The organism is Candidatus Dependentiae bacterium (genome assembly GCA_020431705.1).
Classification (GTDB): Bacteria; Babelota; Babeliae; order Babelales; family Vermiphilaceae; genus JAGQHQ01.
Genome location: JAGQHQ010000001.1, coordinates 57672 through 115342, shown reverse-complemented (window position 1 = coordinate 115342; position 57671 = coordinate 57672). Strand labels below are relative to the sequence as shown.

Sequence of the window (57671 nt, the reverse complement as noted above, 5' to 3'; positions counted from 1 at the left end):
GAGGACTAATGGGTAACGTTATCATGCCATAGCGAGTGTCTAAAGTAATAGGCTTTTTAGAATCAAAACATGTTGGTTTTACATATTTTTTGTAAAGCATTGAAAGTGGCAAATGAATAAACACTTTCTCCAGACAGAACTCCATCTTTGTTGGAAAGCCTGATTTTATTAACTCTTCGATGTACATTGGAGGTTCTGATGGTTGCATTTTGGATACTGCAACTATATTCAACAGTAAAGCATAAACTAAAAGGTATTTTTTCATCTTCATCCTTAGTACTATCTAATATACAATGTTTTTTTGGCGATAAAAATATCACTATACTTACATTATAGACTATCGCTCATTCGCAATATTGTCAAATAGAAATAGATATTAGTGCAATTATTTAAAAATTGATTATGTAGCGCGAGGTGTATATGTTCATTTGAAATTTATCTAAAAGTTTACAGATTTCTTATTCAATTTTCTTATGCAATCTAATAGGTATAGATTTATAGAGTGTGTCGACAGGTTATTCTTTCCTTGATAAACTTCAGTGCATATTTATCCATGAAACAACAATAAAATAGATTAGACTTAGAAGGAGTCGTATGTGCAGCGTATTTGGTTATATAGGGAAAAAGAATAGCAGGGAATGCGTATTAGAGGGTCTTGGGCGGCTAGAATATCGCGGATATGACTCTGCGGGCTTTGCGTGCTTGAGCCCTGAAAATAATCACTTACTGTATGCCAAAACGCCTGGAAGATTGAGTAATTTACAAGAACAGCTTGAAAAAACACCAATCGATGGAAATGTATCTATCGGACATACAAGGTGGTCTACACATGGCTTGTCTTCATATGAAAATGCACACCCTCATTTTGATTGTGAAAAAACTATTTCGTTGGTCCATAATGGTATTGTAGAAAATCATCATGAGCTACGCAAGCAATTAAAAAATACCGGTCATACGTTTCATTCAGAAACCGATACTGAAACAGTAGCACATCTTTTCGAAACGCTATTAAAAATACATGAAACATTTAAAGGTGCGATAGTTGATTTGGTTAATCAATTGGATGGTGCATATGCGCTAGTTGTACTGATGCAGGAACACCCAGACATGATGTTATTGATACGCAAGCGTTCACCGCTTTGTATTGGACTTGGTAATGATGAAATGTTTATTGCTTCTGATCAATTGGCATTTGCAGGTAAAACAAAGAAAGTACTTTTTCTACCAGATCAAAGTTTTGCATTGGTAAAGTATAATACTATTGATCTTTATGATTTTAAAGGAAAACCATTAAAATTAGATGTACAAGAAACTGATGTTGATTGGAAGGGGTACGGAAAAAAAGGATATACGCATTTTATGCTCAAAGAAATTTATGAGCAAAAAGGTGCTATTCATGACACAATAGATTTTTTACATTCACTTGGACCAAAAATATGGGATCATGTCGGCTTAAGCGCACAGCGTGTTAAGCGACTTGATAAAATTAACTTGGTAGCGTGTGGTACTTCATGGCATGCATCACGTATTGCACAATTTTTTTTCGAGCGTTTCTGCATGATACCAACACGTGTTTCTTTAGCGTCAGAATTTCGGTATATGCCTTTTTTTCCCGATAGGCATACAGTGTATATTATGGTTTCTCAATCGGGTGAAACAGCTGATACCTTAGAAGCGCTACATATGATACGCGAGTTTGAGTTATCTACAATTGCATTAACGAATGTTGCTTCAAGCACGATAGTGCGCGAGGCTGATGGTTTTTTGCTCACGCAAGCAGGGCAAGAAGTCGCTGTTGCCTCAACTAAAGCATTTTCTACACAACTGACAGCTTTATACTGGCTTGCTCGTCGTATTGCGTATGAAAAAAAGATTATTAATGCGGCACAGTTTAAAACTGCTGAAGCACATTTACTAGTTGCAGCAGAATTACTAGAAAACAGTATTGAAAATTATAAACGTGTAATTGTGCATACACTTGCAAAAAAATATGCACAATATAAACGCTATATTTTTTTGGGCCGGCATATTAGTTATCCTTTTGCTATGGAGGCGGCCTTAAAACTCAAAGAGATTTCATATATTTTTGCACAATGTTATCCAGCTGGAGAACTAAAGCATGGGCCAATTGCATTAATTGATGAGCAAACACCAGTTGTATTATTTTCAAGCCAGGAATTAATCGTGTATCAAAAGTTAGTTGCAAATGCACAAGAAATAAAGGCTCGCAATGGTCATTTGATTGTATTTGCTTTTGAAGGACAAGATGAGCTGTGTGCATTGGCGGATACTGTTTTTGTGGTGCCACAAGTTGGACCGTTGTTAGATCCGCTTGTTATGACTGGTCTTATGCAATTTTTTGTATATCACATTGCCAATGAGCTTGGGCGAGCAATTGATAAACCTAGAAATTTAGCAAAGTCTGTAACAGTGGAGTAATTACTGGAAGTAATGTGGCAAATATATTGGTGATATGTCCAACACAAAGAGATCGTAGAGAGTTAGTCTTTGCTCATGTACAAAAAGATCATAGTTTCATATTTCATAATTATGAAGATACTGGGTTTGAGCGAATCATAGCTCAAGGGATTGGATTGCTTTCAAAGTCTTTTGATCCAGAATATGTTATAGAGAAGATGTTATTGCTATGTAAAGATCGTAATATTGATGGGGTTATGAGTTCTGAGGATTATCCAGGTTCGGTATTTGCAAGTGTTATTAATAAGAATCTTGGTCTGTACGGTGCAGATCCCGAAATTGTATTGCGATGTCAGCATAAATATTATTCTCGTTGTGATCAGTTAAAATATGTGCCGGAAGCTACTACCAGATTTTTTCTTATTGATCCGTATAGTCGAAATATTAAATCATGTGCGCTTCAATTTCCAGTATTTATTAAGCCAATTAAATCGTTTTTTTCTTTTTATGCCAATCAGGCAAACTCAAAAGAAGAGCTTGATTTTTTTGTGCGTTCATGTGTTTTACCAAAAGAGTTTTTGCATCAATTTAATTGGTTCTTAAAGCATTATAGCTCATGTAAAATTGATGCACGATATCTGCTTGTTGAAGAGCTGCTCTCAGGTATTCAGGTAACAGTTGAAGGTTTTGTGCATAATAATGAGGTAACGATCATGGGAATTACTGATTCGGTTATGTTTCCTGGTACTATTAGTTTTAAACGATTTGATTATCCTTCGTGTTTACCTGAGTTGGTACAAAAGCGTATGTCAGTAATAACATCATGTTTTGTGCGTGGTGTGGGACTTAATAATACCATGTTTAATATTGAAATGATGTATAGCGAACGCAAAGATGAAATTAAAATTATTGAGGTCAATCCACGCATGGCATCGCAATTTGCAGATTTGTACGAAAAGGTTGACGGATATAATTCATACTCAGTACTTATAGATTTAGCACTTGGCAAAAGGCCAACGATACAGAAAAATAAAGGAAGATTTGCGTGTGCGGCAAGTTTTGTATTGCGTGTTTTTGAAGATAAAAAAGTTGTACAGGTTCCAACAGAAGAAGATCTTACGTGTGTACACCAAGCATTTCCCGAGTCGCGTGTGCAAATTTTTGTTCAGCCTGGGCAAAAGCTTTCAGATACTTTTCAGGATGGAAAAAGCTTTCGTTATGGCTTGATACACTTGGGTGGTACTACCAAACAAGATCTTTTGGATCGTTACAACCGCTGTATGAGGTTGTTGCCGTTCAAATTTTTACCTCTTGCATCGTAATTTCATTGTCACTAATAAATACACTATTCATGAACTCAATTGCTTTGTGCCGGTTGCTTACATTCTGCGGACAACTTGTTTTGGCAACATGATATATATTTGCCAATGTGAGGGCTTGTTTAAATTGATTGTCTTCTTGTAATCGCGTCTGTGCGCGCTGTGACCATGTTTGGTGTTGTAGTTTTTCTTCTTTTTTATCTGGAGACTCTTTTTCCTGTTCTTCTTTGTCCTCAGTTGTCTTGATATAATTTTTGAGTGACTGCTCTCTTCCATAATATTTAGTAAACCAGCTGACTTGCTTTGTTGGTGGAAATGTTTTTTCTACAACAAAATCGGGTGTAATACCCTCGCCTTGAATAGAAACATTATCTGGTAGAAAGTAAAGCGATGTAGTTATTTTTACTGCGCTGTTATTACTCACTGGAATTACTTCTTGTACAGATCCTTTGCCAAAAGTACGGCTTCCAACAATAAAGATCATTAACTGTTTTTGTTTTTTACCTTTTTTTTCCAGATGTTCAGAATGCTGTTTTAAACAACCAGCAAGAATTTCTGCAGCTGATGCGGTAAAATTATTGGTGAGAATAAATATTGGTACATTAATATCTAGTGGCTCTCTGTGCGTTTCATGCCGATTAATTTCTTGGTTGTTTTTGTCTTTTTGGGTAACGACGAGACTTTTATTAGGAGCAAAAAGACCAATGATATCAATTGCAGCATCCAAAAGCCCGCCAGAATTATTACGTAGATCTAAAATGAGAGCACGTACTTTTTTCTTTTTGATTTTATTAAGGAGTTTTTCTAATTGATATGCTGAATTACTAGTAAACATCGTAAGTGCAACATAGTACGTTTGAATTTTCTCTAGGTAGAAAGCAAGGAGGACTTGCTCTTTGATAACATCACGGATTATGTCAAACTCGAGTAAATCAGATTGACCATCTCGTAATATTTTTACATGAACAACACTGTCTTTAGGTCCCTTGAGAAGAACCATTGTTTCTTCAGTAGACATTCCCTCAAGTGGTTTACCTTCAATTTCAATAATTTTGTCCATTGGACGAATACCAGCTTTATCCGAGGGACCTTCTGGTATTGTATCTACAATGGTCATAAATTTATCTTTTGCATCTCGTGTTGCATCAATAATGACGCCGATTCCAAAAAATTCTCCACTAATTTTATCTGAAATACTTTTAAATGATTTTGGTCCCAAAAAATCAGAGTGTGGATCAAGGCAATTTAAAAAAGCATCAAAAGCATGAATCATGCACTCTTGTAGATTATTTATGCGATAATGTTTCTGTTCTGTTTTTTGTAACATTTCTGCAAAAGTTCTTGTCCAGGTGTAGGCTATTTCATCAAAACTTTTGTCTTCTTTTTGTTCATTTTCTCTGTTTGTCTTATTGTTATTTGTAGCGCTGTTATTATTTTGCATACCAATTTTTGCACACAGAACTATACTGGTTGTAGAAAGTGAGAATAAAAGGGCGAGGGTAAGGTATTGTTTCATGGTTTTTCCTTTTTTTTGTTTTTTATTTTTTTACCCTACCTTTATTTATTGAGTAATGAAAAGAATATTGTATAAAGTAGGAACAAAAATAGGTAGTAGTAAAGCTATAGACAACGCTTTGAGTAAAAAGGGAATAATGATGGTTGTTGTAAAGCACTCAATCATGCGTGCATTTTTTGTGATTGAAGTGTTTGTATTTTGCCTAGTATATTTACTAGGAACACAGGGGATTGTTCGCGTTAAACAGTTACAACGAGAAAATAGTAAGCTTGAGCAGGAAATTATTCTATTGAAGCAAGAAGTTAACATACTGGAGCAAGAAATTATTTCTTGGCAAACTAATATTTTCCATAAAGAGAAAATTGCGCGTGAGCAGCTGCAAATGGCTCGCAAGAATGAACAAGTCTATTATATAGGATAGAGGAGGGGTCATCTGCGTGGGTACTTTTTATTTATCATAATTCTGTTTATCGCATTGGCAATTAAAGTGAATAGTGCTATACATTACACTACACTTTGTTAACCAGTATATAAATATGTGGAGTTTTTTCTTATGGAATATCGATTACCTTCATTGCCATATGATTATGGTGCGCTTGAACCGTATATTGATACGGTGACTATGGAGATTCATCATACTAAACATCATCAGGGATATGTAAATATATTAAATAATTGCTTAGAAACACATCCTGAATTACAAAATAAGCCACTCACAGATTTATTAAAACAGCTCAATACGTTACCAGATTCTGCTCAAGCTAGTATTCGTAACAATGGTGGTGGTCACTATAATCATTCGCTTTTTTGGCAGGTGATGAAAAAAAATGGTGGGGGTGAGCCAAAAGGACACATTGGGGAGGAAATAAAAAAAACTTTTGGCAATTTTCAAATATTTCAAGATCATTTTAATGCTACTGCAAAGACAGTTTTTGGATCTGGGTGGGCATGGCTTTGTGTTGTGCAAAATGGTGAACTTAGAATTATGTCAACACTAAACCAAGATTCTCCACTTTCTCAAAATATATATCCGATTTTAGGTTTGGATGTGTGGGAGCATGCTTATTATTTGAAATATCAAAATCGTCGTCCAGATTATATAAATGCTTGGTGGCATGTTATTAATTGGGAAAAAGTAGAAGAAAACTATCGAGTATTATTTTAATACTTTTTTAATGAGATTTATTAAATATGTCTTTGGCTTCATCAAGGACAGTTAAACTGAATGTACTGCGCCATATCGTATACATATATGACTGAAAAAAATGTCGGAGACAGATTTTTTTTCTGGAAATTTCTTCTACTTGTGTTTCTTTATTAACGATGTAGTAATTGTTATTGTTCATCGAGTACAAGAGTTTTTTTCCAATCTTTGCGGTTAACATAGTTAGAATTTCCGTTAAGCCAGATATGCTGTTTTTTTTTTGTGCAACACGTATTGTGCGAATAAAAGAACTTTTATCAAAAGGTGTTGTACAAATGTGCATTTTTGGCTGTTTCAGAGTAAGTTCTACTTTTGGTGGATTTAAAGTTTCTAAAACAATATCAAGTTCATTCTCAATTGGTAAACCAGAATGCCATCCCAGTATATTCTTAGAAGTGATTGCTTTTCTTTTTTGTGTTAGCTTAAAAAAATTAGAAAGCTCTTTTTTGGTTTGAGTTACAATTATATTAGTAAATGCTTCTATGTATTTCTCGTCGTCAAGTTCGGTTAGAAATCTTTCTTTAAAGGAGTTGGAAATCCAATTTTTTTGAGTAAGTATATTATTAATGGTTAAAGGGCGTACCCCAAAACGACCTGATTCTTTGATGCATGTTACAATGATCATCTTTTTTGCCATGTCTTTTGTGTTTTTATTGTGGTTACTTTCAATGGTTTCGTACAAGGTGAGTAAAATGCTAAATTTTTTTGATAAGAGAGGATTAACTTTTTTTTTGCGCAATTTGTGAAAAATAGTTTGGGTAATTTCTTCTTGTAGTTTGTCTGGAATGTTTTTTATTATATCCCAATATTTTTGGCACACCTGAATTCTCTGACTTCCATTTTCGGATTCCTCGAACGCAGTGCTAAAAGTGTCAGTTACCTTTTCTATGCATAACTTGGTTAAAGAGGGAATTTGGTGTGGAAGTCCGTTTAGTGGTTGTTTTTTTTGTATAATACCAGTTCCAGTTGAGCGTTTTTTCGTGACAATATTCTTTGATGTGCAAGTTTTCTTTTTTCTTTTCATCGAATGTGTTATGCCAAAAGAGAATAATATACTTGCTAGCATGAGCATAACAAAGTTTTTTTTATACATAATTGTATTTCCTAATTAATTCACTGTTTTAGCAAAAGTCTACTGTATATATTTTTGGTGTACATATTTTATATTTTTGTATAATTGAGTATACTGATAATGCATCTACAAACAATATCCTTTACCAAGTTATAGAGTATATCATGAAAAATAAAGAAGAAATTTCTGTTTCTGTCGAGCACAAAATTCGTGTTGAAAAAGTTGAAAAAATGCGTGCTTTGGGTATTGAGCCATGGCCTGAATTTATGGAAGTTTCTGCTACTGCACACGATATAATCGATGAATTTCAAGATGATAAAGAGTGTGAATATACTGTTGCAGGTAGAGTAGTTACTATGCGCATGCATGGAAAAACTGCTTTTGTAACCATACAAGACCACACTGGTAGAGTGCAAATTTATATTCGCCAGGATATTGTAGGGGATGATACGTTTGAACATATAAAACACAATATTGATATAGGTGATATTGTCTGGTGTTCTGGTTATTCGTTTAGAACAAAAATGGGAGAAATTACTATTCGAGTGCAGAATCTTGTATTATTGAGTAAGTGTTTGCATCCATTGCCGGAAAAATTTCATGGGCTTGCTGATATTGAAACAATCTATCGTCAGCGTTACTTAGACCTAATTACTAATGCAGAAAGTCGTGAGCGATTTGTAAGACGTTCAAAGATTGTGCAAACAATACGTTCATTTTTAGATAATCATGGCTATATAGAAGTGGAAACACCTATGCTGCATCCAATTCCTGGCGGTGCGGTAGCAAAACCATTTGTTACACATCATAATGCACTAGACAGCGAGTTTTACTTGCGTATTGCACCAGAATTATATTTGAAGCGTTTGGTTATTGGTGGTTTTGAGCGTGTGTATGAAATTAATAGAAATTTTCGTAATGAGGGTATTTCAACGCGACATAATCCAGAATTCACTATGTTAGAGTTTTATACTGCGCACAAAGACTACATCTGGGTAATGGACTTAGTAGAAAAAATGATACGTCAAGTTGCGATGGAGTTGGGTAATTCGTTGCAGTTGCCATTTGGTGACATGGTGCTTGATTTTGACAAGCCATTCAAACGTATCAGTGTATATAATTCTGTTTTAGAATTAACTGAATGTTCCATAGATGATCTTTCAGAAATAACTATCGATGCAACACTCAAAAAATATAATGTATCGGTTGCAAATAAAAATGCATCTCAAGGAGAAAAAATATTCGCGTTATTTGAAGAGTTAGTGGAGCCACAATTAATGCAGCCAACATTTATTACGCATTTTCCTATTGAAGTTTCTCCACTTTCAAAAAGAGACCAACAAGACCAAACGGTTGCTGCTCGCTTTGAGCTTTTTGCTGGAGGTATGGAATTAAGTAATGGGTTTAACGAGTTGAACGATCCATTTGATCAAGCCGAACGTTTCAAATGGCAAGCGCAGGCGCGTGCTGGTGGTGACCAAGAGGCACACTACTTTGACGCTGATTATATTTTAGCTCTTGAGTATGCGCTACCTCCAACTGCAGGTGTGGGTATTGGAATTGATCGTTTGACTATGTTGCTGACCAATACCACCTCAATTAAAGATGTTATTTTATTCCCAACGCTAAAGAAAAAGTCAGAAAATTTTTAAAATAATTGCTCTCATGTAATTATCCTTGTTACATAAGTGATATATGTATCACTATTATAAGTAGGGAGATGATATGAAAAGACAATTATTATTTATGTATCGAAAATATATATTACTTTTTACAGTTATGTTGCTGTTAAGTATGGGTAGTGCGCATGGTGAAGTAGACGCGCAACGTATGGTTAAAAAAAATTTTTCTTTTGATTTTTCGTCGTTGGGAGACTATATTCCTGAAAAAATTATGGACTGGAGTCAAGAAGCATTTGAGTGGCTTTTTGGTATCAAAAAAAAGTTAAAAGAAAATCTTGAAGCATTTATTGAAAATCCTTATAAAGATACGATAGCTTATGTACGGATTGGCAATGAACTGTGTAATGGTGAGCGTTTGTACTTAGAAAAGAGAAAGCCGAAAGTAAAACGAGCTCTTGAGGTGTTATTGGATTGTCCACTTGAAGATCATGAGGTTCCAACGATTGCTTTTGTTGCTAGTGGCGGAGGCTATCGAGCTGTTATTGCTCTGCTTGGTTCGTTAATTGGTGCACAAAAGGACGGTTTTCTTGATGCGGGGACGTATATAACAGGTGTTTCGGGCTCAAGCTGGATGATTGGTACATGGATGAGCTCTGGTTTACCGCTTGTGGATTTTAAAGAATCTCTTGTTGAAAAATTATGTAAAGGTTTGACGCATGTTGGGCCAAAAGGTTCACTTTTAATGGCGGATATGTTGTTGGTAAAATATGCGTCAGACCAGTCAATTACATTAGTTGATTTTTATGGTGCATTATTAGGGCATGCATTATTCAGAGATCAGAAAGAAAAACGACACCGTATGTATTTGTCTGGACATGTTGATCGTATAAAAAATGGTGATTGGTTATTTCCAATTTATAGCGCGGTACGTGGTGATAACGATATGACAATGGATTGGTATGAATTTACACCGTTCGAGGTTGGTGCTCATTGGCTCAATGCATATGTACCAACGTGGGCCTATGCACGACAATTTGAAAATGGTGTTTCTATTGATTATGATCCTGAGCAAAGTTTAGGTTACCATTTTGGTGTGTTTGGTTCTGCTTTTTCTGCATCGTTTAGCAGAATTTACTCTGAATTTAAAAATAATATTAGTTTTGATATAACTAAAAACATTATTGAAAAGATATTAGAAAAAGTTGGCAATAAACGTTTGTCTACGGCAAAAGTACATAATTTTACGTATGGTATGAAAAATAGTCCAATTAAAACTCAAAAAGAGCTTCGTTTAATCGATGCTGGTATTGCGGTAAATATTGGCTATCAACCAGTTAGTGGTCAGCGTCCTGAACGTAAAGCTGATGTGATGATTATTCTCGATTCATCTGGTGAAGTGATTGATGCGGCCAATTTGCGACGAGCTGAACAATATGCACATGCACATAATTTACCATTTCCATATATTGATTACGAGGGTATTGATACAAAGGTGGTAAGTGTATTTGCAGATGATAATCCCGAAGTGCCAATTGTTGTGTATATGCCGCTTATTAATGATTTTGATTTGTGGGAACGGCATAAAAATGATCCTGAGTTTGCGGGGTTTGATCAGTATTTAAAGGATTTTGATCCAATTGTATGTATGGCTGGTTCATATTGTTCAACGTTTGATTTTACATATGAAGAATTTCAGTTACGACAATTAAGTGCGTTGACTGAATTTAATATGAGAATGAGCGCACAAGCTATTTATGATGCAATTGAATTGGCTGTTGAGCGTCGTGCATCGTAAACATATAATACAACATAATTTTTACACGAACGAAGCGAGCTTTTTCAAAAGCTCGCTTCGTTCGCTTTTCAAAGTTTACTTATTGAATTAAATTTTTGAGTATCTTTTTCTTAAAGAAGGTAAGTAATCTCTGTTTCTTAATTATACTTTTCTATATATCAATCGTATCAAATTGTGAGTATTCAGTTTGTCAATAAGTATATTAATTTGAAAGACGCTTTCTAAAAAAAATTTGTTGAGTATGTTTTTTGTTTTAAATATACATAAAGTATTTCTTACGTAAACATTTTACAGATAGAAACTTTTCGTTTATGGTCATACAATGTATAATGTTAAGTTTTAAGGGGGTTTTTAGATAGAAAAGCGTTTCAGTAGAGTATTGTTTACATTACTCGTGGTCGGGGTGATTTTTCTTAACAGTATACCTGTATATGGTATGGTTTCACGGCGTCTTGGCAGTCTTTTTGTTACGGTTAATACTTTTTTTCAAAGTATTCAACATCAAATTAAAATGAGTAGTACTTTTTTCAAGGATAGTGTGCACTATCGTTATGGTATGCATTGCCAAACAATTTATAAAGATCGGGTGGCAAAAGTTAGAACTGATACTCAATTGTGTGCAGGAGAAAAAGCATTTATTGAAAAAAGAAAGCCAAAAGTAAAACAAGCATTAGAAAATCTCTTAGGTAGAAAAATTGAAGATGATCATGTACCAACAGTTGCATTTGTATTTAGTGGTGGTGGTTATCGCTCTATGATTTATACTATGGGTGCATTATGTGGAGCGCAAGATGCTGGCTTGTTAGATACTGCAATGTATACGAGTGGGCTTTCTGGTTCGTGTTGGGCACTTGGATCATGGATGAGTTCTGATACATCGTTGAAAGAACATACCGAATCATTGATTACCAAAATGGGTTGGGGGATAAATAAAATAACGGTTGCTCAAGCTACATTAATTGGAAAAATGCTTATGCTTAAATATGCATATGGCCAACCGATTAGTCTTGTTGATATGTATGGTGGGTTGCTTGCCAATACATTGTTTGCTCACTATGGTGATACAAGGCACTTTGTATATCTTTCTGATCAAATGCAAAAAATTAATGATGGGAGCAGACCGTTTCCGTTGTATTCTTTGGTTATTTGTGATTATCACGGAACGTATTATTGGGCTGAATGTACACCGTGCGAATTTAGTTGTACAGGGCTTGAATTTTCAATACCAATATGGGCAATGGGAAGAAAATTTTTTAATGGTGTTTCATTTGACTTTGCACCAGAACAAAGTTTGAGTACCCTCTTTGGGGTATTTGGTTCTGCATTCACTGCAACGTTTAACCGTATATATCGGGATGTTAAAAATAAATTTATGCCAGGTCTTACAAGAAAAACTATGGATGCTTTGCTATCTAAGTTTGGAGGTAAACGTTTGATTCATGGAGCTACTTTGTATAACATGATTTTTGGGATGGACAATAGATCTATCTGTAAGCAAAAAAATTTATATGCATGTGATGCAGGTATTGATTTTAATTTGGGGTATCCGGCAGTGTCTGGGCAGCACTTGAAAAGAAAGGCCGATGTGATTGTGTTTGTAGATGCATCAACAACATTAGTGAATTCTCCAGATCTCAAAAGAATAGAGCGGTATGCTCAAAAGTATAATCTTCCATTTCCAAAAATTGATTATACTGATATCAATAAAAAATCTGTGAGTGTTTTCAAAGATGAACAGAACAAAACAGCACCAGTGGTAATTTATCTTCCTCGAATAAAAGATGAAAAGAAGTGGAATGCTTTTAAAAATGATTCTCATTTTTTAGACCATAAAGAATATCTAGATGAATTTGACCCGGAAAAATGTGTTTGGAACAATTTTGGTAAGACAGCTAAATTTATGTATACAAAAAACCAGGCAAAAACATGGTATTTACTTGCTGATTTTAACATGAAAGCAAGTAAACCAGAAATTCTTGAAGCCATTAATTGGGCGATTGATAATAAACTATCCCTTTCTCGTGCATGATTTTATTGATTTTAAAATAAACAATATTTTACTTTTGTACGAAATAGGTATTAATTTACCAAATAAGGAGAGTTTTTTATGAGGAAGTTATTACTTGTTGGTTTAGCTGTTATTGCTAGCATGGGACTATTCTTTGTTATTGTACGTTCAGGAAATGGGCCTAATGCTCAGACTTCCATTGATGAGCAATACATGAATGATATGGAGACAGCAGCAAAAACAATAGAAGCATCTGATATTGTTTCACCACGAGTAATTCAACGATTTATCAATCAGCAAATAAATATTGAACAATTTGGTACACAGCAGCAGCGTATTGAAGCGCAGCAAATCATGAAAGATAGCGCGCGTTTTCTGATTAGGCATTTTGTGACAGCGCTAGATTCTCTCTACAATGACCAAGAATTTCGCAATGCGGTTACTAATATTATATTGCTCGCAATACAAAATGCACTAGTTCCTATTGCGTTAACATCACTACAGCTATCTGCTGGGCAAGCATCTTTAGCTGATATTGGAACTGCGGCGGAAGATGGGGCTCTCTATGGGGCAACCGTAGCATTAGTTGCTGAGCTTGGAAATAAAGTTCTTCATTTTTCTGGTGATGTGAGCCAAAAGGTCAAAAATGCTATGATGTTACAAGGGCTTGAGGTCCTCAAGCAAAAAGAAGGGTTTATGTCGATTTCTACTGCAGGTGTAAGTTCGATTGTTTTGGATCAAATTAGTAAAATTGGCATGAAGGCGCTTGAAACAAGAGGGGGCGCAGCAGGTTTACTTAAGCAGCTTGATTGGAAGGATGTTGTAATAGGTCAGTCTCGCGGTAGCATGCCAGACAAATACCGTCAGCCTGTTGACTACTTTGTAGATGTATTTAGGGGTTTATTGAAAGATAAAAAAACAAGAGATATTATCGGCACAATTTTACTTTCTACTGTTGAAGGTGCTGCTATGGGAGCATTGTTGTGGTACTTTGGCATCTGGTTTGTTGGAGAGAAGGCAGTTGCTCTTGCATTGCAAAATACTGCACTTCGTGGTGCGGCACAAGGATTACTGAACTATGTGGTGTCTAAAACGGATCGTCCTGGAGCATTACAAAACGTTTCTTCTGGTTTACTTGTTCGTGATATGCAATTACGACTTCTTTCTAATTTTTCAACACTATCAGTAACTGATGTTGCACCAGTTGTTTTAGAAGAAGTAACTAAAAGTGCTGTGCAGACTGTGGTAAATCAATCTGGTGGATGGTGGAGGTTTATTAGTACTGCAGTTGGGGATGTAAAAGAGGCGGCGGTATCAACCTGGGGATGGTTTGGTAGAAAAGTTTCAAATATTTTCAATAAGATAGAAGAAGATGCGCAAATAATGCTTGATGAGCGTGTATTATATTAAGTTGATCAATTAAATTATCAGGTGTGACAGGGTATTTAATTTGTGTGTGGTTACCAGGTAATTGTTGCCTTATTGGGTTTGTCTATTACGTATTTTTCAGCTAAAATGCGGTATATTATATAGATAAACAAAGGGTAAAGGAATAATGCAGGGCAATACAATACGCGGTAAAAAATATTTATGGCAGCTTCCTGAAATTGATCAGCAGATGGTGCTATCATATGCTAGTACGTACAATCTTTCTGTTCCTGTAGTGCAGACGTTATGTTCCCGTGGCTATGTGACATCTGATGATATCGAATCATTTTTATTTAGCTCTTTTGAAAAAGACGTTGCTCATCCAGAGCAACTTATAGATTCTCAAAAAGCAGTTAATCGCATAGTGCAAGCAATTGAAAACAAAGAAAAAATGCTTGTTTTTGGCGATTATGATGTAGATGGTATCACGTCATCATCGTTAATGATGATTTGTTTGTTACCGCTTGGTGCTGATATTAATTTTTTTTTACCGCATCGCGTGCTCGATGGATATGGTCTTTCATCAAAAATTGTCGAGCGTGCTGCACGGAATAACTATAAGGTTATTATTACCGTTGATAATGGTATAACTGCATTTGAACCGGCATGTAAGGCAAAAGAACTAGGCATTGATTTAATTATTACAGATCATCACAAGCAGCATGATGAATTACCAGATGCATATGCAATAGTTAATCCAAATAGGGTTGATTGCCCATATCCATTTAAATCGTTGGCAGGTGTTGGTGTTACTTTTAAAATATTGAGTTTGTTATATGAGCGTGTTGGCAAGCCAATGCCAGAAAAAGCGTACGAGCTTTTGCTGCTTGGTACTATAGCAGATGTTGTACCATTACTTGGAGAAAATAGATTTTGGGTTCGCCATGGGCTTAACTATGTTAACAAACAACGAAGTTTTCCTTTTCTGACCCTCTGTAAAAACGGACGAGTTACAAAACAAACTATCTCGTCTCTTGATATTGGTTTTTCTGTTGCACCACAAATTAATGCGTTAGGCAGACTTGATGATCCACGCGATGGAGTAGCATTTTTAATAGGTTCAGATCATAAACGAGTACAAGAGGTTGGCAAAATATTATTTGAACTGAACCAGGCTCGTAAAGACATTGAACGTTCTATTTTTCAGCAAGTAGATGTACATATTAAAGAAAAAAAAATTGATTTAGAAAAAGAAAATATTATTTTGGCTGCGAGTAATTCGTGGCCACCAGGAGTAATTGGCCTTGTAGCATCGCGATTGGTTTCAGCCTATGGTAAACCAACAATTTTATTGCACATAACTGAAAAAGGTATTGCTAAAGGTTCTTGCCGTTCAATTCCTGCATTTAATATTTTTGATGCATTACACGATTCAAAAGATTTGTTGGAACAGTTTGGTGGCCATGCGCATGCTGCAGGACTTGCATTAAAGGTTGATAATATTGCTGAGCTCAAGCAGAAACTAGAAGAACGCGTTGCGCAACAATTAACACCGATTGATTTGGAGCAAAAAATAATGATTGATGCTCATATTAAATTGGGTGACCTGACAAAAAAATTTATGAATGATATTAATCAACTGGAGCCATTTGGGCACGCAAATGCGCAGCCACTTTTTTATGCAAAAGATGTTGTATTAGTACAGGAGCCACAATTATTGAAAGATCTGCATGTTAAGTGTCGTATTTTTGCTGATGGAGTTATCAAGCCGCTTATTTTTTTTAATCGTCCAGAATTATTTGAGTGTTTTGTTAACCAAGGTTCTGATCCTTTTGATGTTGCCGTACAGGCAACAGAAAATCACTGGAATGGTCGTATTTCTATTGAATTACTCGGTACTGATGTAGCAGGTTTAAAACAATGATTATTACGGTTGATGGCCCAACGGCTAGCGGAAAATCTAGTGTTGCTCAGGCGGTAGCAAAAAGGCTAGGCTATTATTACTTTAATTCGGGCCTTTTATATCGATCTCTGGCCTATATTTTGTTACATCATTATCAATATAACAAAGATCAATTAAGCAATCCAAATGCACAAGATTTTAAAAATGCTCTTGATTCTAAAAGATTGGTTTATACTTTTGGAGAAGATCTTTGTTTACGTACTATATTTGATATGATTGACATCACGTCATATCTTAAAGACAAAGAAATTGATCAAGCAGCTTCTATTGTGAGCTCAAATGAGCATGTCAGAGAAGTATTAATTGATTTTCAGAGATCCATAGGTCGACAGCATAATGTTGTTACCGATGGGCGGGATATGGGCTCAGTTATTTTTCCCTATGCAGATGCGAAATTTTTTTTAACTGCAAGAATAAAAATTCGTGCGCAACGTTGGATTTTAGACCAGAAAAAACGTGGCAATATTGTTGATTTATACCATGCAGTTACGCAGCTACAAGAAAGAGACTTACGGGATAAAGCAAGAAACACAGCACCGCTTGTTGTACCAAAAAATGCTATAATTATAGATTCTTCTGATATGACACAAGAGCAAGTAATTGAAAAAGTCATTTTCTATATCCTCAAAAGACATCCGAACCGAGATGTCTTTTGAGGAACAAAAAGTTATTGAGATACTGCTTTTTTTATTAATTTTTTCTTTTTTTTCATATGTTTTTTAAATATAGCTGAACCAAAAGAAAATTTAAGTACATCGTCCATAGTATTTGCATAGGTAATGTTGAGCGGATTAAGGTCTACTTCTTTAGAAATTTCTTGAATGTCATCGTAATTTTCTTTTGGAACAATGACTGTTTTAATATCATGCTGTTTTGCAGCTAAAAGTTTTGCTTTTAACCCGCCAACTGAGAGCACTCTTCCTTGTAGTGTGATCTCACCAGTCATAGCAAGATCTTTTGGTAGTGGTTTTTTGATTAATGCCGAAACGAGTGCACTACAAATAGTAATTCCCGCAGATGGTCCATCTTTGGGTGTTGCGCCTTCTGGCATGTGAATGTGAATATCTTTTGATGAATGAAAACTACCTTTAAGTCCCAAATCTGTCGCTCGCGAACGAATATAGCTTAAAGCTGCCTGAGCGGATTCTTGCATAACATCACCAAGCTGACCCGTAAGAGTAAGTCCTCCCTTACCTGAAAGTGTGGTTGTTTCGATCTCAAGTACATCGCCACCCAGCTCGGTCCATGCAAGCCCTGTTGCCAAGCCATAATTTTTCTCTTGGTTTAAGCTTGTTTTTTTAAATTTTGGATTGCCAAGCCATTGAGCAATACGATTTGATGTAACAGTAATCACTTTCGCTGATTTATCTCTTAAAAACACTTGTATAGCTTTACGCATAAGCTTGCTAATAATTCGTTCTAATTGTCGTACTCCCGCTTCTTTTGTGTACTGGTTAACAATGGTATGTAATTGATTTTCTGGTATTTTAAACTGTTGTGTATTGAGCCCGTGTAGTTTCAAATTTTTTGGGACTAAAAACTTTTTTGCGATAGCAATTTTTTCATTTTCTGTGTAACCAGAAAGCGAAATAACTTCCATGCGATCAAATAATGGATACGGTATATCATCAATCATATTTGCTGTAGTTACAAACATTACTTGCGAGAGATCGTATTCTATGTCTAGGAAATGGTCAATAAATGTTGTATTTTGTTCCGGGTCAAGAACCTCGAGTAATGCTGAAGAGGGATCTCCATGCATATCAGCGCTCATTTTGTCTATTTCATCAAGTAAAATTACCGGATTGAGTGTTTTTGCTTTTTTCATCGCTTGAATAATTTTACCTGGCAATGCGCCAATGTACGTACGGCGATGTCCACGGATTTCTGCTTCGTCTCTGACGCCTCCTAGAGAAATACGTACAAATTCTCGCCCCATACTTTCAGAAATTGATTTTGCTATTGAAGTTTTACCAACACCTGGTGGGCCAACTAAGCAAATAATTGGTGATCGTTTATTATCTTTAGCAAATTTTTTCGCAGCTAAAAATTCTAGAATACGTTCTTTTGCTTTTTTTAGACCTGAATGGTGTGCGTTAAGTATTTTTTCTGCTTTTCCAAGGCTGATCGTGTCGTTACTGACGGTTGTCCATGGCAAAGATATAACCCAATCAACGTAATGTCTACTGACAACAGCCTCTGAAGAAAGCGGTGGCATTTGATCCAAGCGCTTGAGTTCTTTTTCGATTTTTTCTCGTGCTTCTTGGGGAAGTCCAAGTGTTTTTATCTTTTTTCTGATTTTATCAAGCTCATTAGATTGATCTTCTCTGCCAAGCTCTTTTTGAATTGCTTTCATTTGCTCGGTCAAATAGTATTCTCGTTGGCTTTTTTCCACTTGTGTTTGTACATGTCCACGAATACGTTGTTCTGTTTGCAAAATATCAATCTCTTTTTTAAGCAAACCACAAAGAATGAGCATGCGCTTTTCTAAATCAACTGTTTCTAGGATCGTTTGTCTTTCTTTTACTGACAGATTACTAATATGAATAGCCAGAGTATCAGTGATTTGATCCATATCGTATGATGACTTTACTAAGGCTATCAGATCTGTAGGAGCTTTTTCATTGTATTTTGCGTAGGTTAAATATAAGGTGCGTACTTGCCGCCATAATGCTTCAAGCTCAACTGTCTGCTTAGCTTTTGAGCTTTCGATATCGATACAGTGTACACCAAGAAAACCTTCAGCTTCTTGTGTATCTATTATTTTTGATCTACAAACTCCTTCAGCCAGAATTTTTAAGGCACCGTTAGACATGCGCATAACTTGTAATATTTTTGAGCGAGTTCCGTGAGAAAAAAGATCTAGTGACGTTGGTGTTTCAACATGTTCATCTTTTTGTGCGGTAATAAAAATAGATTTATTATTTTTAAGTGCAAATTCTACTGCTCGGATAGAAGTTTCTCTTCCAACAATTATTGGTACGATACTTTTTGGCAAAACCACTACGTTCTTAAGCGGCAAAAGGGCCAAAAAGGTTTCATGCTTTTGTGTCTCTTCTACGTGATTTGTTTCAGGCTGTTCAATAATATTTTGTGCTTCATCTGTAACCATATGTGTCCCAAATTATAGAGTTTTTGGTGTTTATTCTTCCTGTAAGGTGTTTATAAATTAATTATATAGTGCAACACCAGTCAAAGCTATTTTTACCCTTGACTTAAGCCTACTTTACGTGCCTATTTTGTCAACTAAAATATATGTTTTTATTTCATATTTGAATTGTTTGGTTGGGGGTGGTGCTTGTCGAGGGAATATTTCAGACAAAAATAAGCTTATTTATGTTGTATAGATAGTATAGTCAGACTTGCTTCTGTAATTTCACATAGTATTTATATTCTTGATTATTGCGGCGGATAATGGAATTTGTTGAAATAATGCGTTGAGATGGCTATATAGTTGATTTCTTGGTAATGGGTTATATACTATGATTTTTACAAAAGAATAATGTTTTGGTATTATCTTTGGTAAATTGCGTTGTTTGTTTTGGTTAACCTTTTTGTCCGCTGGGGCTATATATGCTTAAACGTATTGCGACTGCATTGTGGGGGAAGTTTGAGAGTAGAGATGAGGTACAAAAGTTCTTTACACTAAGTGCTATATTTTTTTTGATTATTGGTACCTATTGGTGTATGCGACCACTTAAAGATGGCTTGTTTGCTAATATTGTAGGTGTTGATTATATTCCATGGGCAAAGTTTCTTTCGCTTATTGTTATCACACCTCTCATTCTCGTATATAGTAAGCTTGTTGACATGTTCACGCGACACAAAGTGTTTTATATTTTGATTACGCTTTATGCATTAGCAGCATTAATATTTGGCTACTTCTTGAACCATCCGACGTATGGCCTGCCTAATACCACTGAAGATCCAACACGAATTTTAGGTTGGGCGTGGTATGTTTTTGTCGAAAGTTTTGGTTCATTAATTGTAGCACTTTTCTGGGCGTTTACTACAGATATTACTAAAGAAGATGCGGCAAAACGTGGATTTCCTTTTATTGCTCTTGGTGGACAACTTGGTAACATGGTTGGACCAATGCTGCGCGCTAAGTCGTTAGGCCTTTCTCACAGTGGACCAATTGTCTACATTCTTGCAGGTGCGATTATAGTAATTGGTTTGTTAATGTGGTTGTTTGTGAGCGTTACACCAAAAGATCAATTGGTTGGATTTGAAGAAGTTAAAGAGGCTGGAGACAAGAAGGAAGAGTCTCACAGTGAGCCAGGATTTTTTGAAGGTCTTCGCCTTATGATTACTAAACCGTACTTGCTTGGCATTTTCCTGATTATTTTCTTTTACGAGGTAATTATTACCATTATTGATTTCTTATTTAAAGCAACCGCAAAGGCATCGTTTCCGCTTGAGCGTGATTTCAGCGCGTTTTTGGGAAGTTATGGTACTATGACTGGTATTATTTCAACATTGTGCGTATTATTTGGTATCAATAATATTCAACGACATCTTGGTGTTCGTGCATCGTTAATTCTGACACCAATATTAGTTGCTGTTGCGATTGTTACGGTAAAATTCTATCCAGTGTTAGGTGTATTGTTCTGGTTGATGGTATTTGCGAAGGCTATTAACTATGCACTTAACCAGCCAACTATTAAGCAGCTTTATATTCCGACATCAAAAGATGCAAAATATAAAACTCAAGCATGGATTGAGATGTTTGGATCTCGTGGATCAAAGGCTTCAGGTTCAGGTATTAATGTGTTTCGCGGCTTCCTAAAGGGTAAGTATGGTATGGCTGGAATAACATTGTTTTTGACTTTGAGTACAAGTGTTTCACTTGGTTTAATTGCGATATGGTTTTTTGTGGTGGCATATCTTGCAAAAACGTACAAAAAGGCTGTAGACGAAAAACGAGTAGCTTGTTGAGTGGAGAGTTGTATCAGTTGAAAATAAAAAGGTCTTTCAAAGTTGTTTCTTTGAAAGACCTTTTTTGGTTTATTCAATGGTGATCTGTTTGTAGTAAATGAGTTGAGATAGTAGGCAGCATTGTGTATTGGAAATGAATGACATTATACAAAATGTGTATAATTTGAAAAAGAGTCTGTATTAAAAGGAACCTCGATGATTTCGAGAATACAAAATTGGTTAAAGTCGCTTTTTGATGTTGAACCACAAGAGAGAGTAAAGCTAGTATTACTAACACTTACTTTTTTTTGTATTATTGGCGGTTATACTTTGGCAAAAGAACTAAAAGATTCTGTTTTTAGTGCAGTTGTTGGGCGAATATACATACCACAGGCAAAAATGTATTTCATGATTTTTATGGTGCCAGCAATTTTCTTATATTCAAAGTTGGTTGATAGATTGAGGCGATATCGCTTGCTCTGCTGGTATGCTTTTTTCTATGCATTAGTAGGATTTGTTTGTGTTTATATGCTTGGTCATCCAACTATTGGATTGTTAAATACAGATTCGAGTCCATATCGCGTATTTGGTTGGCTATTTTATTTTTTTGTTGAATCGTGGTCACCATTTGTGGTGAGTGTCTTCTGGGCATTTTTGAACTCAATTAGTAACCCAGATACAGCAAAAAATAGCTATGGGACGATTGTTGCTGGTTCAAAATTTGGTGGCATGCTTACTTCTGGTTTTGCTTGGGCGCTGTTGAGCGTAACAACTCCTACTTCAATACTTATATTCTCAGATGTTGTTAAGCATCAAATATTACTAGGAGTTTCTTCTTTATTGATTTTATGCGTACCGGTAATCATTCTTGTTCTTATGAGAAAAGTTTCTGGCCATTACCTGCATGGATATGAAGCTGCGTACCAAGTAGAAAAAAAACGTGGTAAGACTGGTGAGGCAAAAACAGGGATTCTCTCAGGTTTAATTATGTTTTTTAAATATCCGTACATTTTTGGAGTTTTTTGTATAGTATTTTTCTACGAGATAATAAATACAGTATTGAGTTATCAGCGAATAGGAATGGCTGAAGCTAATGCCACAAGTATTACGCATGTTAGCACCTATTTATATAAACTTATTTTTGTTACACATACAATTGGATTTTTAATTTCTCTTTTTGGAACCAAAGCCTTGCTTAAACGATTTGGAGAGCGTATTTGTCTTTTATTGGTACCTATTTCTACGGCTTTATTGTTTATTTACTTTGTTTTTAGCACAACACAATTTGCCTTTTTGAGTTTCTTTGTTATATTGCGTTCAATCCATTATGGCTTCAGTTATCCAGTAAGAGAAAGTTTATACATTCCAACTGTTAAAGAGATTAAATTTAAATCTAAGTCTTGGATTGATGCATTTGGGCAAAAGTTTGCAAAGTCAGGTGGTTCGTTTTTTAATCATTTTACTAGAAATTTGCCTATTGCGGCGTTTATTACAATAGAGTCAATGTTTTTTGCTGTTATTATTGGCCTGTGGATTATAGCAACTTACTTACTTGGAAGACGATTTGATCAAGCCATTACGAACAATGAGGTTATAGGGGCAGAATTGGAATAATTCGTTGAATTTTTTTCTACTTTTGATATTATTTTTTTATTGTGATGTATAGTATTTTATACTGTTAATGCGTGCTTTTTAAAATAAGGTGGCTTGTAGATTGTTGGTATGCATGCGATGAATATGGGCCCAAAAAGCATTAGATATAACCTTTTGAGGATAGATTTATATGATAGATTTTAAATCTTTAGTTAAAGCTGGTTGTCACTTTGGGCATCAAAAATCTCGTGGCTGTCCCAAAATGGCTCCGTACATTTGGGGTCACAGGAATGGTATCCACCTTATTGATATTTCGAAGACCGCGCAATTATTAGAGCAATCAGCTCAATTTCTTAAACAAGTTACTGCAGAGGGCAAAGCTGTTTTGTGGGTTGGTACTAAAAAACCGGCGCAAGACATTATTTTTAGTGTTGCTCAGGATTTAGACATGCCGTATGTAAACCATCGTTGGATTGGTGGTACATTGAGTAACTGGGCTCAGGTAAAAAAATCAATCACGAAGCTATTGCATTTGCAGGATGTTATTGCAAAAGTAGAAAAATCGAAAGAAAAAGAAGACTCACAACAGTTTCTGTATACAAAAAAAGAACTTAATGTTATTCAAAAAATGATTGAGCGTTTAAAGAAAAATGTTGGTGGCATTACTGGTCTTAGGTGGCCAATTGGTGCAGTTATCATTGTCGATGTGCGTAAAGAGAGTTCGGCGCTTAAAGAAGCTGTGCGCATGGGAATTCCAGTTGTAGCACTTGTTGATACTAACTGTGATCCGACGCTGGTTGATTATGTTATTCCGGGAAATGATGATGTGCCTCGTTCAATTAAGTTAATTATTGATTATTTACATGAGTCAGTCAAAGTTGGTGTTGCTCAGCGTGCGAAAGATCAAAAAGAAGAAGAGAGCCAAACTGTAGCGATAAAAAAAGCTGTTACAGAAAAAGGGCCAGTGGTAAAAAAAGCTGCTACAAAAAAAGATGTGAAAGTGGAATCAAAGGATAAAGCTGTTGATATAACGCACAATGGACTAAAAAAAGAAGATTCTAAGAAAACTGTTGATAAGGAAAGAGAAGAAAAGGCTGACAAAAAGTAGCGACTCGGAGAGGTGTCTGAGTGGTTGAAAGAGCACGCTTGGAAAGTGTGTATGTCTCGTAAGGGGCATCGAGGGTTCGAATCCCTCTCTCTCCACCAGTTTACCTTTATTAGGCCTTGCGATAGAAATAGATAAATTTTTCGCAAAAATTAATTGGTCCTATTGCTGATAGAGCAAAAGGATATTTGTTTACCTAGTACTGTGGTTATGCAACAAGATGTATTTTTGCAAAATTTGGCTAGCTCTCCAGTTAAAAAAGTGCTAAAATAGGTGTGTTATTGGGTTTTAGGGTGAAAATTATACCTCATTCAGTGGTGGTCTAAAAGATTGGGAAGTGAGTAAAAAATGGGTTTCTCAGCCTGTCAGGTCCGAAAGGAAGCAGCAGAAGTTTACTTATTTTTGTACCCGCTTCCCATTTAATCTAGGGACATTAGGCAATAAAAACAATGAATACACTAAAACGAGCAGATGTACAGCTTAATCTCGCACGCAAGTGGCGCTCACAAACCTTTGATGAGGTTGTTGGGCAAGAGCTTGCGTTAAAAATCATTAAAAATAGTCTATACAAAGATCACTATTTTCCTGTATATCTTTTTTCGGGTCAACGAGGTTGTGGAAAAACAACTACAGCTCGTATTTTTGCTGCTGCAATTAATTGTGAAAAATTATCTGATTTTCAGAAAAATCCAAAAAAGTACATTATTCCGTGCCTTGAGTGTGCGTCATGTGTAGCATTGCGAGCTGGCAAGCATCCAGATTTTATTGAAATGGATGCGGCTTCTCATACTGGTGTTGACAATGTACGGCAAATTGTTGATGCAGCATCATTACTGCCGATTATGGGACGTAAAAAAGTCTATTTGATTGATGAAGCACACATGCTGAGCAAAGCAGCATTTAATGCTTTTTTAAAAATTTTAGAAGAGCCTCCAGTATCAGTATTATTTATTTTGGCTACAACTGATCCGGAAAAAATTATTGAAACAGTTCGTTCTCGTTGTTTTCAGCTTTTTTTTAAACCCATTGAAATGAGACCGTTACTTAATCATTTGGTACATATATGTGAGCAAGAAGAAATTGCATATGATACAACAGCTCTTAAATTGATTATTGCACAAACTGATGGTTCCGCTCGAGATGCGCTCAATATTTTGGAGCAAGTTCGTTTTGCTACAAAAAAAGTGACACAAGAAGCTGTACAATCGGTGCTTGGTTATGTTGATGATGCATGTTTGATCGAATTATTCAATATGGTATTGCATAAAAGTCCTGTAGAGCTTTTGGAGTTTTTACAAAAAAAATCACTTAGCCTTTATGATGCGACATTTGTCTGGCGGACATTTATCAATTGTGTGCGCTCAGCACTATGGCTTAAGCATGGGGTGAGGCCACAGCACTTTATAGAGTATCATGAAGCTCTTAAAGACATTGTTGCGAGTACTTCGTGGCTACAAATTAATGATTTACTCAATCAATTATACAGTAATGAGCATTTGTTTCTCAAAGCAAGTGATCAATATGGTGTACTTGAAATGATCTTATTACAAGCATGTCAAAAAAATAAAAAAAATAATAATAGCGGTTCCGGTTCTGCCTCTGGCACACAAGTTTTATCTATGCCGACTGAAGGTTTAGATGATGAAGACTATGAAGATGATGTTGAGGAGAGTGACCGTGTTGATGAACTAGAAGAAGAGCTTAAACCTATCGATGGCAACAAAAAAAAAGTACAGAATTCCGACTTTGTTAAAGCATTGGCTGGTAGGTTAACTGATGATGTGTCAAGTGCTATTGGGTTTACATCCTGGGAATTGTTTTTACAAGAACTTGAACAAAAAAATGATCCACTCGCACTTTCAATTTTTAAACAAGCGATGTTTACTGCGTTTGATAGTGTGAGTGCAAAATTGACAATTTCTTTTCCAAAGCAGTTTATTTTTTTTAAAGAACTGCTAGGGCAAACTAGTGCCATTTGGCAGCCGTTAGTAAATAGTTGTTTTGGGATGAATATTGTTCTAAATTCTGTTTTCAATAGTGTTGATCCTAAGCCAATTGAAGTGAGGTGTGTTGAACAAAAACAAGAAAGAGTAACACCAGTTTTTGTGCCAATGCAGACACCGCGGACAATAATATCACAACAAAAATCTAAGCGAATGACGTATGGAAGTGGTGGTGGCGGTTCTTCGTATCGTTTTTTTGGATCTCTCGGTGGCCAAGGCACAAAAACGTATTTAGGAAAGATTCCAGTTACTTTAAGTGCAATTGATGTGTCTGATACGAATAAGTGGCCACAAGTTTGCCTGTTGCAGCAACATTTTTCTGGCACTATCAAAGAGATAATACAAGCATAAGTATAAAGGGAGGTTATAATGGCCAAAAAAATATCAAAAATTGTTATTATTGGACGTGCAAATGTTGGTAAATCAACATTGTTTAATCGTCTTTCTGTCGATGTTAAAAGTTTGACCTTTGATTATGCGGGGGTAACGCGTGATATTATGCGTGATATTGCCTGTTGGAAAGGTAAGTCTTTTGAGCTTGTCGATACTGGTGGTGTGCAAGTTGGTAAAACAGATGATATTTTGGCAAAAGCAGTTTCTGCACGGGCACGTGCTGGTATAGAGCAAGCAGATGTTATTGTGTTTATGTGTGATGCTACGGTTGGTGTATTGCCACATGATCGTGCAATAGCAAGAGAGCTTCACAAAATAGGTAAGCCAGTTATTTTAGCGGTTAATAAAGCTGATAGTAGTAAAGCAAAAGAGTATGAATATGAGTTTAAAACACTTGGTTTTGATACTATGTTTTTTATTTCTGCCACTCACGGTATAGCTATTGGTGACTTACTTGATGCATCGGTAGCAGTATTACCGCAGGCAGGAGCCATTGAAGATGAGTACGAGGTAACAAAAGAGAGTGCTGATTATAAAGTTGTATTACTTGGCAAACCAAATGTGGGTAAGTCATCGTTACTTAACTTATTGCTGCAAGAAGAGCGTACGCTAGTTGCTGATATACCGGGAACTACAAGAGAAGCTATTGGCGAGAAAATATCATTTTATCATGAAGATATTTTGGTAATCGATACGCCGGGAATTCGCAGGAGAAGAAAAATTGACGAGCCATTAGAAACGATGATGGTCAAGACAGCATTTCGTGCACTTGAAAATGCTCATATTGTGTTACTATTAGTTGATTCCTCTGAGGGGTGTTTATCAGACCAAGAACTAAAACTATCTTTTTATGTAATTGAGCAGGGCAAAGCGCTTGTTATTTTATTTAACAAGCAAGATTTAGTTGATGAAGAAATTGAGCATAATTTACAATTTAATCTAGAGCCATACAACTATTTAATTAATAAGATTCATACGCTCAATATTTCGTGTAAAACCGGTAAAAATATTGGTAAAATTATGCCATTGCTCAAAAAAGTATGGCAGCGTTATACACAAAAGTTTTCTGGCCAAGAACTCACGATGCTTTTTAAAGATGCATTTTATCGCCGTCAACATTTTTATAAGACACAGCCCTTGCAACTTATTTATGCAAAACAAGTTAAAACAGCTCCAATTACTGTTGCTCTGCGTGTAAATCAACCCGATTGGTTTGGTCCAAGTCAACTCGCATATCTTGAGGGTGTTATGCGTAGAAAGTATGATCTGCAAGGGGTACCGGTACAATTTGCTGTTCGTAAGAAATCAAGTAAATAGGTTTTTCTTTTTTTTCATTATACAATTTAATATATGCAAAATTTAAGTAGTAAGGATAATACATGTTTTAATTGAGCAAGATCATGTTGGTGATTCATTTTTTTTATAATTTTCTAATAAAAAGTTAACTTTTATGAGATAAAAAAATTTGTGCAATAAACGACAAATAGATACACCATCCTTCTTGTATCTGGCTATAGATTGCGTTACTCTGAAGCTATATATAAAAATATATCTATAAGGAGTAAGGAGAACTTATGAACAAGCGCATTACGTTTCGAAATATAGAGAAATCTTCAGAAATAGAAGCATATGCTAATCAGCAATTGGCAAAAATAGAAGAGTTCTTACATAGTGAACGTCCACCAATTTATATTGATTTGATTTTTGAGCCATCAAGAGTAAGAGAGCATCATCGTATTGAACTACGAGTGAGGACTCCACGTTTTGATGAGATAACTCACTATGAGTATAAAGGTACTGGTTTTTATGATGTGCTTGACCGTGTAATTGATACAATGTACTTGAAGTTGAGAGAAGAAAACAAGCGCGAAAAACGTGATGCACGTAAAACTCGTGGCCGTAAAGATGAGTTTAAAAAGCAGCGTTAGTTTTATTGATAAATCTTAATACGAGTTATAAAACTAGGGTTTATAAAAGTGGCTGTATCTCAGAAGTGAATTGCTCTGTTGTTTTATTGTATAACTCGTTCCCCCACTGTTTTAATACATTTTGAGTGTTTGGTTCGATAAGTAATACAGTGGGAAACCCAATAATACCATACTTTTTTTGTAGTAGCTTACAATAGCTATTCTTTGTATTAGAAGCATCTATTTTTACTGAAATACAATTTTGCAGACAATTTTGGACATTGGTGTTACAAAAGATACGTTTATCAATTGTTCTGCACAATGAGCAAAAAGGTGTACCAATATCAACCAATAATTTTTTATGATTTTTTTGTGCTTGCTCAAGTGCAGCAAAGTAGTCTGTGTGCCAAGTTATTTTATTTTGAATTTGTTGTGGATATGTGGTTTGGTAGGCTTTAAAAGCTATAAGAAGAGAGCTTGCAAGTAAACAGAAACCAATGCTATTTTTTATCAAACGCAATATGTTCGAGTCTTGCGAGCGAGTGATAAAGTGTGTAATACCAACAACAACGACAAAACCAGCCAAGAGCCATAAGATAATATAAAAGGGTGTAAGGGGTTGTAATAAGTATAAGCACATACCTACCAACAAGAAACCAAAAAGTTGTTTTATCTCAAGCATCCAGGGGCCGGTCTGTGGCAAAATATTTAATGATCCAGAGAAGGAACCAATTATCATCAACGGCATACTCAGTCCAATGCCAAAAGCAAATAATAGTATAAAACCTAAAAAGAGCGAGCCAAGTTGCGCAACTAAACTTAATATAACAATAAGACCCGGAGAAACGCATGGCGATGCGATCGTTCCACTTACGGCACCAAAACAAAAAGCAGAACATAGTGAGCCACCATATATTTTTTTTTGTTTTGGTTTCATAAATGGTGGTATATACATTGTGTATAAACCAAGCATTGAACCTGCTAGATATAAGAGTAATAGAGTAAAACTAATAATAATTATTGGATGTCCCAAAAATGCACCAAAAAAATTTCCTGTAAATGTAGCCAACATGCCAAGGAGAGAAAATGTTATTGCTAAACCTAACGTATAACTTGAAGAAAGAAGTATGTTGCGTAGTACCGATGATCCTCCTTGTGTTTGCAAAATGCCGGCAGTTATTGGAATCATAGGGTAAATGCAGGGTGTTAAGCTTAGCAGTAGACCGAGCACAAAAACTAATAGTGTTCGTATCCAAGGGGATTGTGTTGTTTGTATTATGTTTGAAATGCGAGAAGAAAGTGGTGTGTGCGTTCCAGAGTGTGAAGATGTAGTATATGTAGATGTTGTATGTTGTTCCGGTGTTGGTATATCAATGCTTTTGTTTAATACATTATTTGTGTGCGAATTTGCTATTTGTTCTTGCTGAATTTTAAAGGAACGTTCTGGAAAAGAGTTCTGATGCAGGTTGTTTTGTGTGTGATGTACTGTTGTATGTAAGCGTAAAGGAAAAACTGTTTTGGTTAATTTTTTTTCTGATTTAAGATAGTACGTCATGTGTAGATATGCGTCATCAACAGAAATTGTGTCGTCTACAAATGCATCAAAAGTAATTTTTAGTGGTTTGGTAAATACTTTTTTCCTTTCTTTGAAGTGTGGGTCATACTTTTGAACGGTGAATTGGTTTGCTTTCCATTCAGAAAGTGTGATTGCTGGATGATCGACAGAAAAGTCAAGATAGTCTTTATATGCATAGTCGCCAGTATGTAATGGGATAGTAATAGTTATCGTTGTTTTTTTATGATCGATAGGTGTGTACGTAATGTGAGGTTTTGCTAAGCAAATTGCTGATAAAGAACAAAACGATAGAAAAGTTGTTACTATAATGGGAGTGTGTTTCATTATCACCTTCACCGTTGTTCACGTGTTAGATTAAGATTTTTTTAATTTCATAATTTTGATGTTGCTTTTGTTTGATGTGAGTGTGATTTGTGCTTCACCAGTGCCTAAGGTGCCGTCAATTTCTTTTTTAAATTTTCTCCATGCGTTTTTGTCAAGTTGTGTAGTAAATGGTTTTATTGTGACGTGGTGTTGGCAGGTAAAGGTGCCGTAAGTTGTGCGTGCGTGTAAATCAGCATTTGTTTCGTGCGGTAACCATAATTGAATATTACCACATGTACTAGTTAGATTAATTTTGCTTATTGGAGGAACACTTTTGCTATGCACTTTTATGTGTCCACTATCTGTTGCAGTTAAAACACTACCGCGTGCCTCGTCAACGGTAATATTTCCTTTTTTAGTTGTTAACTTTATATTGTTGTATGCTTCTTTTATTCGAATATCTCCTTTTTGAGTGGTAGTTCCAATGACTGTGCTATGGGTTTGGTCAATTTCGATATTACCTTGCTGTGTTGTTAGATGAGCTCTACCTGTAATTTTTTTTGTTTTTATATTTCCAACGCCTGTTGAGACGGTAATGCCAGTATTGTGCGGAATGGTAATATGAAAATCAACATGAAAATTTTTATTTTTTTGATCGAGGCATACAGTTGTTAGTGTAAGGGTATTTTTATGCTGTATATCTTTTATATGAATCAGTTGTAATTGTTCTTTTTTTAGTGTTTTTTTTACTACTTTTAAATCGACTGTTGGCTTACTCCATGTAGAAACATAAATATCGCCATCGCTGTTGTTTATGGTAATTATGCCCTTAGCTCCTAGTGCATATGTTTTTTGTATTGTTTGTTTTTCCCATTTGCTTGGCATAATAAATGAAACCATTGTGTTGAGTGATCTACGTACTGAAAAAGCCACACTTGTCTGCGGCATTGCTATAAGATAGCTTATAAGTGCTATCGTCTGGTAGATATATATTTTATTCATGATAACCTCATTGTATGATGATAAATTGCTGTGGATGTGTATGAATTCTACAAAAATAGATTCTATAATTCAAAGAAAATTAGAAAAGGTATTAATACAATACCCACGTGTAAAGGATATTGTAAAAGCAATTGATACAAAAAATGGGCGTACTTTGTTGGTGGGAGGTGCCGTTCGTGACTTATTACTTGATTTACCAATAAAAGACTTGGATATAGAAGTTCATGGAGTTGCGCTGAAAGATCTTGAAGCCTTGTTGAGTGTCTTTGGCACAGTGAGTTTGATTGGTAAAGCTTTTGGTGTTTTGCGTATTCACGGTTTGGATATTGATTGGTCATTGCCGCGAATAGATACTGCTGGGCGAAAACCGATAGTCGAGATAGATCCCTATATGGGAATTACACAAGCATTTAGGCGACGTGATTTGACGATAAATGCGATGGGTATTGATCTTAAAACGTGTGAGCTTTTAGATCCGTTTAATGGTCAAAAAGATCTTATGAACAATATATTAAGAGCAACAGATTTATATTTTTTTGTTGATGATCCATTACGCCTTTTTCGGGTGATGCAATTTATTGGCCGATTTGAGATGCAAGTAGATGATCAGTTGAATGCTCTTTGTAGAAGTATGGATATTAGTGCTGTTTCAACTGAACGTATTGAAATGGAGTTTGAAAAGCTGTTTTTAAAATCAAAACGTCCATCATTGGGAATTCGCTGGCTTAAAGAAATTGGTCGCTTAAAAGGAATATTGCCTGAGCTTGCTAAAACTGTTGGTGTTCCACAAGAGCCTAGATGGCATCCGGAAGGCGATGTTTTTGAGCATAGTATGCAATCACTTGATGCTGCAGCTGCGCTTGAATATGAAACAGATTGGGAAAAACTTGTGGTAATATATGCAGCGATGTGCCATGATATTGGTAAGACTGAAACAACAAAAACAATTGACGGTATTATCAGAAGTCTAGGCCATGAAGATGCGGGTTATAGGCTTTCTCAGTGTATGCTTGAACGTATTACGCACAACAAAGAGCTTGTAGACGCTGTTCCAAAATTAGTTAAGTATCACATGCAGCCTTCACAATTTATTTCAGCCAATGCTACGTCAGCAGCGTATAAACGATTGGCCAATAAACTTGCGCCATATGCTACGCTTTTCATGTTAGCTAAACTCAAGATTGCTGATAGGCGTGGCCGTAATCCAAAAAATTCTGAACCACTTGCACACGATGATGAGGATATTGCAAAATTTATCCAAAAATCACGAGAATTGAACGTTCTTGATCAAGTAGAGGCTCCAGTATTGCAAGGGAGAGATTTGCTTGATGTGATTGAACCTGGTCCGTATATGGGCAATATATTAAAGCGAGCCTATGATATTCAGCTGGAAGAAGGTATTAAAGATAAAGAGGAATTAAAGAAACGAGTACTTGAGTAGTTTTTTTATTGAGTATAAAAAAAGGAAGTGCACATTTTTGTGCGCTTCCCTAAATCTTTAATACCTTTACTTGTCTTCTAGCTTTTTATTGATTATCAAGAAGATAGTTAGCCATTTCGGTATCGTTGTAAGCAAGCGCCAATTCTAATGGATTGGCATTCGAAATTCGAGCATACTCTTTATATTTTTGTGCACGCTGAGCTAAGCTTTTTTTGTCTCTTGTTTTTGTTGTGTCATGCTCTACTGGTTTTACTATGCTATGAGATGTATCTTGCTGTATTAAACTACGAGCATAAGCTGCATCTTCTTTTTCTTGTTTATCTCGATCGTGTTGTTTTATTTCCTGTGCTGCAATCTCACGAGCGATTTGCTCATCATTTTGTGTATTAATGGACTGCGTTCTTAGTCCTTCATAATAGGCGAAGGCCTCTTTTTGTTCTTCTAATGAAGTACCAAAACGAGCCGCATCGGTAGATGATTTCATCAATACAGTTCGCTTGAATTTGTCTGATTTTTGCTGATGTAAAGCTTGAACTTTTTGTACTATAGTTGTTTTTTTTACAGCAAATTCAACTTTTCCAAAATCATTTTCTTGTGCAATCTTACTCAAGAAGGAATTAAGTTTAGTAATAGTTTTATCTCGATAATCTGAACTACCATGTATTGAATCTATATAGAAGTACTTTATGTTACCTTCTTTATTAATGTCTATTATCAATCCAGTCCAGTGACCATAATCAGTGCGATCTTTTTGACATCTGCAGCATATATTTTTATGTACCTTGCCGTTCGAATCAGTTTCTTCGCGGTGCTCACATTTTTTGAGATTACCGTATTCGTCAACGATTGCTTTGTTTCGCTGTGGACAGTGGTTACATGTATTGTTAGCACACTTTTTATCTACTGCTCTATAGTGTTTCATTGTGCCCAGAGAAAATGCTACAGAAATTGATTTTTTGTTTTTGATTGCATCAATTAACTTCTTCAGCAGCTCTGGTTCATGGCCGTAAAAGTAATCAATAGTTTTAGTTTCTTTATGTTCTTGATCTAATTTTTTATCGATAGCATGATCAAAGTTTTCGTTCAAGTTACCAATACAAATTAATTGGTCTTGAATTTTTTCTACTTCTTGCGCGATTTCTTTTAACTCACTTGCATCACATCCTTCTTGCTTGCGTAATGGATGATTTTGCAGGGCTTTCTCTAGTTCAACGGTATTGCCATCTTTCAAGTACATTAAAACAGCTTTGTTGTTTTTAACACTGTGTGGGCCACATGTATGGCCGTTCTGATGAACAGCAGCTAGACTTAAGTCATAAACATGTATACTAATAGCACTTACGTTTTCTAGTGATTTTTCTTTTACAGTAATAACAGGTTTTCTGTTTATTTCATCATTATTTTTAACTATTTTAACTTTATATTTTTCTACTGTTTTTCGCACTGCCATTGTTGTTTCTTTAATAGGCATTTTTTCAATTTTTACATGAGCATGCTTATTTGTGTCCGAATTAAATATTTGTTCTAAGTTTAGTTTTTTTGCTTCTTTGTGAGGATCTTGATTATTAGATTGATTAATGACAGGTGTAATTTTTTTATCGGTAGTGTTATTACTACTGATAAAGTACCCAACAACGCTGTTTATGATACTTCTCAGGCTAAGTGATACTTTGGGAACGCCAAAGGCATAAGCTGGGCTTGCTACGCAAAAACTAAGCGTAGTAGCAAGAAAAAAGCTTGTAAATAGTTGTTTTCCTGTATTCATTATATTTACCTCCATTTATGTACAAATTGCGTACAAAAGCCACACTAACTGTAATAATGCGACCGCCTTCATTTATTCTAATTGTAACATTTCTTGCGAGGGTGTCAAGAAGAAAGTAACGGTTCCAAAGGGGGCTTCATTTTGATAGGCTATGGGTGGAGTATAATATAAAAAAGTTGAATATAAAGGACATATTATGTTGAAAATGCTATTTGGTAATGGCCTCTGGCAGCTTGTTTTACAGGCTGATATGATCAGTAAGGTGGTCTTGATCATTCTCCTGATAATGTCAATCTTATGTTGGACTATTTTTTTTTATAAATTAATACTTTTACGGCTTAAAAAAAGGCATATGTGCACCGTATCTCGCTTGATAAAGCAGGCAAAAAGTCTTGAGGAAATGAGTGCTATAGCCTCAGGGTATGCAGGAACGATTCCGGGTTATTTTTTGACACAAAACCTCCTTTTTCTTAAAGATTTATTAGAAAAGCGACAAGAGGCTAATTTTGACCGCATGTCAGAGTATATGGATGCAGTAATTGAGGATATAGTATATCGTCAGGAGTCTTATTTACCTGTTTTATCAACGTGTGCTAATATTTCTCCTCTACTGGGACTTTTTGGGACGGTATGGGGTCTTATTCAAGCTTTTATTGGTATTAGTCAACAGCAATCTGCTGATATTGCAAGTATCGCTCCCGGTATTGCAGAAGCATTAATAACAACGTTTTTTGGCCTTGTAGTTGCCATTCCAGCGCTTGTTATGTTTAGCTATTTAAGTGTTCAAATAAATCGGTTAGAGTCTCAGCTGCTTAATTTGAGTGATGCATATCGTTGTTTGGTAGAACGCTTTTTAACGTAATTAGGAGGTGCTATGCGTAAATTAAAGCGTCGTCGGCGTTCAGTTCCTAGTATGCCAGAAATATCATTAACGCCACTTATAGATACAGCATTAACATTGCTCATTATATTCATGATTACTGCGCCAATGATGCACAATGCTATTAAAGTTGATTTACCTTCTGGCAAGGCAAAAGAAGATGCTAATGTTCAACAAGACTTGATAGTATATGTTGATAGTAAAGGAACTCTATTTTTTAATGGGGTACCGTATAATGAAAATATATTAATAGCACAACTCAAACAAGCAGTAGGGAAAGCGGAGAGTAAAGTAGTATATGTAAAAGGTGATCGTGCAGTAAATTATGGAACGGTTCTTGAGCTTGTTGATAAAATTAAAGTGGTAGGGGGTATCAAGTATGTGGCCTTGGCAACTAAAAAGGTGGCCTAAGCGGTATTTTTTCTTACTACGATTATTTATTGCATGTACGATCTTACACCTGTTAGTTTTTTTAGGAATTTCATTTGTACAAATGTGCACGTTGTGTCCTTACCAATTAACGATTAATGCCAACGCATTGAATAATAACGTGCAAGTTGTTTTCTTACCTCTTTATAAAAAAATTAGTAAGGAAAAAGCGGTATTCATGAAAGTTGATACAAAAAAATTATCGCAGAAAAAAGAAGAAACAGGAAAGGTCCTTGCTAAAAAAAATCCTGAGATAATACAAGAAAAGGTAAAACCTAAAGCAATTGTTAAAAATAACAAGACCACAATTAACAAAGAAAACGTGATTAGGAAAAAACCAGTAAAAGAGATACTAATAAAAAAAGAAACGGTTGAAAGAAGTAAGGGGAAGACTGAAAATAAAAAGCAAAAAATTACTGATAAAAATAGTAGTGTAGCATATAATGGAGTAAAAACTACTAAGAAGAATGTCGGTATAATCTCTCAAAGAGTGTATGCTGGCAGGCAAGAGCTAGCGTTGTTACAAATGCAGGCTCGAATACAAAAAGAAGTGAGTATGATATGGAAACCGCCTGTTGGATTGCCAAAAAATTTGCTGTGTCAGGTGACATTAACAATTAATGATAAAGGTCATGTTACTGAAACGAAAGTGAGTAAATCATCCGGTGTGTTATTATATGATGTTTCAGCGCGGACAGCACTTACACAACTTACATTACCATTATGGGCGCATGGCAAAAAATTTTGTATCACATTTAAACAATAGAGAGATAAGCATGAAAAATGAAAAAAAATTGTCGTACGCGATCTATTTTTTGCTTATTTTGGCAATATACTTACTGAAAGCCGAAGTTTCTTGTACTAATGAAAAACATACTGATTCTATTACGGTAACTATTGCTGCCAAGCAACAGGAACAAAAAATAGGTATGATGATTATCGTGCTGGATGAAGGAGTAAAAACACAGGATCTACAAGCTGTTGCTCAAATTCTTGAAAAAGACCTGTCGTTTACTGGGCAAATTGAGGTTTCTACTGTACAAAAAAAGCTGACAACGTATAAACAATTTTTAACGCATTGTATGCAAAAGGATTGTTCCTTAGCTGTAGTGATTAAGTATGGCCATAAACAAGGTAGTATTGTTTGGTGGCTGTATGACACAAGTAGCAGCCAGCTAGTGGCGCACAATACATATGACATCTCAGGTAAGGTTGTGCGAAGGTGGGCGCATGCAATTGCAGATCAATTGTGGCCGAAAATTATTGGACAAGAAGGCTTTTTTTCTACAAAGATTTCTTATTGTAAAGAGGGAATTTTGAAGCGTAATAGACATAAAGCGCGGATTAAACATATTTGTGTTGCTGATTACGATGGATCTCATGAACGAGTTCTTATCAAAACGCCGACGGTAAATGTTGCACCTCGTTGGAATAATGATTTACGATATCCGCTTTTATTTTATTCTGAGTCAACAAATGAGAATATGCGGCTTATGGTTGCCAATATGAAAGGAAAGCGTAAGGTGGCCTCTAGCTTTGATGGTTTAAATATGTTGCCGGCTTTTTCTAGGGATGGAAAAAAAGTTGTGTATTGTGCGTCGCGTGGTACTGGAAACTGTCAAATTTATTATTATCAAAAAGGGCAGTTTAAACGAATTACGCATAATAGTGGTAATAATGTTTCACCAAGCTTTTCCGGTGATGGTAATAAACTTTATTTCTGTTCTGACTTTCAAACTGGTTATCCACAAATTTATACATATGATTTAATAACAAAAAAGCAGACGTGTATTACTAGTGGGGGGTACTGCGCAGCGCCTGCATATTGCCACAAAACAGATCAACTTATCTATAGCAAAATGGTAAACGGTGTGATGCAACTCATGCTATATGATAACAATACCAAACAGCACATACAGTTAACATTCGATCCTGGTAACAAGCAGGAGGCATCCTGGTCTCCGTGTGGCAATCATGTGATCTTTAATCTGAGTAAAGGTCACTCTAATAGGATTGCCTTCTTTAGCTTACACACAAAGAAATATCGTTTTATTACAAGCCAGAGAGCTGCATGTAGTTATCCACACTGGTCCCCAACATATATAAGTTTCCCCATAACAAGCTGATTTGGCTATCGACAGTTTGTATTGTTTTTATTATAATCGTAAACACAATACGCAAATCATATTTCATATCATATAGAGGTATAAAGAAATTTCATGAACAAAAAAATAAGAAGGCCGAATTATTTTAAGGGCGGGCCTAAAAATTTGATTATTGCGGCAATTATTTTTATTGGTTGTTTAATATTATTGGTAAAGTTGACTGAGTATACACGCACTGTGACTACTGTTCCGTATTCTACTTTCTTAAAGCAGGTTGAACAAGATAAAGTTAAAATGGTGCACGTTTCCGGTAATGACGTGTATGGTGTTTTGCGTGATGGTAGCAAGTTTGAGACAGTTATTGCCGATATTCCTCAAAACTGGGATTTATTTAAAGAACATAAGGTTGAGTTTTCTGTTGCAAGCACAGCTGGAAACATAAGTTTGTGGTATATTATACCGTTTGCACTCTTTGCAGCGCTTATATTGGTAGCACTATGGTTTTTCATGCGCCAAAGGGGTGGTTCTGGTGGCGGTGGAAGTAATATTTTCACTATGGGTAAAAGCCGTGCAAAGATGTTTATGCCTTCAACTATTAAAGAAAATTTTGGTTCAGTTGCTGGTGCTGCGGAAGCAAAAGAGGAGCTGCAAGACATTGTAGATTTTTTGAAAAATCCAGAGAAGTACAGACGGCTTGGGGCAAAAATAACACGTGGTATTTTGCTTGTAGGTGAGCCAGGAAATGGTAAAACATTGCTTGCAAAAGCGGTAGCAGGGGAAGCGAACTGTCCATTTTTTAGTATTAGTGGGTCAGATTTTATAGAAGTTTTTGTAGGTGTTGGTGCGGCGCGTGTGCGTGATTTGTTTGCGCAAGCGCGTAAAAATGCGCCATGTATTATTTTTATCGATGAAATTGACGCAGTTGGTAGACATCGTGGTAGCGGTCTTGGTGGTGGTCACGACGAACGGGAGCAAACGCTTAATCAGCTTTTGACAGAGATGGATGGCTTTCAGACAACTGGCGGATCTGTTATTATTTTAGCAGCAACCAATCGTCCAGATGTGTTAGATAAAGCTTTATTGCGTCCAGGTCGCTTTGACAGACGCGTTGAGGTGCCATATCCAGATTTAGTCAGTCGTGAGCAAATTCTAACTCTCCATGCAAAGAGTGTAAAGCTTTGCTCGGAAGTTGACTTGAAAAAAATTGCGCGTGGAACACCAGGATTTTCTGGTGCGGATTTGGCAAATATTATTAACGAGGCGGCAATTATTGCGTCAAAAAAAGGTCAAAATGAAATTGAAATTCAGGATTTTGAGGACGCACGAGATAAAATTTTGCTAGGTAAAGAAATAAAAACGATTGTGCTTTCTGACAAAGAAAAAGAAATGACGGCGTATCACGAGGCTGGCCATGCACTTATTGGTTTACTGTTGCCAGAACATACAGATCCGTTACATAAAGTTACTATTATTCCACGAGGCAGAGCGCTAGGAGTGACACATTCTTTGCCAGAGCGGGAAAAGTATACTAAAACGAAAAAAGAAATGATTGGTTCCATAATGGTTTCTCTTGGTGGAAGGGCGGCAGAAAAGCTGGTATTCAATGCTATGGCAACAGGTGCGTATAGTGATTTTAAAAATGCAACTGCTATTGCACGTAACATGGTTTGTAAGTACGGTATGTCAGATGAGCTTGGGCCAGTGGTCTATTCTCAAGGGCAACAGGACTTTCGTTATTCACAAAAAACAGCAGAAAAAATAGATGCTGAAGTGCAAAAAATTCTTGATACAAGTCAAGAACAGGTGATAAATTTGCTGCAGGATGCTCGTGATAAGTTAGATACCCTGGCACATGCATTACTTGAAAAAGAAACTTTGTATGCGAGTGAAATATATGAATTATTGGGTATTGAACCACGAGTAGAGCATAAGTTTTAGACAGAACGTACGGGTGTATAGTGTATTCAACTGATCCACATACCATTGTTTCTACTCTTGCACATACTGTGAAACCGGTCATGAATGAGGCCGGTTCTTTATTGTTATTTTATTTTAATACCACACTCAATGTTCGAGAAAAAAAGAAACATGGCTTGGTAACACAAGCAGACATTGAAGCCGAGCTGTTTCTTATCGAAGAGTTGGGCAAGATTATTCCACATGCTTCCTTTTTTGCCGAAGAGTCGGGAAGAAGTGGCTTAAGTACAAGTGAGTATTGTTGGGTGATAGATCCGCTTGATGGTACAACTAATTTTATTCACAGGTTGCCCTATTTTTGTATTTCTGTTGCTCTTACGCATAATGATGTACCAATATGGGGTGGTATTTATGTACCGATAACGCAAGAATTTTTTTATGCATACCAAGATGGGCCAGCTTATTGCAATGGTCGGCAGATTGTTATTTCTGATCAGCATGTGCTTGAAAAAAGTGTTATTGTTGTTGGGCTACCTTATGTAAAAGATGAATATTTTACCAACATGCTTGATAATATTCGTCGCATTGCACCAAAAACATATGCATTTCGCCATTTGGGTGCTGCAGCTTTGGATACTGCTTATGTGGCTTCTGGAAGACTAGACGGCATGTTTTTTACGAATTTGTCGTGGTGGGATATTGCTGCTGGTTTGCTTATTATCAAACAAGCGGGAGGTATAGTAACTGATTTTCAAGGTAATTTTATTGATAAAGATTATCAATCTTTTGTTGCTGCTGGTCCTGAAACGCATAAGCAGCTCTTGGTATTACTTCAGGGATAATTGCTTAAATTGATTTTTCGATGAAACCTGACAAATCTTTATGTGGGGTCAAAAGTTCAAAAAGAGGAGTGTAGTATAACAAAACGTAGCATTTAGTTGAAAAAATAAGCATTTCTGGTACCATGTAAGGGTAATTACGTAAAGTCCCGTTTTATGGAGATTATTGGTGTGTCAATCATGAAAAGGTTTTATAATGGCATATATATGTAAAGTTTGCGATAAAAGGCCACAAGTTGGCAATCACGTGAGTCACGCGAAAAATAAAACAAAGCGTTGGCTGTATCCAAATGTACACAAAATGCGCTTTAGTTTTGCCAATGACCCAAAAAATAAGGTACATCGTGCAGCGGTATGTACTCGATGTGTGAAAGCAGGAAAAGTTAAAAAAGTTGTTTAGGTTTTTTTACAAGGATTAGTCAATGGCAAATATTAAGTCAGCTAAAAAACGTGCGAAGCAAATGATTGTCAAAAGAGAGCGTAACAGGGCTCGCAAATCCTCTATTAAAAGCGCGGTAAAAAAAGTGTTAGACTCACTTGAGCGCGGTGATGATATTGCGAGTGTTAAAGTATTGCTTAGAGAAGCAGAAGCTAAATTAGCACGTGCACAAAATAAAGGTACGATGCATCGTAATACAGTATCGCGTAAGGTCAGTCGCTTGGCAAAAAAAGTTGCTGCAGAGGAAAAGAAGTAGTTACTAACTTTGTGTAACGATTTTTGCTCGTAAAAACTTTTTGTGTACGCTGATGCAGCGACGTTGCAAGGATTGTAAGTGAGATTGTACGTTCTATATACTCCGATAAGGCGGGTTACTTTTGCTTTTTATCTATTGTTTTTTCCTTTTTTTATTTCTTCTCCTATTTTTGGTAAAAACAAATCATGTGGATATTGTTATTCACAGTCGAATCCTTCTTATACCTACAACTCATATTATATAAAAAAGCAGAGCCTGTTCAAAAAGTATGCTACTTCTGTTATTCCTGCTACTATTATTGGTGGGGTAACCGGCGGTGTGTGTGCTTTAACTGACAAAGCAGGGCTTTGGCCATTTTCGTGGTTTATTTTTTCTGGTTTGCGTTGGCTGATTATAGATGCTCTTGCAAAGGATTTTGTCGATTCTGATGTATCGTATAACAAAAGCATATTATTATCAACGACTCGCATTGCTGACTGGGCGATGTGGCTATACGTTATGATGCATATATAAAATAGCCTTCGTGGTGTCATAGTTAGATAGTATCGCATTACTTAAACTTGTATTTTGTTAAAAAATTTAAGTTAAACAAGTATCAATCATTTTTTTGTATTCAATTAAAAAATTCTTTGCAACCAGAGTGGGAACGCGAGACGCGCCAGCATGTTCAATCAGAATAACAAGCGTAAAGGGGCGTGCATTTTTATACTTTACATATGCAACAAACCAACCATGTTCAAGATATTGATTACCAAGATGTCGCTTTTTCTTATCACTTGTTTGGGCCGTACTTGTTTTTGCAAAAATTTCGATGTCTTTAATTGTATTTACGCGTCGTCCGGTTCCCTTGGTTACCACTTTTTTCATAGAGTCTTTTAAGAATGATCGCGTTTCTGGTTCAATAGCCAGTGGTTGCATTTCAATTTCTTCATTGCTCAGTATGCGTGGTTTGACTAAATAACCAGTAAAAATACTGGCAATCATTCGTGCAATCTGTATGGGGCTTACAAGTAAAAAACTTTGGCCTATTGTTGCAGAAAGTGTTTCGCCAGTCCACCATCGTTCACCCTTCACTTGTTCTTTCCATTCGGTTGTTGGTACCAACCCGGTTTTTTCTGGAAAGAGAATGTCTGTTGGTTGGCCGAGTCCAAAGCGATGTGCGTAATTAGCAAGAAGGTTGATAGAAATTTTTTTGCCGATTTCGAAAAATAAAATATTGCATGATTGTGCTAACGCTTGGCGTGTTGTTAGATGTCCATGGCCATAATGTCGGTGGCACCAATATTTGCGATTACAAAACATAGTATAGCCATTGCATTCCCATAGTGATTCTACTGGAATAATATTATTTTCTATAGCAGCACTTACAGTAACCAATTTAAAAATTGATCCAGGTGGATAACATGCGTTAAATGCTCTGTTTAAAAACGGATTCTTTTTTTGTAGCGTGTTCCATCGTTCGGTTGAAATTGGTTGTAAAAAAAGTGTTGGATCGAAGTCAGGACGAGAAACTAGTGCCTTAAGCGAACCATCATGTGGATCCATGATGATACACGTTCCTGTTTGGTTTTGCGGAAAAATTCGTTCGACAATTGTTTGTAATTGTATATCAAGAGTGGTGGTTATGGTTTTTCCGCTCAAAGATTTATCGAGTTCAATTTGTGCTAGATTTCTTCCAAATGAATTTATTTTTTTTATACATGTTCCATTTTGCCCTTGCAGGCTACTTTCAAATAATTTTTCTAGTCCCATAGTGCCAACAGTACCAGCTTCTAATGTAGCTAGAGCACCTAGAATATGACTTGCATATGATTTGTATGGGTAAAAACGTGTAAAATGTGTATCAATGATAATATTGGGATCATTTGGGAATTGCTCAGCGATTTTGCTTAGTTGAGTAAACGTGATATCTTCGGCAAGTAGCGCTTTTTTATAATAACGTTGTGCGTGATAAATAGCATTCCTAGATGCATTATTATCCAATAACGATATACCGAGTAATTTTTCCAGTGTATTAAGATTTTTTTTATTGTTTTCATGTAATTGACAGGAGCCTGTTCCTTGCCAGTACACATTAATAACAGGGCGGTTTGTTGCAAGCAATGTACCATCATGTGCGATGATGTTGCCGCGTAGCGGTGGGACCGATTCAATTTTCAAAAAATTTTTCTGACTACGAGTAAAGAATATATCAGATTCTTGAATTTGTAGTTGTACGAGACGTGCAATAATAAGAAGCACTATTAAAAATCCAATAATAATAATGCGTAAAATATTATCAGAAAGTGAGTATGATGTTGTTATCATTTTTTACCACATTTTAAGCTCGTATTGATTGGATGTATATTGTCACACATGCGAGCGAGTTCTTCAAGTGATACATGGGTGTATTTTTCGGTACTACTGAGTGTTTTATGCCCTAGCAGTTCTTGTACTATACGTAAATCTGCTCCCTGATTTAATAAATGCGTTGCAAAAGAATGGCGAAGTTTGTGTGGTGTAATGTGTCTATCTAACTTTAAAAATGTTCTGAACATACTAACAATTCGTTGTATTGTACGGCTTGTCAACGGCGCACCAATACTGTTTACAAACAACGGTTCATTGTTGTTTATATTTTTACTTTTGGTTCGAGACATTATAGATTTCCGTTCCTTTGTTAGGTAATCTTGTAATTTTTTTTGAGCCTTTCTACCAAACAGAACAATTCTTTCTTTTCTGCCTTTACCCCAAATGCGGATAGTTTTATTTGTCAAATCTATGTCTTTAAGTTTGATTGCGGTTAACTCTGAGCAACGAATGCCGGTTGCATACAATAGCTCAAAAATAGCCGTATCGCGCAGTGGCTTTTTTGTGTGAAGGTCTTTGATGGGTATATTGTCTAGCAAATAATTAATTTCATCAATACTCAAATAAATAGGGAGTTTTTTATCAAGTCGGGGTCGCTGCAATTTTAAGTTAAGCACGATGCCTTGTGTGCGCAAAAAACGCTCAAAAGATTTGAAACACGAAAATTTACGTGCAATAGAACTTTTATCGATTTTCTTATAAAATAAACTAACTAGGTGTCGCTCAATGATTTGACGTAGTGCGAGAACTTTTTTATCTATATCACGCATGTCAGACCAGAAGCGAATAAACTGATTCAAATCACACGAATACGAGCGTATCGTATTGGGTGCTAGATTTTTTTCCACTTCTAAATGAACCAAAAACTCTTCAGTCTTTTCCTTAAACTTTTTTAAATTCATAGTGGATATGATAAAGTGTGAGCAATTTTTTATCAACAGTTAATACTATCGCGCTATGCAAGATAGTAAAAACGTGTGAAAGAAGTTAAACTAAGAAAGTTAGAATAAACGTATATATGTTGGCGGTCAAATGTAAGAAAAAAGATATAAACCATGATTATTGTAGATTATATTGTTTGCATCGGCGGTTAACAGATGATCGGTTAACACACAAAAAATCAGCAATTTTGTTTTGATTTTTTTCAAACTTTTGCCATAAAAGAGCCATTGTTTTAGAATCTCGTAATGCATGTTTGCCAAGGCGTGCTGCTTCAATAAGTTCAGGATCGCTTATAGTATAAGCAGGGTCAAATGCTACTTCTTCATACAGGTTGGCTGCTTGAGACTTTTTTTTAAGCAGTTGTTGTACCTTGCATTTAAAGTCAAATAAACTTATAGGACGATTATGCATTAATTTTGTTTTATCTTTGTTGCTCAGTTCTAGAAGCTCTTTAACATGTTTGTTTTGTATTGCTTGTTGAGTAAAGCCTTCAGCCAACTCGCTAACTTCTTGCTCGGGTAGTGTGAGTAGCGAAGGCATCGCAATAGTTGCCTTTCTTAATTCATTAAATAATGTAGGAGAGAATGTTCCTTCTTGTACCAATGGCTGTAGATCTTGATTGGTAGAACAAATAATACGTACATCACATGAAATCTTTTTATCACTTTTAAAGATACGGTAAAAACCATATTTGATTAGTTCTGCGAGGTATTCTTGCGCTTCTATGGATAAAAAGTGAATATTTTCAATAAATATAGTATCAGCGTTGCCAACTTTTTCGAGTAATGGCTTGTTATGTGTTATGCCGAAAATTGGGTTAATACCAAATAATTTAATCGCAACTTCATAATTTTTTGATGGGTGTGTTAGCTTAAGTACATGTAGCGATTGTCGTAAACTTACGTGATGTAATAGTTCAACAGTTGGCAACAAGTCCTTTTCGGACATCTCTAATAATGTTGCTTTGGTACCCAATGCAGCACGCATGATATCAATCTTAAAGTTGAGTAGTGTTTCGCCAGATCCAGGAATAAGTTGGTTAATGAGATGGCCAGACTTAGTGGTTTCAAGATAAAGCAAATAGTCCCATTTTGTTGGATCTTTGAGTAAATCAATTTGTTTCTTAATGATATCAGAAACTTCTGGATAGTGTATCATTAAAATGACGCTTTGTTGCTCTAGGTGTGAAACGGCACTAACAATTAACTTGTTACCAGCGGTATCAGAAATGAAGCCTGTTTGTGGTGTATTGTATTGCCTTACCAAATCACCAATATTTTTTAGTTTTTTGGTGGTTGGATGCCCAGCTTGTTTATTAAGATCTATATTAATCAGTTTTTTTGCCGTTTGATTGCCAAATGTGAAACGGCGTGATTTATAGAAAATGATACCTATATCTTTTTGTTTTGTGTTTTTTAGGAATGATTTAATACTTTCTTTGTACTGATTAATTTCTTGGTGCTTATTATAGACCTCTTCTTTAAGTTCTTTTTCATGTTGGATCATTTGCTCTAAATTGCGCTGTTGAAGCAAGTTGATAATGTTACCAACATATTGTGCAAATACAAGCATTTCATCTCGCTCCACGTTGCTATAAAATTTGTAATTTTCACGTGCATAGCGATCTATAATAATGTATGCAATAATATTGTTTTGTTTGTAAATAGGAATAAAAACATCTACTTCAACGCCTTCTAAAAACGTAATGATTGTCTGACGATCTTCATGCTCATCATAAAAGTTACTAAAAGCGATTTCATCATGTATCAAAATGGTTGTTTTTTTGATGTATTGTTTGACGTTTTCGCTTGCTGTTTCTAAAAAGTTTTCTGTGGTTAGCTCTGTTTTGCCAAAATTATCTGATGATGTTTCATAACTAATATCTTTTGGCATACGGATGTAGAGCTTTACTTTGTTTGTAGAAAGATGAAACGCTTCTTTAAAAAAGTTTTTAGTTATATGTTCTAGTTCTTTAATACCTGTTGTTTTGCTGAGCTGTTGCAATACAATTTTAAAGCCATCAACAAAATTGTAGTGGGGAACTGACTGTACGTGTGAGCTAAAGTTTAAAAATCGTAATCCCATAACTTTTTTCATGCTGTAGTAAATTGCAACAGTTAAAAGCATTGTAGATATTCCTACAAAAGCAAAGCTACTGGCTACGAACCCTGTTGAAAAGTTAAAAGGATACATTTGGAGGCAATCACACAAAAGGTGTGGGACAATTAGGGCTAGAATGAAAACTTTGATTTGTTGTCTTAGAATGCGAGGAAGAGGCACTTTTTTGAGGTATACTATTGTTGTAACTAAACTCATGGGCATTAAAATAAAAAGAGAATAGACAGAGAATGCTTGTTGTGATTTATATACAGTAAAAAGTTCCCACTGATTAAAGTCAAAAAATGCGACACTAATAAAAAAAATAGAAAAAAATCCACTAATTAAAAGAAAAATTGAGTGACGAAATTTTATGGGGTTTTTTCTTGTGATAAGGCTTTCAACAAATAAGGCTAACGCTTGATATTGAATTGATGTGAATGCCCATGCAATTCTTGACCAACAAATTACTATGCGACTATCCAATATATTCGAGATAAAAGGATGAACAAGGTGAAGTATCCAAGCTGAGTCAGAAACTATTGATCCAATTAGAACAATGAGTAGTAAGAGGCGGGGTTTCTTTGCTGATGTGTTACCCAGGCCTTGCTTACCGAGTGTAGCAATAATAAATAATTTTAGTACAAGTGATACTGTTGTGATTGCTATTAAAAAATAACAATTACCAAGTATTCCTTCTAAAAAAGTTAATAACGTATTAAAAAAATGTACTAAATAAGCCATAATTTATTGCTATTCTATTTTATACCCCTTATAATAGGTTCTATTCTTACGTAAGTCATTTATTATATATTATTAATACATAAATCATTGGAGGCTCGTTATGTTGAAGCTGCGTAAGTTGGTGAAGCGATTTGTAAAAGCAACTATTTTTGTTTTACCTACCTTAGTTTTGGTAGTACAGATTATTTCTGATAATTTTCCTCCAGTAACTGGTTAATATTATTCAAAGTTACCACAGATAGTACTTGAGGACAAATGCAAAAAAGGTGGGTGAAAGCGAGGGGACTGTCGGATACCGATCGTAAAACCCGCGTTCCTGGGATTATTGAAAAATTGCGGATTGCGACACAAGGCATGACTGAGCCGGCAGTCACCACTATTATAAAAACGTATGGCAGAGACCCATTTTTGGTACTCATTAGCTGTTTATTGAGCTTACGTACTAGGGATACCGTTTCTCTCCCTGCCTCGTTAAAGTTGTTTGATCGTGCAAAAACACCATTGGAGTTACTCGATCTTTCTATTTTAAATATTGAACATCTTATTTATCCTGTTGGTTTTTATCGACAAAAAGCTAAGCAAATACATCACATTTGCAACCAACTTGTGCAACATTTTAATGGCAATGTACCTGACACTGAATATGATTTGCTTACTCTAAAAGGAGTGGGGCGAAAGACGGCAAATTTAGTACTTGGTGAAGGATTTGGCATTCCATCAATTTGCGTTGATACGCATGTCCATCGCATTTCTAATCGGCTTAATTTAGTACGTACCAAAACGCCTGCAGAAACAGAACATGCATTGAAAAAGCTGCTGCCAAAAGAATACTGGATTGAATATAACCGTCTGCTTGTTATGTGGGGGCAAAATATCTGTGTTCCCATTACACCGTTTTGTTCTATCTGCCCGATAGCAGATTTGTGTGCTAAGCGAGGTGTAAAAAAAAATAGATAATAAGTATATATATGTTCTGTAAGTACATAAAAAAGCAGCGGCAAGAATTGCCACTGCTTGAGTTGGTTGATGGAGTTATATATGCCTTTGTTAAGGTAATATGCCAGTTTTTATATAGTTAACTGCTTGTACTAAATTATTGATATATACTGCGTATTCCATAGGATTGTTAATTTTATATTCAATCATGTCTGCTTTTAAAAATGTTATACCACACGGAAGTTGTTTCAGTGAGCTATATACATGATCGTACTGACCTTCAGCATAACGTCTACGTCCACCACATTTTTGCATAGCATAGAATTCTTTATCCGGATTATAGAAGAACTTTACATAACATGCATATTGGCCATTTTCTTTTGTTACTTCAATTTTTTTATCTACGCCAGCATCACGCATAGTAGAGTCAGCACCAGTTAATACCCGGCCTGTTGGTGATGTTTTTTTGATGCACACGACGCGTACTTCGTTAAAATAACCGTCCTGAGGTTCATTCCATGTATCTTCGGCCATTGTACGTGTACCAGAAATGTAGGCCAAACCGATGCTTCCTGCGGCAAGTAGCAGGATACCAAATGTTTGTTTTTTCATATACTCCCCCCTAGCAATAATTACTATGATTTATATTCTAATTTTATTATGATGCATTTATTTTGTAATTGTCAATAAAAATAAGATTAAAAAATAAGATCTGGAGTAAAAAAATCCAGATCTTATAAAATATCATTGCGATTCAGAGGATATTTTCAGAAGTTTATCGATAGTAAGCCCAAATTGCTGTTTTCCATCACGGGTGCGTAATGCTATAGTATCATTCTCTACTTCCTTATTACCAATAATAAGCATCCACGGTATTTTCGCAATTTGCGCTGCCTTGATTTGTCCGGAGATAGGGTCTGATGATTTATCCATTATTACGCGAAGGCCATGCTGGGATAACTGATTGGCTATATTTTGTGCATATGGCTTATGTTCATCAGTGATGGTAAGCATTTTCACCTGAATAGGACACAGCCAAAACGGTAGATTACCTTTGTAATGTTCGAGTAGAATACCGAAGAAACGTTCAAAAGAACCGTAAATGGCACGATGTATTATTACCGGACACTCTTTATTACCGCTTGAAGAAATATAACTCAAATCAAAACGTTCTGGTTGAAAAAAATCTACTTGTGTAGTACTGCATTGCCATGAGCGACCCATAGAGTCTTGAATATGGTATTCGAGTTTTGGTCCATAAAAAGCACCATCACCCTCAGCAATAGTATAATTACACCCAACGGTTTCAAGTGCATTTTTGAGTGCATTGGTTGCTTTATCCCATAACTGGTCAGTTCCCATTGCTTCTTTTGGCTTTGTTGCGAGTTTAATGTCTACATTCTCAAAGCCAAATGTTTTTAATACCATTAAAATTGTTTTTACATCGGTTAAAATTTCTTGATCGAGCTGTTCTGGTGTGCAAAAAATATGTCCATCATCAACGGTAAATGCACGTACGCGGAAAAGACCATGTAATACACCGGATAATTCATAACGATGTACCATGCCAAATTCTGAAAGCCGTAACGGCAATTCTCGATATGAGCGAGGGCGTTCTTTATAAAGTAAAATCGCTCCAGGACAGTTCATTGGCTTAACGGCATAGCTTTCTTTTTCGATTTCGCAAAAATACATATTTTTTTTGTAATGATCATAATGACCGGATTGTTTCCAAAGATCATCATTGAGCATAGTTGGAGTGCAGATTTCTTGATATCCTATCTTTTTAAGTACCTTACGTAAATGTGAACGCATGATATTTAGAATAAGCGTTCCTTTGGCATGGAAAAATGGAAAGCCGACACCTTCACTATGGAAAGAAAATAGATCTAATTCTTTACCCAAACGGCGGTGATCATATTTTTGTGCCTCTTCTTGGCGTTCTTGCCATAGACGCATGTCTTTTGCTGTCAAAAATGCTGTACCAGTAATACGCTGTAATGCTTGTCCGTCTCTATCTGCACGCCAATAAGAGCCAGAAAGGTGTAAAAGTTTAAAATGTTTTATTTGACTAGTATTTTCTACATGGCCACCTTTACACAAATCGTAAAAGTCTCCTTGACGTGCAATACCAACAGTATCGCCAGGGATACTATCGATAAGTTCTAGCTTGAATGGATTATTTTTGTACAATTCACGTGCTTGCATTTTTGGCACTTGCTCGTGCGTGAGGGTTAAATTGCGCGCAGCAATTTCGTGCATTTTTTTTTCAATGATACTTATATCAGCTTCTTTAAGATTCTTTTCAGGTAAAATGTCATAAAAAAAGCCATGCTCTGTTGGTGGGCCCAGGGTAAGTATGGTTTTAGGAAACAGTTCTTTTACTGCATGCGCAACCAGGTGGGCCGCAGAATGTCGCATTTTCTCTAATGCATTATCTTTTTTTTGCATAGTAAGCCTTAGTTATTTTTATAAAAAACTATGTGGTCATCGCATTGTAGCATAGATATTATTCTTTATAAAAATATTACGCACGCAATATACGGAAAAAAATGACTAAACGAGTATCAGTATCATACTGCTATGACGTGTAATTAACGTATTTCTTGATTAATGTGTAACAACGTGCCGTCTTGATCTTTAAAAATTGCCTCGATACCCCATGGCCGTTGTGTGGGTTCTTGTATAAACTCAACACCATGCGCTTTGAATTCTTCGTATGTTTTTTTGCAATTACTTGTACTCATAGAGCAGAGTGGCATACCAGGTGTTTGCTTGCCAACAAGTGCTTGTTGTTCTGGTGTCATTGCTGGCATAAGTGCAATTTCAAAATCTTTTTTGTCTGGCAAACTTATAGTAAGCCAACGAAAATTATTTTCTATAGTCACATCGGTATGAACAATAAAACCAAGCTTTTCAGTATAAAATTTTAATGCGGCATCTTGATCTTTAACTAGAATAGTCAAATGAGTTACGTTATTAATCATGATATCAGGTTCTTAAAGGGTGTGAATTATTTTTATTAATATTCTACTTTTTTAAAATAGCAAAGAAAAATTTTATTGCAAGAGAGAAAAATATATCAATTTATTTTTTTGTAAACTTTTACGTTTGCGTCTTATTTTCTGATATGCTACTATAGCTGTATATGTCCAATTAATGGTGTTTTTCAAGGATTTTAATCAATGACTAGTCAAGCAACAGGGCAGGGGAGAACGTTTAATATTTTGGATACCAATGTGCTCATGTATGATCCAGAAGCGCTCTTTAAATTCGAAAAAGCACATATAGGAATTTCTATTGTGGTGCTAGAAGAGCTGGACAAATTTAAGCAGGAAGCTACAGACAAAGGGCGCAATACACGTGCGGCAATTCGCTATCTTGATAGTATTCGCACAAAAGGATGCTTGGGTGAGGGTATTGAACTGCCAAATGGTAGCTTACTTAAAGTGCTATTTACGCCGATGCATACCCAAAAGAAGACATTTCCTTTTGAAACGAACATAGGTGATCACCGTATCTTGCTCACGGCATTGGAGCTTAAGCAGAAAGGTCATGATGTACGGTTTATATCAAAGGATATTAATGCGCGCTTAAAAGCAGATGCATTAGGTATACAGGCACAAGACTACCTCAAGCAAGCTCTAACCACGCATGATACCTTTTATAAAGGGTGGATATCAATTGCGGTTCCAGCAGTAGAATTAAAGAAAGAAATGCCAGCAGTTTTGTTGCAATTACTTGAAGAACAAGAGATAACGGTCAATCAGTTTATTTTACTAAAAAGTCAGAATAATCCCTATAATTACGTAATATTCCGGTATTGTGGTGGGGAGATTTTCAAACGAGTTACCCAGCCACAGTTTAAATGGCCAATACATGCGCGTAATCCACAGCAACTTATGGCACTTGATTTGTTACTCGATGATAATATTAAGTTAGTGAGTTTATGTGGCCCAGCAGGAACAGGAAAAACATTCTTAGCGCTTCTTGCAGGTTTACATAAGCTGTTGGTAAAAGATGCGTATGAAAAAATGCTTATTTCTCGTCCAGTTGTTCCTTTGGGCAGAGATATTGGCTACTTGCCAGGCACATTAGAAGAAAAACTACACAGCTGGATGTTGCCTATTTACGATAACATAGAATGTATTTTCCATTCAGTCAGAGTATCGCAGCACTTAGAAGAAGTAAAACAAGAGAATGATCATAAAGGTAATGGTCGCCGCAAAAGTAGAAAAAAACAAAATGGTGGTATCAATGGTTTGCGCTCGCTTAATGATTTGGTGTATCAAGGTAAATTAAGTCTTGAGGCAATTACGTATATGCGCGGCCGTTCAATTCCGTATCAATATATCTTGATAGATGAAGTGCAAAACCTTTCGCTACATGAAGTTAAGACATTGGTTAGTCGTGTCGGTGATGGAGGTAAGATTATTTTGTCTGGAGACCCTTATCAAATTGATTCTCAATATCTCGATTTTAGCAGTAACGGTTTAGTGGTTACGAGTGAGCGATTCAAAGGACAAGAAATCTTTGGTACGGTATATCTAGAAACAAGTGAGAGAAGTGAACTAAGTAAGCTTGCCAGTGAGCTACTGTAGTTGTTCTTTTGGTGTGTAAAACGGGTTACACAATAGTACTCGTTTGAAAATGCACCAAATAGCTACAAATATTTTTTTTTCTTGTAGTTGTTGTACAGCATAATCAGTGCAGCCTACTTTGTATTTACAACGTGCTTGTGGGCCAAGTAATGGGCGCGCACCTCGGAGTATAAAAATTAATATTTTATGTAACATGATGTACCAATATTTCTTTAAGCTGCTTAAATAAAAGTTCCTGTGCTTTTTTGCGCAATAACACAGCGCAGTCAAGATTTCCCTGGAAGAGTTTTTCCTCATAAAAGATGGCGCGCAGTTGGCGTTTTAATTTATTGCGTTGTGGAGCGTTACCAACTTTACGAGAAGCAACAATTAAAATACGGGCATGAGAATCTGTTTTTTGTCTAACTAAAATCGTCAGCTCGGGCGATTTATATGTTGCTCGAGCTGACGAAAAAAATTGTTTAATCTCTTTTTTAGTAAAACGAGATAAGTTTTTCACAGTTTTAAGAGGCGTGTTTTGCTCTTACTGACAAACGTTTTCTACCCTTTGCACGACGGCGGTTTATAATCTTACGTCCCTCACGAGTAGACATACGTTTTCTAAAACCATGCTTTCTGTTGCGTTTTTTACGACTTTTTCTGAAAAATGTTACTGACATGACAATTTCCTACTATCTGGTACCAAATTTGTTAACATGTTATTTATAATAAGCCAAAAATTAAAATTTTTCAAATCAATTTTTGCATTTGGATTATTTTCAATTAGAAATTTTGCATCTATTTAAATATCGTTCAACATCAAGTGCGGCCATACAGCCAGCGCCGGCAGAGGTGATAGCTTGGCGGTAGCGGTCGTCATGTACGTCACCTGCTGCAAAAACACCTTCTATAGATGTATGTGTATGGTTTTTGACGAGCAAGTAACCATAATCATTAAGTTGTATTTGTCCTTTAAATACTTGAGTATTTGGGCGTAATCCAATGGCGATAAATACTGCATCAACAATTTTTTCAGTTTTTTCACCAGTGTTTTGGTTGGTTATAATAATTTTATTTGCTTTGCTACCATTGCCGTGAATTTCACTTACGATGCTATTATAAATGATTTTGATGTTCGGATTGTTTATAACACGTTCTTGCATTGCGTGTGAAGCGGTGAGTTTATCAAGAATATGGATGATCGTTATTTTATTAGTGAATTTAGTCATAAATGAGGCATCTTCCATAGCTGTATCACCACCACCAACAATGACTACTTCTTTATCTGGATAAAATGCCCCATCGCATACAGCACAAGTAGTTACTCCTTTGCCCCAATATTCATTTTCACCTAGGCAGCCAAGACGTTTTGGTTCAGCACCCGTTGCAATAATAACTGATTCTGCTTTTAATTCTTTATCTTTGCTTGTCCAAAGAGTAAATGGCTTTTGAGTAAAATCAACTTTAGTAATATTGCCAGCAACAAATCGGGTGCCAAAATGTTGCGCATGTTCGCGCATTTGCATCATTAATTTCGGGCCCATTATGCTTTTTTCTCCAGGCCAGTTTTCTACTGCTGTAGTGCCCATAAGTTGGCCGCCGGGCGCTGTGCCTTCTATAACAACAGGATTTAAATTTGCACGTGCTGCATACACGGATGCCGTTAATCCTGCAGGGCCAGAACCTATAATAACAAGTTTTTCTACCGTATTTTGTTTCACTAATTATACCCTTTTGCTGATATACGCAAAGTATAAGTGAATTATACATTGAGTGCGCATTACTTTTTAGTTAAATGATAAATAATATGATTTAATGTTTTTTCGCGCAAGCAAATTCGTTTTAATTCCTCTTCTGATATCGGAACTTCTTGTCCGTTGTGTTTAGTGCTTGGTGGGTCAAAATAAATAAACTCTTTGGTTCGAGGCCGATTAAGAAGATTTAAATAACATTTAATATCTTGATCTGAAACAGAGACATTTTCATTGTACGCAACGTGATCTAAAATGACTTTTTCTTTTGTTTGTTTTTCTGCAAGTTGCCTCACACGTTCTTTAAAATCTTTTTGTACCCTATACACATGATAATCAGGATTTGCTTTAACTGCGTTAAGTACTCGTTTTTGTTGTCGGATTACTAGATATACAGGGACATTAAATCGATGTTTATTTAATAATAATTTGAGTGATTCTTCTGCCATAGCGCGACGCTGGGAAATATTGTTACGGTACGAAAAAACTTCAATTAATTTTTGATGCATTTCTTTGTTTGTTTTTAATTTGAACTGTTTTTTAAATTGATCGAGACAGAAATATGAGTGATGAAGTACATCTAAAATTTCTATGTAAAATGTGTAGTGTGCGTCAAGACGGTGGCTAAAAAATTGTTGTAAATCCTGACTTATGGAACAAAAGACATCGCCGGTTTTTTTATCTAAAAAGATACTGCGCAATGCATTATCAACCTCTTCATCTCCCATTCTAAACCACAAAATTTCTTTATGTTCTAACAAGGGCATTTGATGTTCATCAACCAAAGAAAGAGAGAATCTAATCCAATCGCCAATATGAACTATATTATCTTGATGTGTTTTGAGATAATCTCGCTCTTCCTGAACAAATGATTCAACTTGTCTATCAAGATCTTTATAATTTTTTCGTTTTGGTGCATTAAAAGGGAAATACTTCCATTCGCGTAGCTGAATTTCTGGAAACAAGCTGAGTTCAAAAGAAAAATGCGCATCTTTGCCTGGGGTAACATTCATTGTAAGTACACGTGGACTGCCAGCAACAAGAAGTTTACGATTACGTATTTCTTCAAATAAAAAACTAATAACAAAATAGTTGAACAGAAATTCTTTTAAGTGTTCTATGAGCGGCTCATGAAAATTTTGTTTGATATAATCAACCGGAACATTTCCTTGTCCAAACCCTTGTGTTTCAATATTCATTTTTTGCTCATGCGTGACATGATTATAAATTGTATCTACGAAACATGCCGGCACTATAACTGTGGCATGGCAAAATGTCGGCTCGCATTGTATTTCTAGACGTAAAGAAGGGCAATCTTGCTTTTTTACTAGTGCCACACAACTCCTTTTTTAATTATTAGTTGGGTTTTGACGATTTTAAACCGAGTCTAGCATAGTAGAAAAAAATAAAAAACAAATGGTGCAAGAGAAGGGACTCGAACCCCCACTCCCTTTCGGGAACTGGATCCTAAATCCAGCGCGTCTACCAATTCCGCCACTCTTGCACTCGTATTTACTGAATAACCATGATACCACTAATAAAAAACAAAATCTAGACAGTATGTACCTCTTTTTCCTTTTTTTCTGCCATTTGATTTGCTTGAGCGATAAATGTATCGGTTACTTTTTGTAGGCAGTCACCCAAACGATTAAAGAAATTTTCAGAAATACTTTTATCTTTTTTGGCATCTCTAATTTGGTTATTAAATTCTTTACGAACATTTCTAATTGCTACACGGCATTCTTCGAGTTTTTTATGTAAAACTTTAATGAGTTGATCTCTTCTTTCGGTACTCATTTCTGGTAATACAAGCTTGATAATTTTACCATCGTTAATCGGTTTAATGCCAATATCAGAAGCCTTAAGTGCTCGCTCTATATCATCGATGATAGAAGCGTCCCATGGTTGAATGGTTAATAGACGCACATCAGCGGCTGTCAAAGCAGCAATTTGTTTAAGTGGCATTGTACTTCCACCATAAGCAACAACTTGAATGTCTTCGATTAACGAAGTGTGTGCTCTACCAGTTCTTATTTTTATAAGCTCACCCTCAAAGTGCTTTATAGCGCTTTGCATGTGTGCTTTCATTGCTTGTTCAAAACTTTTGGTGTCATTTTCAATAAATGTCATTTTATCCATGATGATATCCTTACGATTATGAAATAGTGCTTGCAAACTGCTTATCTTGTGCAATATTAAGTAAGGCATTGCTCGCAAAAATATTAAATATTCGTATACATATACGATGTTTGCTTGCCAAAGCGTATGCGGTACGATCCATTATAGCAAGTGATTCATCATACGCTTGCTCATACGAAATATTTTTTACCATTTGCGCATTTCTATCGCGTGCAGGGTCTGCTGTATATATGCCATCAACGTTTGTTGCTTTCCATACTTCTTGGGCATCTACCTGTGCTGCACGAATAACAGCATTTGTATCTGTTGTAAAAAATGGGGTACCAGTACCACCACTAAAAATTACGACGTGATCTTGCTCAAACGCATTATTAATTGCTTGTTGGCATAGGGGTGCTGCAACTTGAGGGCAAACGAGTGCAGAAAAAAGTGTCGATGGTACGTTGGCCCGAGTAAACGAATCTTTAAGTATGAGTCCGTTCATGATAGTTGCAAGCATGCCGATATGATGTCCAGTCGATGGGTACAGATTAAGAGCGACACCATGTTGATCTCCACGAAAAAAATTTCCACCGCCTACAACAACGCCAAATTGGTGTGTTGCTTTCAAATGTTTAATCTGAGCAGTTACATGCTGTAATGTATTAGAACTAAGAAGTTCACCGGTAAGTTTAAGAATAATTCGCTTTTTTACTGACTTATTCACTATGCACCAATTTCGAAGCGAGAAAAACGGCGGATCTTGATGTTTTCCCCTGTTTTTGCAATCAACTCTTTAAGAACTTGGTCTACAGTAAACTGATCGTTTTTTACAAACGTTTGGTTGAGTAAACAGATTTCTGAGTAAAACTTACTTACTTTTCCTTCAATAATCTGATTAATTATTTTTTCTGGTTTTCCGGAATCGGCTAGTTGATCTTTCAATATACTTTTTTCGTGCTCTAAAAATTTTGGATCAACATCTTCTGGTTGCAAATA

The 57671-nt window shown here is 35.9% G+C and carries 49 protein-coding genes, 2 tRNA genes and 1 other RNA gene (2 of these 52 cut by a window edge); 30 read left to right on the top strand and 22 right to left on the bottom strand.

Going from position 1 to position 57671, the window contains the following annotated elements; translation table 11 throughout:
- Positions 1-265 carry the 5' portion of a hypothetical protein gene (locus KC460_00500; GenBank protein MCA9769834.1) on the bottom strand. 638 nt of this gene lie to the left of the window's left edge, so only the first 265 of its 903 coding nucleotides appear in the window; it begins with the start codon at positions 263-265; its stop codon lies off the left edge, out of view.
- A gap of 329 nt (positions 266-594) precedes the next feature.
- Between KC460_00500 and glmS the strand changes: the two genes are divergently transcribed.
- Both glmS and KC460_00490 read left to right on the top strand, forming a co-directional pair.
- Positions 595-2439 (top strand): glutamine--fructose-6-phosphate transaminase (isomerizing), encoded by a 1845-nt coding sequence (glmS, locus tag KC460_00495; GenBank protein ID MCA9769833.1) that lies wholly within the window; start codon positions 595-597, stop codon positions 2437-2439.
- A 14-nt stretch (positions 2440-2453) separates the two neighbouring features.
- Positions 2454-3740: an ATP-grasp domain-containing protein gene (locus tag KC460_00490; GenBank protein ID MCA9769832.1), complete on the top strand. Its 1287-nt coding sequence runs from the start codon at positions 2454-2456 to the stop codon at positions 3738-3740.
- Here the strand turns inward: KC460_00490 and KC460_00485 are convergent.
- The gene (locus KC460_00485) at positions 3715-5253 is read right to left on the bottom strand and encodes a S41 family peptidase (protein ID MCA9769831.1); all 1539 of its coding nucleotides are present in this window, start codon (positions 5251-5253) and stop codon (positions 3715-3717) included. The genes KC460_00490 and KC460_00485 overlap by 26 nt on opposite strands.
- Positions 5254-5308: 55 nt before the next feature.
- Here KC460_00485 and KC460_00480 point away from each other — a divergent pair, with 55 nt between their 5' ends.
- On the top strand, positions 5309-5674 hold the full coding sequence (locus KC460_00480) for a septum formation initiator family protein (GenBank protein ID MCA9769830.1): 366 nt from the start codon (positions 5309-5311) through the stop codon (positions 5672-5674).
- Positions 5675-5806: 132 nt separating this feature from the next.
- Positions 5807-6418: a superoxide dismutase gene (locus tag KC460_00475; protein ID MCA9769829.1), complete on the top strand. Its 612-nt coding sequence runs from the start codon at positions 5807-5809 to the stop codon at positions 6416-6418.
- Between the two features lie 7 nt (positions 6419-6425).
- Here the strand turns inward: KC460_00475 and KC460_00470 are convergent, their stop codons facing one another.
- Positions 6426-7550, bottom strand: coding sequence for a hypothetical protein (locus KC460_00470; GenBank protein MCA9769828.1), 1125 nt, complete (start codon positions 7548-7550; stop codon positions 6426-6428).
- Positions 7551-7693: 143 nt separating this feature from the next.
- On the opposite strand from KC460_00470, the gene lysS reads away from it, so the two are divergent.
- The 6 genes from lysS to cmk all read left to right on the top strand — a co-directional run bounded on the left by lysS (position 7694) and on the right by cmk (position 16941).
- Entirely contained in the window at positions 7694-9181 is a 1488-nt protein-coding gene (gene lysS / locus KC460_00465) for a lysine--tRNA ligase (GenBank protein ID MCA9769827.1), read from the top strand.
- A 73-nt stretch (positions 9182-9254) separates the two neighbouring features.
- Positions 9255-10946 (top strand): hypothetical protein, encoded by a 1692-nt coding sequence (locus KC460_00460; protein MCA9769826.1) that lies wholly within the window; start codon positions 9255-9257, stop codon positions 10944-10946.
- A 436-nt stretch (positions 10947-11382) separates the two neighbouring features.
- Entirely contained in the window at positions 11383-12975 is a 1593-nt protein-coding gene (locus KC460_00455; GenBank protein MCA9769825.1) for a hypothetical protein, read from the top strand.
- Between the two features lie 78 nt (positions 12976-13053).
- Positions 13054-14364 carry a hypothetical protein gene (locus KC460_00450; protein ID MCA9769824.1) on the top strand — a complete coding sequence of 437 codons (1311 nt, stop codon included), beginning with the start codon at positions 13054-13056 and terminating at the stop codon, positions 14362-14364.
- Positions 14365-14509: 145 nt separating this feature from the next.
- Positions 14510-16246, top strand: coding sequence for a single-stranded-DNA-specific exonuclease RecJ (gene recJ, locus KC460_00445; GenBank protein ID MCA9769823.1), 1737 nt, complete (start codon positions 14510-14512; stop codon positions 16244-16246).
- Complete coding sequence (cmk, locus tag KC460_00440) at positions 16243-16941, top strand: (d)CMP kinase (protein MCA9769822.1); 699 nt, start codon at positions 16243-16245, stop codon at positions 16939-16941. The genes recJ and cmk overlap by 4 nt, the downstream gene beginning before the upstream one ends.
- A gap of 11 nt (positions 16942-16952) precedes the next feature.
- Here cmk and lon read toward each other — a convergent pair whose 3' ends face one another.
- Entirely contained in the window at positions 16953-19397 is a 2445-nt protein-coding gene (gene lon, locus KC460_00435) for an endopeptidase La (GenBank protein MCA9769821.1), read from the bottom strand.
- Between the two features lie 461 nt (positions 19398-19858).
- On the opposite strand from lon, the gene KC460_00430 reads away from it, so the two are divergent.
- From KC460_00430 to KC460_00395, 8 genes are all read left to right on the top strand, one after another.
- On the top strand, positions 19859-21223 hold the full coding sequence (locus tag KC460_00430) for an MFS transporter (protein MCA9769820.1): 1365 nt from the start codon (positions 19859-19861) through the stop codon (positions 21221-21223).
- A 195-nt stretch (positions 21224-21418) separates the two neighbouring features.
- Entirely contained in the window at positions 21419-22816 is a 1398-nt protein-coding gene (locus KC460_00425) for a hypothetical protein (protein ID MCA9769819.1), read from the top strand.
- Positions 22817-22985: 169 nt separating this feature from the next.
- Positions 22986-23903 carry a 30S ribosomal protein S2 gene (gene rpsB / locus KC460_00420; GenBank protein ID MCA9769818.1) on the top strand — a complete coding sequence of 306 codons (918 nt, stop codon included), beginning with the start codon at positions 22986-22988 and terminating at the stop codon, positions 23901-23903.
- A 6-nt stretch (positions 23904-23909) separates the two neighbouring features.
- Positions 23910-24001: transfer RNA gene (locus KC460_00415), tRNA-Ser, on the top strand.
- Between the two features lie 227 nt (positions 24002-24228).
- An RNA gene (gene ffs / locus KC460_00410) (signal recognition particle sRNA small type) lies at positions 24229-24324 on the top strand.
- A gap of 25 nt (positions 24325-24349) precedes the next feature.
- Entirely contained in the window at positions 24350-26254 is a 1905-nt protein-coding gene (dnaX, locus tag KC460_00405) for a DNA polymerase III subunit gamma/tau (protein ID MCA9769817.1), read from the top strand.
- A gap of 18 nt (positions 26255-26272) precedes the next feature.
- The gene (gene der, locus KC460_00400) at positions 26273-27613 is read left to right on the top strand and encodes a ribosome biogenesis GTPase Der (GenBank protein ID MCA9769816.1); all 1341 of its coding nucleotides are present in this window, start codon (positions 26273-26275) and stop codon (positions 27611-27613) included.
- Between the two features lie 257 nt (positions 27614-27870).
- The gene (locus KC460_00395) at positions 27871-28224 is read left to right on the top strand and encodes an HPF/RaiA family ribosome-associated protein (GenBank protein ID MCA9769815.1); all 354 of its coding nucleotides are present in this window, start codon (positions 27871-27873) and stop codon (positions 28222-28224) included.
- Between the two features lie 40 nt (positions 28225-28264).
- Here the strand turns inward: KC460_00395 and KC460_00390 are convergent, their stop codons facing one another.
- Both KC460_00390 and KC460_00385 read right to left on the bottom strand, forming a co-directional pair.
- A complete protein-coding gene (locus KC460_00390) occupies positions 28265-30103 on the bottom strand; it encodes a thioredoxin family protein (protein ID MCA9769814.1) in 1839 nt (612 codons plus the stop codon).
- A gap of 30 nt (positions 30104-30133) precedes the next feature.
- Positions 30134-31084, bottom strand: coding sequence for a DUF4097 family beta strand repeat protein (locus KC460_00385; protein MCA9769813.1), 951 nt, complete (start codon positions 31082-31084; stop codon positions 30134-30136).
- Between the two features lie 40 nt (positions 31085-31124).
- Between KC460_00385 and KC460_00380 the strand changes: the two genes are divergently transcribed.
- Positions 31125-32525 carry an HD domain-containing protein gene (locus tag KC460_00380; protein MCA9769812.1) on the top strand — a complete coding sequence of 467 codons (1401 nt, stop codon included), beginning with the start codon at positions 31125-31127 and terminating at the stop codon, positions 32523-32525.
- An 85-nt stretch (positions 32526-32610) separates the two neighbouring features.
- On the opposite strand, the gene KC460_00375 is transcribed toward KC460_00380, so the two are convergent.
- Positions 32611-34290, bottom strand: coding sequence for a hypothetical protein (locus KC460_00375; protein MCA9769811.1), 1680 nt, complete (start codon positions 34288-34290; stop codon positions 32611-32613).
- 196 nt (positions 34291-34486) lie between these two features.
- Here KC460_00375 and KC460_00370 point away from each other — a divergent pair, with 196 nt between their 5' ends.
- The 9 genes from KC460_00370 to KC460_00330 all read left to right on the top strand — a co-directional run bounded on the left by KC460_00370 (position 34487) and on the right by KC460_00330 (position 41668).
- A complete protein-coding gene (locus tag KC460_00370; GenBank protein MCA9769810.1) occupies positions 34487-35152 on the top strand; it encodes a MotA/TolQ/ExbB proton channel family protein in 666 nt (221 codons plus the stop codon).
- A gap of 12 nt (positions 35153-35164) precedes the next feature.
- On the top strand, positions 35165-35581 hold the full coding sequence (locus tag KC460_00365; protein ID MCA9769809.1) for a biopolymer transporter ExbD: 417 nt from the start codon (positions 35165-35167) through the stop codon (positions 35579-35581).
- Positions 35550-36365 (top strand): TonB C-terminal domain-containing protein, encoded by an 816-nt coding sequence (locus KC460_00360; GenBank protein ID MCA9769808.1) that lies wholly within the window; start codon positions 35550-35552, stop codon positions 36363-36365. The genes KC460_00365 and KC460_00360 overlap by 32 nt, the downstream gene beginning before the upstream one ends.
- A 10-nt stretch (positions 36366-36375) precedes the next feature.
- Positions 36376-37725 carry a PD40 domain-containing protein gene (locus KC460_00355; protein MCA9769807.1) on the top strand — a complete coding sequence of 450 codons (1350 nt, stop codon included), beginning with the start codon at positions 36376-36378 and terminating at the stop codon, positions 37723-37725.
- Between the two features lie 93 nt (positions 37726-37818).
- Positions 37819-39642, top strand: a complete 1824-nt coding sequence (gene ftsH, locus KC460_00350; GenBank protein ID MCA9769806.1) for an ATP-dependent zinc metalloprotease FtsH — start codon at positions 37819-37821, stop codon at positions 39640-39642.
- A gap of 20 nt (positions 39643-39662) precedes the next feature.
- Positions 39663-40463, top strand: coding sequence for an inositol monophosphatase (locus KC460_00345; GenBank protein ID MCA9769805.1), 801 nt, complete (start codon positions 39663-39665; stop codon positions 40461-40463).
- A gap of 193 nt (positions 40464-40656) precedes the next feature.
- Positions 40657-40860, top strand: coding sequence for a 50S ribosomal protein L28 (locus KC460_00340; protein MCA9769804.1), 204 nt, complete (start codon positions 40657-40659; stop codon positions 40858-40860).
- Between the two features lie 22 nt (positions 40861-40882).
- Positions 40883-41155 carry a 30S ribosomal protein S20 gene (gene rpsT / locus KC460_00335; GenBank protein MCA9769803.1) on the top strand — a complete coding sequence of 91 codons (273 nt, stop codon included), beginning with the start codon at positions 40883-40885 and terminating at the stop codon, positions 41153-41155.
- A 78-nt stretch (positions 41156-41233) separates the two neighbouring features.
- Entirely contained in the window at positions 41234-41668 is a 435-nt protein-coding gene (locus tag KC460_00330; GenBank protein ID MCA9769802.1) for a hypothetical protein, read from the top strand.
- A 66-nt stretch (positions 41669-41734) separates the two neighbouring features.
- Here KC460_00330 and KC460_00325 read toward each other — a convergent pair whose 3' ends face one another.
- The 3 genes from KC460_00325 to KC460_00315 all read right to left on the bottom strand — a co-directional run bounded on the left by KC460_00325 (position 41735) and on the right by KC460_00315 (position 47287).
- Complete coding sequence (locus KC460_00325; protein MCA9769801.1) at positions 41735-43462, bottom strand: hypothetical protein; 1728 nt, start codon at positions 43460-43462, stop codon at positions 41735-41737.
- The gene (locus KC460_00320; protein MCA9769800.1) at positions 43459-44406 is read right to left on the bottom strand and encodes a tyrosine-type recombinase/integrase; all 948 of its coding nucleotides are present in this window, start codon (positions 44404-44406) and stop codon (positions 43459-43461) included. Before KC460_00320 ends, KC460_00325 begins: the two co-directional genes overlap by 4 nt.
- A gap of 157 nt (positions 44407-44563) precedes the next feature.
- Positions 44564-47287, bottom strand: coding sequence for a sigma 54-interacting transcriptional regulator (locus tag KC460_00315; GenBank protein MCA9769799.1), 2724 nt, complete (start codon positions 47285-47287; stop codon positions 44564-44566).
- Between the two features lie 255 nt (positions 47288-47542).
- Between KC460_00315 and KC460_00310 the strand changes: the two genes are divergently transcribed.
- Complete coding sequence (locus tag KC460_00310; GenBank protein MCA9769798.1) at positions 47543-48244, top strand: endonuclease III; 702 nt, start codon at positions 47543-47545, stop codon at positions 48242-48244.
- A 90-nt stretch (positions 48245-48334) separates the two neighbouring features.
- On the opposite strand, the gene KC460_00305 is transcribed toward KC460_00310, so the two are convergent.
- The 3 genes from KC460_00305 to KC460_00295 all read right to left on the bottom strand — a co-directional run bounded on the left by KC460_00305 (position 48335) and on the right by KC460_00295 (position 51210).
- A complete protein-coding gene (locus KC460_00305) occupies positions 48335-48835 on the bottom strand; it encodes a hypothetical protein (protein MCA9769797.1) in 501 nt (166 codons plus the stop codon).
- A 132-nt stretch (positions 48836-48967) separates the two neighbouring features.
- Complete coding sequence (gene thrS, locus KC460_00300; GenBank protein ID MCA9769796.1) at positions 48968-50674, bottom strand: threonine--tRNA ligase; 1707 nt, start codon at positions 50672-50674, stop codon at positions 48968-48970.
- Between the two features lie 143 nt (positions 50675-50817).
- Entirely contained in the window at positions 50818-51210 is a 393-nt protein-coding gene (locus tag KC460_00295; GenBank protein ID MCA9769795.1) for a VOC family protein, read from the bottom strand.
- A gap of 198 nt (positions 51211-51408) precedes the next feature.
- On the opposite strand from KC460_00295, the gene KC460_00290 reads away from it, so the two are divergent.
- Entirely contained in the window at positions 51409-52824 is a 1416-nt protein-coding gene (locus tag KC460_00290) for a PhoH family protein (protein ID MCA9769794.1), read from the top strand.
- Here the strand turns inward: KC460_00290 and yidD are convergent.
- From yidD to tsf, 9 genes are all read right to left on the bottom strand, one after another.
- Positions 52816-53019, bottom strand: a complete 204-nt coding sequence (yidD, locus tag KC460_00285) for a membrane protein insertion efficiency factor YidD (GenBank protein ID MCA9769793.1) — start codon at positions 53017-53019, stop codon at positions 52816-52818. The two genes, KC460_00290 and yidD, sit on opposite strands and share 9 nt — an antisense overlap.
- On the bottom strand, positions 53009-53323 hold the full coding sequence (rnpA, locus tag KC460_00280) for a ribonuclease P protein component (protein MCA9769792.1): 315 nt from the start codon (positions 53321-53323) through the stop codon (positions 53009-53011). Before rnpA ends, yidD begins: the two co-directional genes overlap by 11 nt.
- A 4-nt stretch (positions 53324-53327) precedes the next feature.
- Entirely contained in the window at positions 53328-53483 is a 156-nt protein-coding gene (rpmH, locus tag KC460_00275; GenBank protein MCA9769791.1) for a 50S ribosomal protein L34, read from the bottom strand.
- A gap of 99 nt (positions 53484-53582) precedes the next feature.
- On the bottom strand, positions 53583-54524 hold the full coding sequence (trxB, locus tag KC460_00270) for a thioredoxin-disulfide reductase (GenBank protein MCA9769790.1): 942 nt from the start codon (positions 54522-54524) through the stop codon (positions 53583-53585).
- Between the two features lie 59 nt (positions 54525-54583).
- On the bottom strand, positions 54584-55891 hold the full coding sequence (locus KC460_00265) for a hypothetical protein (GenBank protein ID MCA9769789.1): 1308 nt from the start codon (positions 55889-55891) through the stop codon (positions 54584-54586).
- Positions 55892-55971: 80 nt separating this feature from the next.
- A tRNA-Leu gene (locus KC460_00260) sits at positions 55972-56058 on the bottom strand.
- A 47-nt stretch (positions 56059-56105) separates the two neighbouring features.
- The gene (frr, locus tag KC460_00255; protein ID MCA9769788.1) at positions 56106-56693 is read right to left on the bottom strand and encodes a ribosome recycling factor; all 588 of its coding nucleotides are present in this window, start codon (positions 56691-56693) and stop codon (positions 56106-56108) included.
- A 16-nt stretch (positions 56694-56709) separates the two neighbouring features.
- On the bottom strand, positions 56710-57399 hold the full coding sequence (locus KC460_00250; GenBank protein MCA9769787.1) for a UMP kinase: 690 nt from the start codon (positions 57397-57399) through the stop codon (positions 56710-56712).
- A protein-coding gene (tsf, locus tag KC460_00245; GenBank protein ID MCA9769786.1) for a translation elongation factor Ts crosses the window boundary here: on the bottom strand, positions 57399-57671 show its 3' portion. The gene runs 324 nt beyond the window's last position; only the last 273 of its 597 coding nucleotides appear in the window; the start codon falls outside the window, past its right edge; it ends in the stop codon at positions 57399-57401. The genes KC460_00250 and tsf overlap by 1 nt, the downstream gene beginning before the upstream one ends.

Coding starts and splice junctions, on each gene's coding strand:
- glmS (MCA9769833.1), top strand. CDS start 595: ATGTGCAGCGTATTTGGTTATATAGGGAAAAAGAATAGCAGGGAATGC.
- KC460_00485 (MCA9769831.1), bottom strand. CDS start 5,253: ATGAAACAATACCTTACCCTCGCCCTTTTATTCTCACTTTCTACAACC.
- KC460_00480 (MCA9769830.1), top strand. CDS start 5,309: ATGAAAAGAATATTGTATAAAGTAGGAACAAAAATAGGTAGTAGTAAA.
- KC460_00475 (MCA9769829.1), top strand. CDS start 5,807: ATGGAATATCGATTACCTTCATTGCCATATGATTATGGTGCGCTTGAA.
- KC460_00470 (MCA9769828.1), bottom strand. CDS start 7,550: ATGTATAAAAAAAACTTTGTTATGCTCATGCTAGCAAGTATATTATTC.
- lysS (MCA9769827.1), top strand. CDS start 7,694: ATGAAAAATAAAGAAGAAATTTCTGTTTCTGTCGAGCACAAAATTCGT.
- KC460_00460 (MCA9769826.1), top strand. CDS start 9,255: ATGAAAAGACAATTATTATTTATGTATCGAAAATATATATTACTTTTT.
- KC460_00455 (MCA9769825.1), top strand. CDS start 11,383: ATGGTTTCACGGCGTCTTGGCAGTCTTTTTGTTACGGTTAATACTTTT.
- KC460_00450 (MCA9769824.1), top strand. CDS start 13,054: ATGAGGAAGTTATTACTTGTTGGTTTAGCTGTTATTGCTAGCATGGGA.
- recJ (MCA9769823.1), top strand. CDS start 14,510: ATGCAGGGCAATACAATACGCGGTAAAAAATATTTATGGCAGCTTCCT.
- cmk (MCA9769822.1), top strand. CDS start 16,243: ATGATTATTACGGTTGATGGCCCAACGGCTAGCGGAAAATCTAGTGTT.
- lon (MCA9769821.1), bottom strand. CDS start 19,397: ATGGTTACAGATGAAGCACAAAATATTATTGAACAGCCTGAAACAAAT.
- KC460_00430 (MCA9769820.1), top strand. CDS start 19,859: ATGCTTAAACGTATTGCGACTGCATTGTGGGGGAAGTTTGAGAGTAGA.
- KC460_00425 (MCA9769819.1), top strand. CDS start 21,419: ATGATTTCGAGAATACAAAATTGGTTAAAGTCGCTTTTTGATGTTGAA.
- rpsB (MCA9769818.1), top strand. CDS start 22,986: ATGATAGATTTTAAATCTTTAGTTAAAGCTGGTTGTCACTTTGGGCAT.
- dnaX (MCA9769817.1), top strand. CDS start 24,350: ATGAATACACTAAAACGAGCAGATGTACAGCTTAATCTCGCACGCAAG.
- der (MCA9769816.1), top strand. CDS start 26,273: ATGGCCAAAAAAATATCAAAAATTGTTATTATTGGACGTGCAAATGTT.
- KC460_00395 (MCA9769815.1), top strand. CDS start 27,871: ATGAACAAGCGCATTACGTTTCGAAATATAGAGAAATCTTCAGAAATA.
- KC460_00390 (MCA9769814.1), bottom strand. CDS start 30,103: ATGAAACACACTCCCATTATAGTAACAACTTTTCTATCGTTTTGTTCT.
- KC460_00385 (MCA9769813.1), bottom strand. CDS start 31,084: ATGAATAAAATATATATCTACCAGACGATAGCACTTATAAGCTATCTT.
- KC460_00380 (MCA9769812.1), top strand. CDS start 31,125: ATGAATTCTACAAAAATAGATTCTATAATTCAAAGAAAATTAGAAAAG.
- KC460_00375 (MCA9769811.1), bottom strand. CDS start 34,290: ATGAATACAGGAAAACAACTATTTACAAGCTTTTTTCTTGCTACTACG.
- KC460_00370 (MCA9769810.1), top strand. CDS start 34,487: ATGTTGAAAATGCTATTTGGTAATGGCCTCTGGCAGCTTGTTTTACAG.
- KC460_00365 (MCA9769809.1), top strand. CDS start 35,165: ATGCGTAAATTAAAGCGTCGTCGGCGTTCAGTTCCTAGTATGCCAGAA.
- KC460_00360 (MCA9769808.1), top strand. CDS start 35,550: ATGTGGCCTTGGCAACTAAAAAGGTGGCCTAAGCGGTATTTTTTCTTA.
- KC460_00355 (MCA9769807.1), top strand. CDS start 36,376: ATGAAAAATGAAAAAAAATTGTCGTACGCGATCTATTTTTTGCTTATT.
- ftsH (MCA9769806.1), top strand. CDS start 37,819: ATGAACAAAAAAATAAGAAGGCCGAATTATTTTAAGGGCGGGCCTAAA.
- KC460_00340 (MCA9769804.1), top strand. CDS start 40,657: ATGGCATATATATGTAAAGTTTGCGATAAAAGGCCACAAGTTGGCAAT.
- rpsT (MCA9769803.1), top strand. CDS start 40,883: ATGGCAAATATTAAGTCAGCTAAAAAACGTGCGAAGCAAATGATTGTC.
- KC460_00325 (MCA9769801.1), bottom strand. CDS start 43,462: ATGATAACAACATCATACTCACTTTCTGATAATATTTTACGCATTATT.
- KC460_00320 (MCA9769800.1), bottom strand. CDS start 44,406: ATGAATTTAAAAAAGTTTAAGGAAAAGACTGAAGAGTTTTTGGTTCAT.
- KC460_00315 (MCA9769799.1), bottom strand. CDS start 47,287: ATGGCTTATTTAGTACATTTTTTTAATACGTTATTAACTTTTTTAGAA.
- KC460_00310 (MCA9769798.1), top strand. CDS start 47,543: ATGCAAAAAAGGTGGGTGAAAGCGAGGGGACTGTCGGATACCGATCGT.
- KC460_00305 (MCA9769797.1), bottom strand. CDS start 48,835: ATGAAAAAACAAACATTTGGTATCCTGCTACTTGCCGCAGGAAGCATC.
- thrS (MCA9769796.1), bottom strand. CDS start 50,674: ATGCAAAAAAAAGATAATGCATTAGAGAAAATGCGACATTCTGCGGCC.
- KC460_00295 (MCA9769795.1), bottom strand. CDS start 51,210: ATGATTAATAACGTAACTCATTTGACTATTCTAGTTAAAGATCAAGAT.
- KC460_00290 (MCA9769794.1), top strand. CDS start 51,409: ATGACTAGTCAAGCAACAGGGCAGGGGAGAACGTTTAATATTTTGGAT.
- yidD (MCA9769793.1), bottom strand. CDS start 53,019: ATGTTACATAAAATATTAATTTTTATACTCCGAGGTGCGCGCCCATTA.
- rpmH (MCA9769791.1), bottom strand. CDS start 53,483: ATGTCAGTAACATTTTTCAGAAAAAGTCGTAAAAAACGCAACAGAAAG.
- frr (MCA9769788.1), bottom strand. CDS start 56,693: ATGGATAAAATGACATTTATTGAAAATGACACCAAAAGTTTTGAACAA.